The 57,671-nt window shown below is 43.6% G+C and carries 48 protein-coding genes, 1 tRNA gene and 1 riboswitch (2 of these 50 running past the window's edge); of the genes, 8 read left to right on the top strand and 41 right to left on the bottom strand.

Annotated elements, in window-relative coordinates; genetic code table 11:
• The 5 genes from F3J22_RS08775 to F3J22_RS08755 all read right to left on the bottom strand — a co-directional run.
• A protein-coding gene (locus F3J22_RS08775; protein ID WP_167016227.1) for a FecR family protein crosses the window boundary here: on the bottom strand, positions 1-242 show its 5' portion. The gene continues 994 nt to the left of window position 1, outside the view; only the first 242 of its 1,236 coding nucleotides appear in the window; its start codon is at positions 240-242; its stop codon lies beyond the left edge, outside the window.
• Positions 243-256: 14 nt separating this feature from the next.
• A complete protein-coding gene (locus F3J22_RS08770; RefSeq protein ID WP_167016225.1) occupies positions 257-2,722 on the bottom strand; it encodes a zinc-dependent metalloprotease in 2,466 nt (821 codons plus the stop codon).
• 81 nt (positions 2,723-2,803) lie between these two features.
• Positions 2,804-3,328, bottom strand: a complete 525-nt coding sequence (locus tag F3J22_RS08765; protein ID WP_167016222.1) for a hypothetical protein — start codon at positions 3,326-3,328, stop codon at positions 2,804-2,806.
• 75 nt (positions 3,329-3,403) lie between these two features.
• Positions 3,404-5,854, bottom strand: a complete 2,451-nt coding sequence (locus tag F3J22_RS08760) for a zinc-dependent metalloprotease (protein WP_167016220.1) — start codon at positions 5,852-5,854, stop codon at positions 3,404-3,406.
• A gap of 49 nt (positions 5,855-5,903) precedes the next feature.
• Positions 5,904-6,491 carry a hypothetical protein gene (locus F3J22_RS08755; RefSeq protein ID WP_167016219.1) on the bottom strand — a complete coding sequence of 196 codons (588 nt, stop codon included), beginning with the start codon at positions 6,489-6,491 and terminating at the stop codon, positions 5,904-5,906.
• Between the two features lie 168 nt (positions 6,492-6,659).
• Here F3J22_RS08755 and F3J22_RS08750 point away from each other — a divergent pair, with 168 nt between their 5' ends.
• Positions 6,660-7,256 (top strand): RNA polymerase sigma-70 factor, encoded by a 597-nt coding sequence (locus F3J22_RS08750; RefSeq protein WP_167016217.1) that lies wholly within the window; start codon positions 6,660-6,662, stop codon positions 7,254-7,256.
• 38 nt (positions 7,257-7,294) lie between these two features.
• On the opposite strand, the gene F3J22_RS08745 is transcribed toward F3J22_RS08750, so the two are convergent.
• From F3J22_RS08745 to F3J22_RS08725, 5 genes are all read right to left on the bottom strand, one after another.
• Positions 7,295-9,808 (bottom strand): LamG-like jellyroll fold domain-containing protein, encoded by a 2,514-nt coding sequence (locus tag F3J22_RS08745; protein WP_167016215.1) that lies wholly within the window; start codon positions 9,806-9,808, stop codon positions 7,295-7,297.
• 152 nt (positions 9,809-9,960) lie between these two features.
• On the bottom strand, positions 9,961-10,530 hold the full coding sequence (locus F3J22_RS08740) for a Maf family nucleotide pyrophosphatase (protein ID WP_167016213.1): 570 nt from the start codon (positions 10,528-10,530) through the stop codon (positions 9,961-9,963).
• Positions 10,531-11,472 (bottom strand): geranylgeranylglycerol-phosphate geranylgeranyltransferase, encoded by a 942-nt coding sequence (locus F3J22_RS08735; RefSeq protein ID WP_167016211.1) that lies wholly within the window; start codon positions 11,470-11,472, stop codon positions 10,531-10,533.
• A 42-nt stretch (positions 11,473-11,514) separates the two neighbouring features.
• Complete coding sequence (locus F3J22_RS08730; protein WP_167016209.1) at positions 11,515-12,036, bottom strand: HAD family hydrolase; 522 nt, start codon at positions 12,034-12,036, stop codon at positions 11,515-11,517.
• Positions 12,037-12,084: 48 nt separating this feature from the next.
• A complete protein-coding gene (locus F3J22_RS08725; protein WP_167016208.1) occupies positions 12,085-12,852 on the bottom strand; it encodes a Rossmann-like and DUF2520 domain-containing protein in 768 nt (255 codons plus the stop codon).
• 219 nt (positions 12,853-13,071) lie between these two features.
• Between F3J22_RS08725 and topA the strand changes: the two genes are divergently transcribed.
• Positions 13,072-15,426 (top strand): type I DNA topoisomerase, encoded by a 2,355-nt coding sequence (topA, locus tag F3J22_RS08720; RefSeq protein WP_167016206.1) that lies wholly within the window; start codon positions 13,072-13,074, stop codon positions 15,424-15,426.
• Between the two features lie 53 nt (positions 15,427-15,479).
• Positions 15,480-16,352, top strand: a complete 873-nt coding sequence (locus tag F3J22_RS08715; RefSeq protein WP_167016204.1) for a transglutaminase-like domain-containing protein — start codon at positions 15,480-15,482, stop codon at positions 16,350-16,352.
• Positions 16,353-16,583: 231 nt separating this feature from the next.
• Here the strand turns inward: F3J22_RS08715 and F3J22_RS08710 are convergent, their stop codons facing one another.
• The 5 genes from F3J22_RS08710 to F3J22_RS08690 form a co-directional block, all read right to left on the bottom strand.
• Positions 16,584-16,856 (bottom strand): hypothetical protein, encoded by a 273-nt coding sequence (locus F3J22_RS08710; protein ID WP_167016202.1) that lies wholly within the window; start codon positions 16,854-16,856, stop codon positions 16,584-16,586.
• 32 nt (positions 16,857-16,888) lie between these two features.
• On the bottom strand, positions 16,889-18,202 hold the full coding sequence (gene der, locus F3J22_RS08705) for a ribosome biogenesis GTPase Der (protein ID WP_167016200.1): 1,314 nt from the start codon (positions 18,200-18,202) through the stop codon (positions 16,889-16,891).
• Between the two features lie 172 nt (positions 18,203-18,374).
• The gene (era, locus tag F3J22_RS08700) at positions 18,375-19,247 is read right to left on the bottom strand and encodes a GTPase Era (RefSeq protein WP_240155024.1); all 873 of its coding nucleotides are present in this window, start codon (positions 19,245-19,247) and stop codon (positions 18,375-18,377) included.
• Between the two features lie 198 nt (positions 19,248-19,445).
• Positions 19,446-19,517 (bottom strand) — tRNA-Met (locus F3J22_RS08695).
• A 136-nt stretch (positions 19,518-19,653) separates the two neighbouring features.
• Complete coding sequence (locus F3J22_RS08690) at positions 19,654-20,064, bottom strand: single-stranded DNA-binding protein (RefSeq protein WP_167016198.1); 411 nt, start codon at positions 20,062-20,064, stop codon at positions 19,654-19,656.
• 149 nt (positions 20,065-20,213) lie between these two features.
• A riboswitch (TPP riboswitch) is annotated at positions 20,214-20,307 on the top strand.
• 11 nt (positions 20,308-20,318) lie between these two features.
• On the opposite strand from F3J22_RS08690, the gene F3J22_RS08685 reads away from it, so the two are divergent.
• Positions 20,319-22,685 (top strand): TonB-dependent receptor, encoded by a 2,367-nt coding sequence (locus F3J22_RS08685; RefSeq protein ID WP_167016197.1) that lies wholly within the window; start codon positions 20,319-20,321, stop codon positions 22,683-22,685.
• Between the two features lie 82 nt (positions 22,686-22,767).
• Here F3J22_RS08685 and F3J22_RS08680 read toward each other — a convergent pair whose 3' ends face one another.
• Positions 22,768-23,226: a hypothetical protein gene (locus F3J22_RS08680; RefSeq protein ID WP_167016196.1), complete on the bottom strand. Its 459-nt coding sequence runs from the start codon at positions 23,224-23,226 to the stop codon at positions 22,768-22,770.
• 43 nt (positions 23,227-23,269) lie between these two features.
• A complete protein-coding gene (locus tag F3J22_RS08675; protein ID WP_167016195.1) occupies positions 23,270-23,725 on the bottom strand; it encodes a hypothetical protein in 456 nt (151 codons plus the stop codon).
• 174 nt (positions 23,726-23,899) lie between these two features.
• On the opposite strand from F3J22_RS08675, the gene F3J22_RS08670 reads away from it, so the two are divergent.
• A complete protein-coding gene (locus tag F3J22_RS08670) occupies positions 23,900-25,330 on the top strand; it encodes a M15 family metallopeptidase (RefSeq protein WP_167016194.1) in 1,431 nt (476 codons plus the stop codon).
• Positions 25,331-25,344: 14 nt separating this feature from the next.
• On the opposite strand, the gene F3J22_RS08665 is transcribed toward F3J22_RS08670, so the two are convergent.
• From F3J22_RS08665 to F3J22_RS08645, 5 genes are all read right to left on the bottom strand, one after another.
• A complete protein-coding gene (locus tag F3J22_RS08665; protein ID WP_167016193.1) occupies positions 25,345-25,809 on the bottom strand; it encodes a hypothetical protein in 465 nt (154 codons plus the stop codon).
• 29 nt (positions 25,810-25,838) lie between these two features.
• On the bottom strand, positions 25,839-26,279 hold the full coding sequence (locus F3J22_RS08660; protein ID WP_167016192.1) for a hypothetical protein: 441 nt from the start codon (positions 26,277-26,279) through the stop codon (positions 25,839-25,841).
• A gap of 14 nt (positions 26,280-26,293) precedes the next feature.
• Positions 26,294-26,944 carry a hypothetical protein gene (locus F3J22_RS08655; protein WP_167016191.1) on the bottom strand — a complete coding sequence of 217 codons (651 nt, stop codon included), beginning with the start codon at positions 26,942-26,944 and terminating at the stop codon, positions 26,294-26,296.
• Positions 26,945-27,117: 173 nt separating this feature from the next.
• Positions 27,118-27,519, bottom strand: coding sequence for a hypothetical protein (locus tag F3J22_RS08650; RefSeq protein WP_167016190.1), 402 nt, complete (start codon positions 27,517-27,519; stop codon positions 27,118-27,120).
• A 92-nt stretch (positions 27,520-27,611) separates the two neighbouring features.
• Positions 27,612-28,067, bottom strand: a complete 456-nt coding sequence (locus F3J22_RS08645) for a macro domain-containing protein (protein WP_167016189.1) — start codon at positions 28,065-28,067, stop codon at positions 27,612-27,614.
• 348 nt (positions 28,068-28,415) lie between these two features.
• On the opposite strand from F3J22_RS08645, the gene F3J22_RS08640 reads away from it, so the two are divergent.
• The gene (locus F3J22_RS08640) at positions 28,416-28,808 is read left to right on the top strand and encodes a hypothetical protein (RefSeq protein WP_167016187.1); all 393 of its coding nucleotides are present in this window, start codon (positions 28,416-28,418) and stop codon (positions 28,806-28,808) included.
• Positions 28,809-29,025: 217 nt separating this feature from the next.
• On the opposite strand, the gene F3J22_RS08635 is transcribed toward F3J22_RS08640, so the two are convergent.
• The 16 genes from F3J22_RS08635 to F3J22_RS08565 form a co-directional block, all read right to left on the bottom strand.
• Positions 29,026-29,295, bottom strand: coding sequence for a hypothetical protein (locus tag F3J22_RS08635; protein WP_167016185.1), 270 nt, complete (start codon positions 29,293-29,295; stop codon positions 29,026-29,028).
• A gap of 18 nt (positions 29,296-29,313) precedes the next feature.
• Positions 29,314-30,042, bottom strand: coding sequence for a DUF4160 domain-containing protein (locus F3J22_RS08630; RefSeq protein ID WP_167016183.1), 729 nt, complete (start codon positions 30,040-30,042; stop codon positions 29,314-29,316).
• A 982-nt stretch (positions 30,043-31,024) separates the two neighbouring features.
• Positions 31,025-31,327, bottom strand: coding sequence for a hypothetical protein (locus tag F3J22_RS08625; protein ID WP_167016181.1), 303 nt, complete (start codon positions 31,325-31,327; stop codon positions 31,025-31,027).
• A gap of 45 nt (positions 31,328-31,372) precedes the next feature.
• Positions 31,373-35,767 carry a DUF6443 domain-containing protein gene (locus F3J22_RS08620; RefSeq protein ID WP_167016179.1) on the bottom strand — a complete coding sequence of 1,465 codons (4,395 nt, stop codon included), beginning with the start codon at positions 35,765-35,767 and terminating at the stop codon, positions 31,373-31,375.
• Positions 35,768-35,785: 18 nt separating this feature from the next.
• Positions 35,786-39,319 (bottom strand): RHS repeat domain-containing protein, encoded by a 3,534-nt coding sequence (locus F3J22_RS30820; RefSeq protein ID WP_167016177.1) that lies wholly within the window; start codon positions 39,317-39,319, stop codon positions 35,786-35,788.
• 342 nt (positions 39,320-39,661) lie between these two features.
• A complete protein-coding gene (locus F3J22_RS08610) occupies positions 39,662-40,063 on the bottom strand; it encodes a hypothetical protein (protein ID WP_167016175.1) in 402 nt (133 codons plus the stop codon).
• Between the two features lie 403 nt (positions 40,064-40,466).
• On the bottom strand, positions 40,467-40,601 hold the full coding sequence (locus F3J22_RS30675; protein WP_255492058.1) for a hypothetical protein: 135 nt from the start codon (positions 40,599-40,601) through the stop codon (positions 40,467-40,469).
• A 277-nt stretch (positions 40,602-40,878) separates the two neighbouring features.
• Positions 40,879-42,213, bottom strand: coding sequence for an argininosuccinate lyase (gene argH / locus F3J22_RS08605; RefSeq protein ID WP_167016173.1), 1,335 nt, complete (start codon positions 42,211-42,213; stop codon positions 40,879-40,881).
• Between the two features lie 31 nt (positions 42,214-42,244).
• Positions 42,245-43,309 carry a M20 family metallo-hydrolase gene (locus F3J22_RS08600; RefSeq protein ID WP_167016171.1) on the bottom strand — a complete coding sequence of 355 codons (1,065 nt, stop codon included), beginning with the start codon at positions 43,307-43,309 and terminating at the stop codon, positions 42,245-42,247.
• Positions 43,310-43,312: 3 nt separating this feature from the next.
• Positions 43,313-44,101, bottom strand: coding sequence for an acetylglutamate kinase (gene argB, locus F3J22_RS08595; protein ID WP_167016169.1), 789 nt, complete (start codon positions 44,099-44,101; stop codon positions 43,313-43,315).
• Between the two features lie 2 nt (positions 44,102-44,103).
• A complete protein-coding gene (locus F3J22_RS08590) occupies positions 44,104-45,054 on the bottom strand; it encodes an N-acetylornithine carbamoyltransferase (RefSeq protein ID WP_167016167.1) in 951 nt (316 codons plus the stop codon).
• A gap of 2 nt (positions 45,055-45,056) precedes the next feature.
• A complete protein-coding gene (locus F3J22_RS08585; RefSeq protein WP_167016165.1) occupies positions 45,057-46,181 on the bottom strand; it encodes an aspartate aminotransferase family protein in 1,125 nt (374 codons plus the stop codon).
• Between the two features lie 32 nt (positions 46,182-46,213).
• Positions 46,214-47,197, bottom strand: coding sequence for an N-acetyl-gamma-glutamyl-phosphate reductase (gene argC / locus F3J22_RS08580; RefSeq protein WP_167016163.1), 984 nt, complete (start codon positions 47,195-47,197; stop codon positions 46,214-46,216).
• 3 nt (positions 47,198-47,200) lie between these two features.
• The gene (gene argG, locus F3J22_RS08575; protein ID WP_205195167.1) at positions 47,201-48,394 is read right to left on the bottom strand and encodes an argininosuccinate synthase; all 1,194 of its coding nucleotides are present in this window, start codon (positions 48,392-48,394) and stop codon (positions 47,201-47,203) included.
• 51 nt (positions 48,395-48,445) lie between these two features.
• Entirely contained in the window at positions 48,446-49,237 is a 792-nt protein-coding gene (locus F3J22_RS08570) for a GNAT family N-acetyltransferase (RefSeq protein ID WP_240155023.1), read from the bottom strand.
• A gap of 430 nt (positions 49,238-49,667) precedes the next feature.
• The gene (locus F3J22_RS08565) at positions 49,668-51,695 is read right to left on the bottom strand and encodes an alpha-L-fucosidase (RefSeq protein ID WP_167016161.1); all 2,028 of its coding nucleotides are present in this window, start codon (positions 51,693-51,695) and stop codon (positions 49,668-49,670) included.
• A 334-nt stretch (positions 51,696-52,029) separates the two neighbouring features.
• Here F3J22_RS08565 and F3J22_RS08560 point away from each other — a divergent pair, with 334 nt between their 5' ends.
• On the top strand, positions 52,030-53,427 hold the full coding sequence (locus F3J22_RS08560) for a Gfo/Idh/MocA family protein (protein WP_205195166.1): 1,398 nt from the start codon (positions 52,030-52,032) through the stop codon (positions 53,425-53,427).
• A 79-nt stretch (positions 53,428-53,506) separates the two neighbouring features.
• On the opposite strand, the gene F3J22_RS08555 is transcribed toward F3J22_RS08560, so the two are convergent.
• The 3 genes from F3J22_RS08555 to F3J22_RS08545 all read right to left on the bottom strand — a co-directional run bounded on the left by F3J22_RS08555 (position 53,507) and on the right by F3J22_RS08545 (position 57,463).
• Complete coding sequence (locus F3J22_RS08555; protein ID WP_167016159.1) at positions 53,507-54,631, bottom strand: hypothetical protein; 1,125 nt, start codon at positions 54,629-54,631, stop codon at positions 53,507-53,509.
• 192 nt (positions 54,632-54,823) lie between these two features.
• Complete coding sequence (gene galK, locus F3J22_RS08550) at positions 54,824-55,966, bottom strand: galactokinase (protein ID WP_167016157.1); 1,143 nt, start codon at positions 55,964-55,966, stop codon at positions 54,824-54,826.
• Between the two features lie 207 nt (positions 55,967-56,173).
• On the bottom strand, positions 56,174-57,463 hold the full coding sequence (locus F3J22_RS08545; protein ID WP_167016155.1) for a sugar MFS transporter: 1,290 nt from the start codon (positions 57,461-57,463) through the stop codon (positions 56,174-56,176).
• Between the two features lie 184 nt (positions 57,464-57,647).
• Between F3J22_RS08545 and F3J22_RS08535 the strand changes: the two genes are divergently transcribed.
• A protein-coding gene (locus F3J22_RS08535; RefSeq protein ID WP_205195165.1) for an MFS transporter crosses the window boundary here: on the top strand, positions 57,648-57,671 show its 5' portion. 1,893 nt of this gene lie beyond the right edge of the window; the window shows 24 of its 1,917 coding nt (coding positions 1-24); it begins with the start codon at positions 57,648-57,650; the stop codon falls past the right edge of the window.

Genomic DNA, 57,671 nt, shown 5'->3' with positions numbered 1-57,671 from the left:
CACACATCATCCAAAGCTGCAGCTTCATCTATCTGGTACATATTGTTCAGGGATGCGGCTATTCTTTCCTGTGTTGTAATGCCTGCATAAAACTCCCGGGCATCTGCAGACTGCTGATCCAGCCATGCCTGTAGTGTTATAGCCTCTTCTTCGGTCAGGCTACCTTCCAGTTGACGCAGTAATAACGCAGCTATCTGCTCCATGATTTCAATATGTTCCAGATCGGATAATGGTGTTGACAATGATTGATCGATTATTATTTGTTAGAAAGCATTTTATCTAGTCTGCCGGAGATGTCTGCCAGATGGGCTTTTGTAAGCGGGTCTGTTGTTTTAGTCAACGCCAGTTTCACTTCAGCATTCAGCGCTTTGGCATCCACTTTCAGCATAGAAACAGCATCGCTTTCGGAATCTCCGGCTACAGGAGAGCTCACGATATTATTCAGTGCAGCTACATATGATTTCTGCAGATTACGACGGTAGATGTCTGTTTTAACGCCCGGCTGTTTCAGATCGCTCCAAACGCCGCCATGTACCGCAGTAATGAATTCTGACAGTCCCATCGCTTTGTCACCAAAACGACGCTCGTTACTCAGGATCATATTCAGACGGCCGATGCTATACAAGGATGACATCGTTTTACTCTGCATCAGGCTGAGGAAATTCTTTGTTTCCGGCATTTCTACTCTGTTGACAATCTTTGCATCCGTCAGCCAGGTAGGCGTTTTAAACACCTGGTCGTTCAGGAATTTAACGGCAGACAGCTGTTTAGCCTTAGGCACCGGTACAAAGGATGGTGCAGGATCTCCCTGTGGACGAATCGTATAATTGCTGGCGCCTACATTGCTGATAACATGATTGACATAACGCTGGTAAGTCTGCTGAATCTCCTTGTATAATTCTTTCATGGTTACATTCAGCGTTGCTTCGTCTTTGGTCCATGCTGGCAGGGCTGCTACAACACGTTTCAGGTTTTCGATACCGTAAGTATTGGCTTTAGCTGCATCATCGCCCAGGTCTTCCGACTGGCTCCGAGGATCATCTGTACGTGTTTCACCATCTCCCCACCAGAGGCGTGGGTTAGCTGCCAGACGTTTAGTAACCTCCTTGTCCATGATTTTTTTATCTTCTGCGGCGGAAGGAGCAAAAACCTGTTTGTAACCCCATTCAATAGCCCATTGATCGTAATCGCCAATCCGTGGGAACAGCAGTTCCTGCGGGATATGGTCTTGCGGTTGCGCTACATAGTCAAAACGTGCATAGTCCATGATGCTTGGCGTATGGCCATGCTGACGCAGGAAACTAATACTGCGCAAGCTATCCACCGGTACGGTGCTGCTGCTACCAAAGTTATGCGCCAGGCCAAGCGTATGGCCCACTTCGTGGCTGGATACAAAGCGGATCAGCTGCCCCATTAACTCATCACTGAATACCGGATGTTGTGCCTGCGGATCGTTAGGACCACACTGGATCATATACCAGTTACGCACCAGTACCATTACGTTGTGATACCAGCCAATATGCGTCTGTATGATTTCACCACTGCGCAGGTCATGGATATTCGGACCGTATGCATTAGCTTTTTCTGAAGGAAAATAATTGAGGAAGGAATAACGAACATCATCCATATCCATGGTGCTGTCGTTCTCCGGCCATTCTTTTGCCATAATAGCATTCTTGAAGCCAGCTTTCTCGAAAGCTACCTGCCAGTCGTTAATACCCATGATCAGGTATTTCCGCCATTTTTTAGGCGTATTAGGATCGATATAATAAACGATTGGTTTTATCGGCTCTACCAGCTCGCCTCTTTTGTATTTCTCTACATCTTCAGGTTTAGGTTCCAATCTCCAGCGGTAGGAAAATTCACGCGATATAGCACGTTGCTGGTTATCGCCATACTCCACCACCATATCTCCGAAATAACCCACTCTGCCGTCGTTAAAACGTTGTTGCATAGGTACTTTTGGCAGCAGTATCAGGGAACTGGTAGTGCTGTAGGAAACAGGACCGCCGGCAGGAGCGCCCAGCGTAGGTTTTGTAGTACCGTTTTTATTCAGTGCGATGGTAATATTCAGTGGGTAAACTTTTACCTTCTCTACAAAAATATCTTTCAGCGTTTTAGGATCGGATACTTTGAACAGCGGACTATTCCGGATATAGTTGACCGGGCTGGCTGGTTCCTTTATGAACTTCAGTCCATCTACTACATAGCTGGCAGAATCTTTACCATACGCCAGTATTTTCAGCGTGGCAATGATAGGATTCTGGTTAGCGCTGATTACCGCCTTGTGAATCATATCTGCCGTATCAGCGGCTGCCGCTACAAGGTTAGAACGCATAATCAGCGTTTCACCCGGACCTTTTTCAAAATATACATTCGCCGCATCCAGTTCTTCTCCCGGATAAATCTCAGCACCTACGGGCGCTTTTTTCAACCTGTTTACCAGCATAAAATCGCGGCCAATCAGGCTATCAGGGATTTCGAAGTAAATGCTGTCCAGATCCCTGGATGTTAGCAGCGTGAATATGCCCTCTTGTTTGGTCAGCGACTTGGTAATCACCGATGCATATGGTTTTACACCATTTTTGTTAGGGCCTGCTACTGGTTTCACTGGTGTGGCGGCAACCGGAGTTGCTGCGGTGGTCGGTTTTTTATGGCTGCCCTTGAACACGGCACAGGAGGCCATCAGTGTTGCAAGAGAAATATACGTATAGCGTTTCATTACAATTCTACTTTGGTGATGTTGAAATTAAAATGGGGAATTGGCAGTTGGATGTAAAGTATGCCGGTAGGCTGTTTCCGGTTACAGCGCAGTTACCTTCACGCCGGGAATCGTATTTATCAGGTCCAAATACCTGGCAGAACGCGTCGCAGTTTGTTCATCCCAGTATATTTCCAATGGTACCCGGATACTATCCAGCTGAATAAGGTAATCTGCCTGCTGCAGTTCATTGGCATTACTACATAAGTCAAGGAGAATTCCTTTTCTTTCTGATTGCAGCCACTGTTCAAGCATAGGTTTTGCCATGTGCCGGTATTTCTCTACCATGCCAGATGCGAGCGCATCATAAATGGTATCCGGTAAGGCAAACCGGTAATAGGTTGTTGTTGTAACATCGCCAGCGGACAAATCTACTACACGCTTGTCAAAAGGGAAAGCACTATTTTGTTGCATCATCCCCAGAGAACAGCTATCGGGCGTTAATGGAAAATAAGCCGCCGGCATTCGCTTACGAGGCCCGGCCTTCTTTTCCTCTTCGCCGCATGATACCAGTATCAGCGCCGCCGCTATACACAAAACAGGATATTTAAATACTTTTAATATCATATAAACCTCCATTATCAGTGGTCAGTATCCTTAAACACGCTGCTAAGGATACTGAACTAGTCATTTTCAAAAAACTTAACCTTTGTTCTTGTGCTCGAACTTTTCGATACGCTCGGCCAGGTATACCAGGTGTGCTTTATTCAGCGGATCAGCTGCATGTGGTATGGCTTTCGTGATCTCTGCCTTCAGCGTACTGACTTCCAGCAGCATTAAGGAGTTTACATCTGATTCTCCGTTTGCACTTCTTTTGCCAGTCAGGGCATCCAGTACGGCGCCTACATACACTTTCTGCAAATCGCGGCGATAGCCGTCCATTTTAACGTCACTGCCCTTCAACTCTTTCCAGATATCATTGTGCAGTACGGATACCAGCTTATCAACTCCTAAAGAGTTGCCCTCAAAGCGGTCGTAGTTGGCTTGTTGATAAACCATATGCTCGTAATCCAGCAGACTATTCAGCACCCTTGCCTGGAGGTCGGCAATGAATTCGGTATTCAATTCCGCTGGACGGTTGGCAACATCGGTTACTTTAGGATTCAGCAACCAGGTAGGTGTAGTAAATAATTCTTTGTTGTAAAACTCCAGCACAGCCAGCTGTTTAGCAACTGGTACCGGCTCCATCACCATCGTGGTGTCGTTGCTGGGTTTGGGTGTATACGTCAGCGTACCCACGTATTGCAGTGCATGGTTCATGTAACGGAAAAACTGTTCCTGTATTTGCTGATAAACTTCAGTCATGGCATCCTGGTTGGCACCTTCTTCGTAGGTCCATTCAGGTAAATGCTCCATCACACGTTTCAGATTCAGGATGCCATAGGAACCAGCTTTGGCAGCGTCGTCGCCCAGGTCTTCCGTCTGACAGCGCGGATCTATCTTACGGAGCTGACCTTCGCCAAACCATAAACGAGGATTATTTGCCAGTCTGGAAGTAGTCAGGTTAAATAAAGATGTTTTGTCTTCTGCGGCTGTTTTGCCGGTATACTTATATCCCCATTCAATTGCCCACTGGTCATATTCTCCAATACGAGGGAACAGTAATTCCTGCGGGATATTATCTTCTGGCTGCGCTACGTAGTTAAAACGTGCGTAGTCCATGATACTGCCAGTATGGCCATGCTTGCGGAGATAGGAAATGCTACGCAGACTATCGACCGGTGTCATGCTGCTGTTGCCGAAGTTATGCATTAAGCCAAGCGTATGACCTACTTCATGACTGGATACAAAGCGAATCAGCTGTCCCATCAGCTCATCATCAAATACTACATGCTGCGCCTTCGGATCATTAGGGCCTGCCTGTATCATGTACCAGTTGCGGAGAACTGTCATGATATTATGATACCAGCCGATGTGCGTCTGAATAATTTCACCGCTGCGTGGATCAATGATATTTGGGCCGTAGGCGTTGGCAACTTCAGAAGGGAAATAGTTAATGAAAGAATAGCGTATATCATCCATATGCATAGTAGTATCGCCTTCCGGCCATTCTTTTGCAACGATGGCATTTTTAAAACCAGCTTGCTCGAATGCTTTCTGCCAGTCATTGACACCTTTAATCAGGTATGGCCGCCATTTTTTCGGCGTAGCCGGATCGATATAATAAACAATTTGCTTTGCCGGTTCTACCAGTTCTCCATTATTATATCTGGCCAGATCTTCCGGCTTTGGCTCCAATCTCCAGCGACGTGCCACTTTTCTGCTTTGTGCACGTTGCTGATCGTCGCCAAATTCTATCCAGCCGGTATTGAAATAACCGATGCGCGGGTCTATGTACCTTGCCGTCATTGGTTTTTCAGGTAACAATAACAGCGAGGTATTTGCTTCCAGGTTATATTCCTGGTTGTTGTCTTTTTTATTCACATATATCTTACTGGTACCCAGCTCAATGTTCTCTGGATATATGTGTTCGCGGGTAAGCTGGACATTTTTTGTCAGCGTAGGTGCGATAGAGTCTTTCAGTTTATTGGCGCTGATAGTATTGAAAATACTTGTCGGCTCAACAATATATTTACTCATATCCAATACGAAAGAAGCAGAATCTTTACCATATGCCTTTATTGGGAATGTGTAAGCCACCGCTTCTATCAAATCTGCTACTGCATGGCTCATCACGTTCGAAGAGTCAGACTTGTAGACATACAACTTTTCACGAAGTGTAATGGTTTCATTCGGACCTTTTTCAAACGTGATAGCTTTGGTATCCAGTTCTTCTCCCGGGAAGATATTCAGCAGGGCTGGATTACCGGTAATACGGCTCACGGCCAGTATATCGCGTCCCAGCAGGTTTGCAGGAATTTCAAAAAATGTAGTATCTAATTCTTTGGTAGTATGTACGGTAAACAACCCTTTTGTGCTTACCAGGTTTTTCGTAATTACCTGGTCGTATGGCTTAACGCCATTTTTGCTGACCGGTTTTGCCGGCACGGCAATGGCCGCGGGTGCCGGCGTCGCTTTTTTCTTGCGCCCACCCTTGAATACGGCACATGATGCCATCAGTGCGGCAAGGGATATATAAGTATAGCGTTTCATTGCAGATGTACTTGAATTCGTTGTTGATGATTGCGGTATAAATACCCTATTATTTAAAACACTCCTCAGTGCCCATTTTAGCGGATTGCCTGGTATTGATCTCTTTGATACCCGGGAATGCGCCAATCATATGCTTATACACGCCAGCTCTTGCCGCGCCGCTGTTATCCCAGAGTATCACCACGGGCACATTTCTATCACCTGCCCGTACACTGTACTGCACGCCCAAACCGGCATCCTTACCCTGACTCAGGTCAATGATAATACCCTTGTTATTGGTAGCTGCCCAATGGTCCAGCAATGCGGCCGCCATTGGCCGGTAGGTTTCCGCCATATCAAAAGCGATAGAATCAAATCGCTCATTAGGAATAGATATCCGCTCAAAACCGCTCACGGTACCATCCAGTGAATAATCGACTTGTGTAATCCGGAAAGGAATGGCCTGCTGTCCGTCGGATGTAGCATAGGTACATTCAGGCTTAGGAAGCCCTGGAATATCGGGCACAGGCAGGTAAGCTCCCGGCATTACCTTTCGATTTCCCTTCTTAATCGTCCCTTCGCCGCAAGACGCCACCACACAGGGTATGGCCAACATTAGCACATAGTGCAGATATTTTTGTTTGCTCCTTATCAGCATAGCATCTGTTTCGTTTAAAAAATTAAAACACGATGCACGCTGATATGAACTAGTCTTAACAGAAAAAAAATAATTTTTTAATACTGACTATAAAATTTCCGCTTTATTATATAGCTTAGCCTGCTTTTCCCACTACAACTAAACAACAACCTAAATCAGCTGCAATCAATGCAAGAGGATCTTTTGTCAGATCTTATACCTTCGTTCCAACAAGGAGAAGCGGATGCTTTTAATACTTTCTTCAAAGAGTATTATAAGCCATTATGTTTTTTTGCAAACCAGCTACTAGATAGTATGGCAGATGCAGAAGATATCGTGAAAGATGCATTCGTAAAGCTCTGGAACAGGAAATCTGATTTCGATCATCCTAAAAGCATTAAAGGATTTCTTTATACTACTACGCGCAACGCCTGCCTGAATCACCTTCGCCATCAGAAAGTGCATAATAATTTCCAGCAGGAAATGATTTACCTGGATGATAAAAAAGGGGAAGACCTCATTCTGCAAAGAATGATACAGTCAGAACTGATCCAATCTATTTACCTGGAAATAGAAAAACTGCCGGAGAAAAGACAGCAGGTGTTTCGTATGATTTTCCTGGAAGGACTTAAAAACGATGAGATTGCTGAGAAACTGGGGATTTCTGTATTTACCGTAAAAGAACATAAAGCGAAAGCGCTGGCGCAGCTGAGGCTACGCTTCAATGATACACAGCTGGGCCTCTTCTTTATACTGGTGGGTAGCTTATTTACAATAAAGAAGTAAAACGAAGCCGACCCTTTTAGTCAGCTCCGTCTGAAATATTATCTTACAATCATCACCTTAGCAACTACATTACCTGCAGCCGCCTTCAATTGAAGGATATACATCCCTGCCGAAAGATCAGCGACGCCCATCTCTACGGTCTGCACACCCTTATTGAGCTGCTGATGTTTGCTTTTCACCGGCTGTTTTGCCATATTATATAACACCCATTCACTGGCTTGCTGCCTGTCCGACTTCACCTGAACGGTAATAGTTTCACTTACCGGATTGGGTATTACCGCCAGATCAAGGCCTGTAGCTGCAATTTTAGCCGTGTTCAACGCATTGGTGGCAGGTATCCAGCTTTTACCATCCAGTCCCCAGCTACTATTGACAGGAATACCGAGATAATCCAGACAGCTTACAGCCATATCTACCTGCCTGGGCGTATTGGTATAGACATTATAGACAAACGTTGTCTGGGCCACGCCTGTCTGCCAGTTTGGATTGGTTACAGCAGCATTATTTGCTGCGCTGCTGGCATCAGTCAGCGTACTACCGCTGCCTTCATGCGCTTTCCAGTAACCCGCCAGGGAACTATAATTGGGATGAGCACTGGTAACATCCATATTCTTCCAGGTATTCAGGGTTGCTCCGGAAACAACAGTACTCCATATACGAATATCAGCAATACTACCTGTAAACGGATAAGCATAAGTTAGTGTGCCATCTTGTGCAATCGCAAAAGGCAGCCCACTGGCAATAGTTCCTGTCACGCCGGCCAGTAAAACACTGTCTACCTTCACGCCATCCTGATAAGTGAGCATGTAACCACCGCGATTTACTGAAACCGCAATATGATGCCACTGATTATCTGCAATTACACCTCCATTAACATCTGCACGGGTAGTGCCATTGCTGATATTTGCTTTCCATTGCCCACCACTGCTGGCTGCCAGAATATATCCCTTGTTATTACCACTGTTCCAGTTTTTGTCAGACAAGATAGCAGGATCACCGCTCCAGGAGCTGGTTTTAACACGGCATTCCAACGTAAAATTACCTGTTGCAAATTGATAAGCAGTGCCACTCGCCGGCCTGGCATAAGCGCCACTGCCAAATACCAACGCCGGTGGCGGTACTGCTGCCGCCTGCCAGACTGGTGTACCATACAAAGTGGCGTTATTACCTGCTACGGCGTAATCTGTCCAGCTGCTACCTGTGCCTTCCGCTCCTTTCCAGTAACTGTGCAGACTACTGTAAGATGGATGTGCACTGGTCACCGGTTTCGACATCCAGGTAATCAACTCACTTTCCGGGATCACTTTATCCCATATACGCACTTCTGCAATATTTCCATCCATCACCTTACTATAGGCCAACGTACCATCCTGGCCGATGGCAAGTGGATAAGCGGTACTTATATCACCTATTGTTGCCATAGATGCACTATTAATAAGCGTCCCATCTTCATACATCTTTACTAAACCATCCCTGTCAAATGAAACTGCCAGGTGATGCCACTTTCCATCAGCAATAATACCACCACTCATATCTACGCGATTGGTGCTATCCCCCACATTTACCTTCCAGGAATTACCATTTATTGCCGCCAGCACAAACCCCTTATTTTTACCATTGGCCCAGTTCTTATTACTGATGATAGCGGGATCGCCGGCAAAACCACTGTTTAGTTTCACCCGGCATTCTATGGTAAAGTCGGCCGAGGCGCCGAAGTTATAAGTACTACTTCCTGGTTTAAGATAGCTGCCATTACTTAAGGAGAGATAACTGCCCGCCATGCTAAAGCTTACCGTATCTTTTCTGATCTGCTGCGGTGTAAATTTGCTGTTAGACCAGATGGCAAATATATTCCGCTCTTCCAGGCTACTTCCTCCATGACCGGCCATATTACCGCCATGATCTGTAGAAACCGCCACCAGCCAGTCTTCATTGGCATAAGTACTACGGCTTCTTAATGCTATCATGATCTCTTTAATATATCCATCTATTTCTTCAATAGCGCTTACATATTGCGGCACCGTAGGCGAAAAGCCATAGCTATGGCCAGCTTCATCTACGTCATCGAAATGCATATACAATACATCCGGATTATTGGTCGTTAGTTCAGCCACTACAGCATTCTTGACGGCCAGGTCAGTAGTGGGATTAGATTCCTGGTCTATGCCGTCTATGATATAGGTGTTGATAGGCGCCCAATGACAGATAGAAACAATTCTGCGCGAGGGCGTCGCTGTCTTTACTCTTTGCAGGAAAGACGGATAAGCGCTGAAGTTCGCACCGGTAAAGGTATTATCATAAACGCCGTGCTTGGCTCTCCATACGCCGGTGAGCATAGCGCTCCATCCCACTGCACTCCAGGTGGGTGTTTCTGTTAATCCATCCAGGGTAAATACTGATTTGGTCATTAACGAGTCCAATGCAGGCGCATTGGCTGCCAGCACAGCATCCCAGCGGGTGCCATCGATACCTATCAGTAATACTTTTTTAGTTTGGGCATTAGCTACATACAGGCATGCCAGTAGCCATAGGGTCAGGTAGATACGTTTCATTGTTCAGGGTTTAAGTCGAGGGTTCTTATCTATCTAATATAATAAACGGTTAACAAATACTAAAATTCCGGACAGTATTTTTACACATGCAGACATAAAAAAAGCGGGTGTACCAAAAGCTTTTGATACACCCGCTGTTATAATCTATTGGATTAGAATCGTTCCAGTTCCTCTACTACCCTGCTCACCGGCAAGCCCATGACATTATAAAAGCAGCCTTCGATCTTATCAATCGCCACGGCACCGATCCATTCCTGGATAGCATAGGCGCCGGCTTTATCATAAGGTTTGTAATTATCTATATAGAATTCTATCTGTGGTTGTGTAAGCGGTTTGAAGAAAACACCTGTTTCTTTGGAAAACGCAATTTCCTTATCTCCCCTGACAATCACCACACCGGTGATTACCCGATGCTCTCTTCCGCTAAGCGCAGTCAGTATGCGGATAGCATCTTCCCGGTCTTTAGGCTTGCCTATAATGGTCTCGTCCAATACCACTACCGTATCAGCAGCTACAATGGTATCCGTTGGGGCAGACAATGCCTGTATTACCGCAGCCTTCTGACGTGCAATGTATACCGGTATTTCCGGGATAGGCATGGTTTCAGGAAAAGATTCGTCGGTATCAGCTACCTTAATGGTAAACGGAATACCCGCCTGTTCCAGTAATTGTTTTCTTCTGGGAGATTGTGAAGCCAGTATCACCGGCGCACCATTATACATTTATAGAAATAGTTTAAAGAAGATCATAGATAAGATACCCGTCAGCATCACCAGTTTCACCAGTGAGCTCACTTTATGGTACTCCGCTGCTGTGTTGGCGGCTTTTAATCGCATATACACATAGATACATGGCAGCTGCACGAAAAGCAGCAGGTAGCCGATGGCCAGGTACCAGCCAAACATCCATACACGTATTTCTACTAAAATAATGGTTACCTGTAAAGCCAGCAGTAATATGTTACAGAAGCGTTTTGCGGCCAACACCCCCCAGATGATAGGGATGGTGCGACAACCATCTTTGCTGTCGCCGATCATATCTTCCAGGTCTTTCACGATTTCACGGACCATGGAAATGATAAAGGCAAACAGGGCATATACGCCAATGATCTGTATCAGCTTGCGGCCTACCGGAGCCATAATGGCTTCCAGGCTATGGTAAATCTGCTTTTCGTAGAAACCTACCACTACCACTGCCAGTGCTGTGAGCAGGGAGGTCACCACATTACCGATTAAAGCCTGTCTTTTGAAAGAGGTAGAATAAAACCACAACAACAGGGAACAGATCACCTGGATGAAGCCCAGGTAAATCTGGCCGGTACCCCAGGCAACGATAAAGCCCAGCGACACGCCCGTCATATTTAATATGGTATGCCAGGCCATCGCCCAGCGACGGCTGATCACCTTATCCAATATCATTTTGTCGGGCTTGTTGACGATATCTATATTAATATCAAAATAATCATTGATAATATAGCCGGCAGCAGCAATTAATACCGTAGAAAGGCAAAGCAATATGAACTGACCCACAGACAGGGAAGGTTCCTCCCCGTAACTATGCATTACAGGCGCTACTACACAGTACTGCAACAGAAACTGTGTGAGGGCGATATAAAGCAGATTGGGATATCTGATTAATTTAAAAAATGCAGCCCAGAGCTTCATGGGATAAATTGTTTTCTAATATAATTTGTCGGGAGATACAGGTTATTTTGAAGCAATGCCTTCGTCCAGCAGCCAGTGGCCATTCAGCTTCAGTACCTTCTCCATAATATCTCTGACACAACCCTGTCCGCCGCCTAACGGGGAGATATACCTGGAAATACTTTTAATTTCAGGCGCCGCATCTGCAGGACAGGTAGGCAGGGCTACCAGTTGCATAGGGGCATAATCGGGGATATCATCTCCCATATATAATATCTCATCCCAGCGAAGATCATTCTCAAATACGTAATCCTGCAGTTTTTCTTTCTTATCCTGCACGCCTACATATATATCTTTAATGCCCAGGCCTTGTAGCCGGCTGACCACACTTTCAGATTTGCCACCTGAAATAATCACTACGCGATAACCTTTCTTAACCGCCAGCTGCATGGCATAGCCATCCTTAATATTCATTCTGCGGGACATTTCCCCTCCCGGTAATAATTGCAGGGTGCCATCTGTCAGCACACCATCCACATCCAGTACGAAGGTGGTTACCGGCTTAAAAAGTGATAATATGTTCATAGTCGGTGGCGAAAATACGAATAATGCACTAACACGCACCTACTGTCCCTATCGCTTTTCATGGAAGTTATAGATGCTGTCCGACAGAACGGTGTATACCAGCTGGAGGTATTCGTCGTTGGCCAGCAGGTTCCGGTGCAGCTCCATGGTAGCTTCGTCCTGGCGGATGGCCGGGCCTGTCTGTACCGACTCCGGGGGATATTTCTCCAGCCGGTCGAAGGTTTCCCGTATGATGGGCTGCAGCAGGGTGAAGTCGAGCTGTTCATGATCGCAGTAGGCTTTGGCCCTTGCGATCAGGTGGTTGGTGAAGTTATTGCACAATACCGCTGTCAGGTGATATTGGAGGCGTTGATGGGAATCTGTCACTTCGATCCTGGAGGCGATACTCTGGGCCAGGGCCTGTAGTCTTTTGAGCACATCATCATTACTGGCCTCCAGCATAATCGGTATAGGCGGGTAATTTTTTACTTCCTTACGTATAGATTGCAGCGGGTATATTACGCCGATGTTGGAAGATATCCGGGAGATGGCACTCAGCGGAACGGCGCCGGCAGTATGGGCAACCATACGGCGGCCCAGGCGTAATTCGTCATTTAACATGGGATACGCCGCGTCTGATACCGCCAGGAGGTACATGTCTGCCTCCATATTAATATCCAGCAAATCGGTCGTAAAGGGAGCATGAAGCATTTCCGCCAATTCGGCAGCACGATCGGGGTTTCTTCCAATGATCTGCGTAATCTGGTGTCCGTGAATTTTCAGCAGGTGTCCGAAACAGTGAGCGATATTTCCCGTTCCGATAATAACAATATCCATTATTATTTTTTTAATTATAATGTAGATAATGAGGGATTCAAACCGCCAATATACTGCGTTTACGGTGGTAGTCGTTTTTTTCCTTACATTACGAGTGAATTTAAAGTATTAATGATACCTTATTTTTTATTTTCAAGGTACTTTTTTATACTTGCAGAATTCGTAAGGCTATTATTTTACGAAAAATTGCGTATTTAGCAGCATATTAAAGAAGCATACATGGCAAAAAATTTAGTTATAGTTGAGTCCCCAGCAAAGGCCAAAACCATTGAAAAGATCCTGGGAAAGGACTTTGAAGTCAAATCCTGCTTTGGTCACATCCGTGATCTGGAGAAGGACGACATGGGGATTGATATCGATAATAACTTCAAGCCAAAATATGTTATACCGGAAGATAAGGAAAAGGTTGTAAAAGACCTGAAGAAGCTGGCCAAAGATACCGACGAGGTATGGTTGGCAACGGATGAGGACCGTGAGGGGGAAGCCATTTCATGGCATTTGTGTGAGGTTTTAGGCCTTGATCCAAAAAATACCAAACGTATTGTTTTCCACGAAATCACCAAGCCTGCCATTGAAAATGCGGTAGCACATCCACGTAAGCTGGATATGGACCGCGTAAATGCACAGCAGGCCCGCCGTATACTGGATAGAATCGTAGGCTTTGAGCTTTCTCCTGTTCTCTGGCGTAAGATGAGCATGCGTAACTCGCTCTCCGCCGGTCGTGTACAGTCTGTGGCTGTACGCCTCATCGTTGAAAGAGAAAGAGAAATCAATGCCTTCAACGCCACCAGTACCTTCAAAGTAGAAGCCTGGTTTACCGGTAAAGATATTAACGGTAAGAGCATTTCCTTCAAAGCTGAAGGCCCCAACAAGTTCAAAACAGCCGAAGATGCGGAGAAATTCCTCACACAATGTGTAGGCGCCGCATATACGGTAAAGGATATCCAGGTTAAGCCAGGAAAGAAATCCCCGGCTGCCCCTTTTACCACCTCCACCCTGCAGCAGGAAGCCAGCCGCAAACTGGGATACAGCGTATCCAAAACCATGTTGCTGGCACAGAAACTCTACGAAAGCGGTAACATTACCTACATGCGTACGGACTCTGTCAACCTGTCTGATACCGCGATCGGAGATATCCAGAAAGCGATCGTAGGTAATTACGGAGAGAAATACCACCAGTACAGAAAGTTCAAGAATAAAAACGAGTCCGCCCAGGAGGCGCACGAGGCCATCCGTCCTACCTACATGGAAAATACCACCGTAGACGACAGCGATGCCCGCAAACTCTATGAGCTCATCTGGAAGCGTACCATCGCCAGCCAGATGTCGGACGCTGAACTGGAAAAAACCATCGCAAAAATCGATATCTCCACCAACCACGAAGAGCTGACTGCCAGTGGTGAAGTGCTGAAATTCGACGGGTTCCTCAAAGTATATATGGAGAGCCACGATGATGAAGATGTCAATGAAGACGATACACAGGAAGGTTCCTTACCTCCACTGGCCGTAAAACAGTCGCTGGACCTGAAGGAAATGAAAGCTACCGAGCGTTTCTCCCGTCCTGCACCAAGATATACAGAGGCCAGCCTCGTGAAAAAGCTCGAAGAGCTTGGCATCGGCCGCCCATCTACTTATGCACCTACCATTACCACCATCCAGAAACGCGGATACGTGGAAAAAAGGGACAAGGAAGGCATAAAAAGAGAATTCCGCATCCTGACGCTGAAAGCAGATAAACTCACAAAAAATACCGACAGCGAAAATACCGGAGCGGAAAAGTCTAAATTGTTCCCGACAGACCTTGGAATGATCGTGACCGACTTCCTGAACCAATACTTCAACTCTGTAATGGACTACGGTTTCACTGCAAAGATTGAAGGTGAATTCGATGAAATCGCCCATGGTAAAAAGGTTTGGAACGATATGCTGGCAGAATTCTACCAGCCTTTCCATAAAGATGTGGCCAATACCCTCGAAAACGCCGAGCGCGTAAAAGGAGAACGCCAGCTGGGTGTAGAAGAATCTACCGGCAAACCAATCGTGGCACGTATGGGCCGCTATGGCCCGATGATCCAGATCGGTCAGGCAGAAGATGAGGAAAAACCACGCTTCGCCAAGCTGAAACCTACCCAGAGCATCGAAACCATCAGCCTGGAAGATGCAATGGAATTATTCCGTTTGCCTCGTAACCTCGGCCAGTTCGAAGATTCAGACGTAATCATCAACATCGGCAGATTCGGTCCTTATGCACAACATGATAAGAAGTTCTATTCCCTGAAAAAAGAAATGGACCCTTACACCGTTGAGCTGGACGAAATCGCACCGCTGATCGTTGAAAAACGCACTGCCAAAGACGAACGTACCATCAAGGTATTTGAAAAAGAAAAAATCCAGATTTTAAAAGGTCCTTATGGTCCATATATCAAACAAGGCCTGAAGAATTTCAAAATTCCAAAGGAAAAGATAGACCAGGCCGCCGACATAACGGTAGAAGAAGCAAAAGCTATTATCGAAGAAGCGAAAGCCAATCCTCCTAAAAAGAAAGCTCCGCCAAGGAAGAAGAAAGCCGAGTAACCCTCGGCTCCGGACATACTGGCGGAGAGATTGACCATTGTTACACAGTTGACATGCGCGAAAACAGAGAAATAAACGCTTTGTTCCACCTGTTGGATGATCCGGATCAGGAAGTTTTTGATACCGTTGCCAATAAGATATTACTCTATGGCAAGGAAATCATTCCTAACCTGGAAAACCTGTGGGAGAATACAGTTGAGGAATCAATACAGGAGCGAATAGAACTGCTTATCCACCGGGTACATTACCAGGACCTGCAAGGCGCCCTGCGCGCCTGGAGTCAGCTGGAAATGCCGGAATTACTGGAAGGTGCCATTCTCATTGCCAAATATCAGTTCCCTGACTTGTCGCCCACCCAGGTAATGACAGAGATAGAACGTATCAAACGTAATATCTGGCTGGAACTAAATAATTATCTGACTCCACTGGAACAGATCAATGTGCTGAACAGCATGATATATAACTATTTCGGCCTGAAAGGAGAAGAAGTCTCCTACCAGCGCAAGAACCAGTTCTTTATCAACCAGGTGATAGAGTCTAAAAAAGGCAATCCTTTTACCAACGGTATCATTTACCAGGCACTGTGCAGTATGCTCGATCTGCCGGTATATGCCGTTAATATTCCCCGTCAGTTCATACTGGCCTATTTCGACTCCTTCGTGGATTTCTCGGAGCCAATAGAACCAGACGACTACAGGATACTGTTCTTTATAGATCCCATCCAGGGACAGATCTACACCCAGCAGGATGTAGACACCTACCTGAAAAGGGTTTCAGTACCTTCTGTGCCTAGTTATTTCAAGCCACAGTCTAACAAAAGAGTGATTCAGTTGCTCATAGATGAGCTGGCGAAATGCTTTAAAGAGGATAAAGACAGGTACAGGCAGGATGAGTTAGCTAACCTGAGCAGTATGCTGGAGGATTAAATCGATTATTTCCCGGCGGTAGCCGCCGCGCTTCGCGCGGAAATTTGATATTATTTTAAGCCGATAGCTTCGCTATCGGCTTTTTCGTTCCGCCCCTCCGGGGCGGGGAACGCTTCGCTTAGCAGCGACAAAGGAGGATGTATCTTGTGTATGGTACAAATTAAAAAGTCCATCGACTAGCGATGGACTTCTCAATTTCTTGCAAGAAAGATATTATTATAAAATAATCTCTTACTTAGCAGCTGGAGCAGCAACAGCAGCAGAATCAGCAACTGGAGCTTTAGCAGCAGTGTCAACAGCAGCAGAAGAATCAGCTGGAGTTGCAACTGGAGCAGCAGCCATAGTGTCTACTGGCGCAGTAGCAGTTGAGTCAGTAGAAGCAGATTTACCACCATTACAAGCTACGAAGAACATACCAGCAGCGATTGCGAATACAAATACTTTTTTCATTTTGTGTTGTTTATAGTTTTTTAAAACCGGCGCAAAGGTATTAATAAAATTCAAATTACAAAATATTAATACCTACAACTGCAATATTATTTCTTTCTGAAGAAGATCTTGATTGGCACTCCTTTAAAGTCGAAATGGCTACGGAGCTGGTTTTCCAGGTAATTTCTGTATGGCGCCTTGACATCGTCAGGGAGGTTACAGAAAAACGCAAATGCTGGCGTATGCGTAGGTATCTGCGTTACGTACTTGATACGGATAGGCGTACCACGAACCACCGGCGGATGGTATGCTTCAATTGCTTTCAGCATCACATCGTTCAACTTAGAAGTCTGGATTTTACGGGTACGGTTCTCGTACACTTCCAGGGCTACTTCAATCGCTTTGAAAATACGCTGCTTTTCAGTTACGGAAGTAAAGATGATTGGCACATCAGAGAATGGAGCAAGACGGTTTTTCAACTCTTTTTCGTAATCTCTGGCAGTATTGGTCGCTTTCTCCATGAGATCCCACTTGTTCACCAGCACCACAATACCTTTTCCTTTTCTTGCGGCCAGGCTGAAAATATTCAAATCCTGTGCCGTGATACCTTTTTCAGCATCTAACAACAGCATTACCACATCTGCCTCATCCAGCGCTTTAATGGCACGGATGACAGAGTAGAACTCCAAATCCTCCTGTACCTTGGTTTTGCGGCGGATACCAGCAGTATCTATCAACATAAATTCTTTCTGGAACATGTTGTAGTGTGTGTGGATGGTATCGCGGGTAGTGCCGGCAATATCAGACACAATGTTGCGTTCTTCCCCAATCAGTGCATTCAACAGGGAAGATTTCCCCACATTTGGCTGACCAATGATGGCAATTTTAGGAATATCATTTTCCATAGTAGCCTCACCCATATCGTCTGTGATGTGAGAAACCACATCATCCAACAACTCACCGGTACCACTTCCACTCATAGAAGAGAGGAAGAATATATTTTCGAAGCCAAGACTATAAAATTCTGTTGCTTCCAGCTGACGTTGCTGGTTATCTACTTTATTTACTACCAGGTAAACCGGTTTGGCGCTACGACGCAGCAAGTCTGCCACTTCGCTGTCCAGGTCAGTAATACCAGTAGTTACATCCGTCATGAAGATGAGCAGGTTTGCTTCCTGCATAGCAATCTTCACCTGTTTGCGGATTTCGCGTTCGAAAACATCATCACTGCCGGCAACAAATCCACCGGTATCGATCACGTTAAAAGTTTTGCCGTTCCAGTCTGCAATACCGTACTGACGATCACGGGTTACACCGCTCTGGTCATCAACGATAGCTTTACGCTGTTCCAATAAACGGTTAAACAATGTTGACTTACCCACGTTCGGACGTCCAACAATAGCAATGGTAAATCCTGCCATAATAATTTTATTAAATGATTTTCGTAATCACCTGCCAGCTTGACTAAATAGTAGATTTTTGCGAATTCATAAATCGTAACCTTCGGTTACGATTTGGTTTGTTCCGCGCTCCGCGCGGTGGTCGCTTCGCGTAAATCACCATCAGTTTTCTCTCACAGGAATTTATTAATGATTAATACCCGTATTCTTTCAAAAAGAGATCATTGTCGCGCCATTTACCTCTTACTTTAACAAACAGTTCGAGGAATACTTTGCGTTCAATGAATTTCTCAATATCCTGACGGGCCCTGGTACCGATCTCACGGATAGACTTTCCTTTTTCTCCAAGGATGATGGCTTTCTGTGATTCTCTGGTAACAATTATTTCAGCAGTAATTTTTGTCAGCGTATCCTTTTCCTGGAACTGCGTAACGATTACTGTAGTATGATAAGGAATCTCTTCTTCGAAGAGCTGGAAGATTTTTTCACGGATCATTTCTGCTACAAAAAAGCGTGTAGACTTATCCGTTAAAGTATCTTCCGGATAGAATGCGTTCGCTTCAGGAAGCATTGCTACGATTGTAGCCAGCAGCTCTTTCACGTTTTTCTGCTGTTTGGCGGCAATAGGTACTACCGCTTTTGCTTTACCCCACTCGTTACATTTTGCTACCAGCTGTTCCATCTCTTCTTTAGAGAGATTATCCATTTTGTTGAGGATAAGAATGCTGGGTACTTTTAATTTAAGCGAGTTGAAGAGTTCGAGATTTTCTTCGAGGTTATCACGACAGTCCATGATCAGGAGGGCTACGTCAGCATCTTCCAGCGCTGATTTCACGGCACCCATCATTTTCTCGTGCAGTTTATATTTAGGGTCGATGATACCAGGAGTATCAGAAAATACGATCTGGTAGCCAGGTTCGGTGAGTACACCTGTAATACGATGTCTGGTAGTTTGTACTTTAGGCGAGATAATAGCAAGTTTTTCGCCCATGATGGCGTTTAACAACGTACTTTTTCCCGCATTGGGCTTACCAAAAATATTTACAAAACCTGCTTTATGCATCATATCCCTATTTAAAAAATTGTTTCCCCCGAGTGAATTCACACATTGCCCTACAAGGAGCTGAAAGGCAAAGATAGCGCCTTCGGCGCTTATTCTATTTTATCATCTCTATAAAGAGATCATCAAACACCAACTGGAAAGGCAGCGCTTGTACCAATAAAAAAAGCCTTCTCTACTGAGTAGAGAAGGCTCTCTTTTTTGTAGCGAGGAGCGGATTCGAACCACTGACCTTCGGGTTATGAGCCCGACGAGCTACCTCTGCTCTACCTCGCAATGAGGGTGCAAAGATAGGATAATTTCAATTGCCACCAAATATTTTTGAATAAAATCAAAAAATATCTTCATAACTAATTGATTAATAGTTGAAATACCATAATGCAGAAATGGATCAGGCGGGTTAATTTACCGCTCAGAACGGTAAATCATCGGCTGGTAATTCCTGTTCAGGAACACTCACCAGCTCCGGCGGCGTAGTAGCGATGGCTACCTTTTTACGTTCTTCGTCCTTGCGGCTGAGTAGCTGAAGCTGCAGCACCTTTAGCCGCAAAGCACCGCCGATAGCACCAGTATTATTACTGATATAGCCCTCCACCCGGGGAGCACCTTCTACGAATACCATCGTGCCCTGTTGCAGATAAGGCGCCATATTATTGCGCTCCCACAGGCTGCAGTCCACCCAGGTAGTACGCTCCTGTAAAATGCCGGCAGCGTTCTTGAAACGCTCATTCACCGCAATGGTAAAGTTTAAAACAGCAACACCATTTACCTCACGTACAATGGCATCACGGCCCAAATGGCCAATCAACTGAAGTTTAATCATCTCAATAACTGATTAATTGGTTAACAAAAAAATTATTGACGATGACACAGGGAAGACATTGAAAATACCTAAAAATCCTAACCGGAAAAAATATTTTATTTTTTTCGTGTATACCTGCATACCTTTGTAACGGAAATCGGCTTTACTGCCGTTTTCACATGGGGTGCCTTACTTTCAGGCTGAGATCACACCCAAAGAACCTGGACCAGGTAATGCTGGTTAGGAAAGTGAAAAACAGAAATATATACTTATACATGAAACAGTTACTGTTGTGGGTACTGCTGGGTACAGCAGGTATCGTACAGGCGCAATCCGTCGTAACCGGTACCGTTACAAACAAAACAAACGGCCAGCCACTAGAAGGAGTATCCGTATCTGTCAACCAACACGGATCACTTACCGATAACAAAGGACACTTCAGCATTCAGCTGAAAAAGAAAGGCAATTATAAACTGCAGGCCAGCTATATCGGATTTAAGCCTTATACTGTCAGCATTAACGCCGACGACAATACGAAAGTCGATTTCTCTTTGGAAGAAACCGGCCTCTTCGTAAAACAGGTAGAGATCAGCAGCCTCCGCGCAGGGAAGAATTCTCCCTTCGTCAACAGCACCCTTTCTGCTGAAGAAATCAAGAAAGAAAATCTTGGCCAGGACCTGCCCATACTGCTCAACCAACTCCCTGCCGTAGTGACCAACTCCGACGCAGGTACCGGTATCGGCTATACGAATATGCGCGTGCGTGGTTCTGATATCACCCGCATCAACGTAACCGTAAACGGTATTCCTATCAATGATGCGGAATCACAGGGAACCTTCTTCGTGAACATGCCCGACTTCGCCAGCTCTGTCAGCAGTATTGAACTGCAACGTGGCGTAGGTACTTCCACCAACGGCGCAGGCGCCTTCGGTGCCACACTCAACCTCAGCACCAATGAGTACCACGACAAAGCCTACGGAGAACTCAGCAACAGCTTTGGTTCTTTCAACTCCTGGAAAAATACTGTCAAAGCAGGTTCCGGACTGATCAACGACCACTTCACCATCGATGCACGTCTTTCCAGAATATCCTCTGACGGATATATCGACCGCGCTTCATCTGACCTGAAATCGTTTTATACCTCCGCAGCATATATCTCCAAAAAAACTGCTATCCGCTTAAATATCTTCTCTGGTAAAGAAAAAACTTACCAGGCATGGTATGGCGTTCCGGAAGCCTTACTAAAAACAGACCGCACCTATAATCCCGCAGGTACAGAGAAACCAGGTGCTCCTTACGATAATCAGACAGATAACTATCAACAGGACCATTACCAGTTATTCCTCAACCAGGAAATCAACAGCCACTTTAACTTCAACGTGGCCGGGCACCTTACCCGCGGCCGTGGCTACTATGAGGAATACAAAGGCCAGCAGGCATTGGCGGATTACGGCTTACAACCTGTTCACATCAATGGCGCTACCATCGATACTACTGATTTAGTCCGTCAGCTCTGGTTAGACAACTATTTCTACGGCGGCATTTTCTCACTGAACTATACAGCGGAAAAATTCAACTGGAGTCTGGGTGGTGGCTGGAACCGCTATGAAGGCCAGCATTACGACAAAGTAATCTGGGCATACACCGGCATCGACAAAGATTATGAATACAACCGTTTTCCGGCAGATAAAAATGATTTCAACATCTACTGGAAAGGACAATATAAAATCACCAGCGCGCTGCAAGCCTTTGCAGATATGCAATACAGGAACGTGCGCTATAACATGAATGGCTTTGAATCTGCACCTGATTACAAGCCACACGTGAATTATAACTTCTTCAATCCTAAAGTAGGACTGAACTATTTCATCAATCCGGCTAACCGTTTATTCGCCAGCTTTGCAATAGGTCACAAAGAGCCTAACCGCACCGACTTTGAATCCAACATCGGTGCCAACGAGCCTAAGCCTGAAATGCTCCGCGACCTCGAAGCCGGTTACAGCTGGAGCGGCCGTAAAGCTAGTTTACAGGCCAATGTATACTACATGAATTACAAAAATCAGTTAGTACAAACAGGAAAGCTGAATGACGTAGGCGCCTATGTACGTACCAATATTCCTAAAAGCTATCGCCTGGGAGTTGAAGTACAAGGAAACGTGAAATTCAATGAGGTATTCAGTTTCAGCGCTAATGCCGCCTTGAGTCAGAATAAAGTACTTAACTTCAGCGGTGTATACTACGATGCTAACTACGACGCACATACGCTGGAATTCGGTAACACCAATATTTCCTTCTCCCCTGCTTTCGTAGGTGGTTATATGTTTACTGCGAAGCCTATCAAAAATCTGAATATAGACCTGTTAGGAAAATATGTGAGCAGACAGTATATGGATAATACCGGCAACAAGGCCAGCAGCCTGAATCCTTACTTCGTCAGCGATCTGCGTTTTAACTATATCATTCCGCAGCCGCTGTTCCGTGAACTGGGCGTACAACTGATGCTGAACAATATCTTTAATAATCTCTACGAGCCTAACGGAAGTACCTATGGTACCTATGTAAATGGCAAAGTACAACCAGATAATTACTATTACCCGATGGCAGGATTTAACTTCTTCTTTGGGGTGAATATAGGTTTTTAACCAGACCATATCCTAACCCCAGATACAAAAAACTCCTGCCAGTATTTGGCAGGAGTTTTCTTTTGCGATAAACAACATACTATCACAAGCTAACATAATCCGGAAATATCAATGGATAATCCGGTGATACAAAGGCATTCTTTTTAGTATATTCCTTACCTAGCGTAATTAATTTCTTTCCTGAAACCGGACAACACTTCCAGGTAAATTCATCTGTTACTGATCTATCTATATCAAACCAGAAAAATACTGCTTTAGTCTCCAAATCCTCATTTAACTTAATCAACGCTGCTATCATTGATTTATTAATTTCATTGGAGATATCATAAATAGCATTGTTATCATTGTCCAGCCATTGGCGGTATGCCGCAGTATATCTTACTTTCCACTGATGTAGATGAATATGTTTTTTAAGATGACTATATAAACTATCATTTGCAGCAACCGGGCTTTCATCCTTCGCACGAAAAATAATCTCATCTTCTGCCGGTAGCCACATCAGTGTATATATCTGCTTATTATTTTGATTGAAATTAACCACAACTTATACTGTTTGATATCTTAGTAAGTAACAATAACATACCTTAATAATTATTTACCATGTGAACTACCTCCGCTGTGAGTTTCTTACTGATCTCTTCCTTACTAGTTAATTGGTATTTAAAGCCTTTGTATTTAATACTGCAGAAATTAAATCTTCTTCCATCTTTGAAACAGATAGTAAAATAGGAAGTTCCTGGCAACCAGAAAACCGTTTGCATACCTTCTATTCTATCAAACAAATCGATATCTAATCTTTGTACAGGTTTGAAAATATGTTCAATCACAAACATCTTTTCCTGAATTTTCACATTATAGAAGTCTGCATAAAATTTAAATCCCAGCCATAAAAGTAATATAACTATTGCCAGGATAAGACCCACATAAAAATGAAAATCAAAGATAAAACAGGCGCCGAAAAGTACTATAATAAAGGCACTAAAGCCTAAATATCCTTTTTGGTTATCAATACTTATATCATCCAGGGTATAGTTATTCATTATTCTTCCTCCTTATATTTTATTTTGATACCTGCTTTCAAACGTATATCCTATCAAGTTATCAAGGAAAATCACCGGCAGTCATCATCCATATCCAATATCGGGAATTAACCTTGTAAATTTTTACGTAAATTTGCTAACATCCGTTGTACTGTTACTTTAGATACTTTTCACATGCGACCCATATACCTGATTCTAATAAGTCTGTCTGTCATAGCTATTTCTGCCAACGCTCAGGAGCAAGTGCTGGCGCAAAAAGACAGCATCGTAAATAAAACAATAGATCTCCCTAACAAATACTACAGCACTGTTTCCAAAAAATCAGATGCCTTAAACCGGCAGCTGACCAAACGCACTGCGAAAGCCCTTAACCAGATGTCCCGTTATGAGGAGCAGATGAAAAAGCGTATGGCGAAACTGGATTCAGTTAATGCGCAAAAGCTCTTTAATGATAGTGAACAGCAGTTTGCTGCGCTGAAAGATAAACTGAAAGCCAAAACAGATAAGATTCCGGGAAAGAAATTACTGGGGAATAGTTTAGGTGTAGACTCTCTTTTCAATACACTCAGCTTCCTGAAGCAATCCAATATTTCTGCGGATAAAGTCCCGGCATTGAACGGCAGCCTGAAATCAGTAACAGCACTTCAGGATAAACTGGCCATATTGGAGGAAGCCAAAGCGTTTATGCAGCAGCGTAAACAGTTACTCAACGGCCAGCTGGGCAATATGCCAGATATGGCAAAGAGTCTGCAGGGCATGAACAAGGAAGCCTATTACTATGGTCAGCAGGTGAAAGAACTGAAGGAATCTTTCAGTGATAAAAAGAAAATTGAGAAGAAAGCCCTTGAACTGGCGCAAAAAGTTCCTGCCTATAAAGATTTCATGGCGAAGCACAGCTACCTCGCAAGTCTGATGGGTATAGATGCAGGCGGAAGCAGCGCCACTCCTGATCTTGCAGGGCTTCAGACACGCACGCAGGTAGAACGCCTTATTCAGCAACGCCTGGGAAGCGGCCCTAATGCCGCATCAGCGGTCAGCAGTTCCATGGCAGAAGCACGCGCTAAAATGGACGATCTTAAAAAGAACTTCCCAGGACTCGACAATGCCGGCGAAATGCCCAACTTCAAGCCTAATGAAATGAAATCCAAAACATTCCTGCAACGACTTGAATATGGCGGAAATATACAGTTCCAGCGTAACACCAGCTTTTACCCTACCACCAGCGATATCGCAGGGCAGGTTGGTTATAAGTTCCATAAAAACGGGGTTATCGGATTGGGTGCCGCCTATAAGCTTGGTATGGGACAAGGGTTTAACCACATCGCCTTCAGCAGTGAGGGAATAGGCCTTCGCTCCTTTGTAGACTGGAAACTGAAAAACACCTTCTTCCTGAATGGTGGCTATGAACAAAATTACCAGCCGGTTACCCTGAGCGCTATACCAGGCTTGGCGCAGTGGACACCAGGCGGGTTAATAGGTATAAAAAAGAAATATAAGGTAAGTTCCAAAGTAAAGGGTGATGTATCACTACTATTCGATTTCCTATATTCTTCACATATACCTAATACTGATCCCATTAAACTGAGGATGGGGTATAATTTCTAAGACTAATTATAACACTAGCCCAAACTGTTAATGCTAAAGCCAAATCCCTTTTTTTCTTTAAGATCAATTAACATCTGCCAGAATGACTCGCCACCGTCATCCACCTCTATTATCTGGCTTGAAAGGGGAAAGGGGTAATTTGAAAGTAACGCATTCACCCAAATTACTTTATGTCCTGATTTATCAAAAAATCCAACATACTGTCGTTTATACATTTTTAAATGGGCACAAATATGCAATTTGTAGCTTGACGTTTTTTCTTCCTCTTCCAATTGTAACTTTACAATACGCTCCACTATCGCTATTTCAGCCGGTGTTGGCGTAAACCGACCACGTGCTTCCTCAAAAACCCACTTTTCCACTTTTTTGAAAGACGCCGGGAATATATATCCTTCATAGTCTGGCTCTTTTATATGACCGGCCTGACCTAAAACGCAATTACTAACAAATAGTAAGATTAAAACTAAACACTTCTTCATCCGATAATTATTTCAAGCATTAAGTTCCTTTACAAGACCCTCTGATTCCCCTTCCAACTCTTCAAAACATCCATATAGAAAAGCTTAAATTCTTTTCTCCCCCCACCTACACTTACCTTGAAACTGCTGCCGTTATTCATTGTAACCAGAATATAAGGGGAATAGGTAAGTCCTGCATTATAAACAGTATCCATCGACTTTATATCCTTGTAAAATGCAGTTTTTATGACGTTCTTTGTGCTGTCTCTGGAATCGATCCAGTACATCGCAATTCGTTTTTCTGTAAAAAAGTTCCCGGCATAGCTTTTCTTGTATTCAGAATAGAATTTAATCACCTGCTCATCTTTATCAAGAATACCCAGTGCACCTATACGCTTTATATCAGCAGCCGAGAGGTCATTCCCCTGAATAAGGTGATTACAGGAAACTAATAATCCGGCAACCAGGATGCCGCAAAAAATATATCTCATTAAATACTTAATTATCATTGCTCATTTTCCTCCTGTATCTGCTCCTGAACAAAATCATATAAACTAAATGGATCCTCTCCCTGCGGATCATCGGCAGGTTTCTCTTCCATCAGCTTATTATTGTGCCACCAGCGTACAACCGTTTCTTCAAGAAAAATAAACTGCTCATAGGTTGTTTTTATCACTTTAACTTTGTGTGATTCAAATATTGGTCGGTTGTATAGCATATCCTTAGCTGTATAATAAACCACCTTTCCGTCTTTCAGGTAAAATTCATATACCGACTTCCCTAACTCCCCATAAAACACCACATGTAATTTGACGGTATCCGTAGCAGCAATGTAGGCAATTGCCTCCCCCATTTCTGCAGATCCTTTAATGATGGTGGTAATCTTTTTCGTGGACTTCAGATATTTGTCCGTACTATCTTTATAATCTAAAATTGTCTGTATATACATGGTAACGCCCATTGGTGTGAGCGCCGGCAATGGCGGGCTGTTCCTGGAAGTGGAGTCTTCTACCACTTTCACCAGCGAATGACTATCTGTTGGCAACATGGTATCGACTCTCCACGTAGTTTTCTCCTTCCTGACGTTATTACCACAAGCGGTTAACAGTATTGAAATTACCGGTACATAAAATAAATAATACTTCCTGTACACCATAGTAGTGGAATATTTTGAGATTGGCTATAAACGTAGATGAAAACAAAAGGTAATAAATTAAATGAAAGATATCCGATGCTTTACACTACTGGATAAGATGCAAGGGAATAAACTACAAAATACTATTAAACAGATCATCTCCAATCATCGAGTCTCTTCACCTCAAGCCATTTTTAAACTTCAATATGCGGGATATTAAAAATGACAATGATTAAATATACAATCAAAAATGGCAGGGTAAAGGAAAAAAGCACTAAGAAGACTGATAATATCATCCCTGTTATACGCTTTCCCACGGATGCTGTTTCATAGTGTTTTAATATTTCTTCATATCGGCGTTTCCGATAAAAATAACGTTTATTAAAAATACTAACCGCTATCATTAATACACCAAATGCAGACAAAGCTGCAATAAGGGAATATGTTGCCATTAACACACCAAAACATATGGGACCTGCCAATACCATTAATAAAAACATATCCATGTAAACCTTTCCGGAATAGCTGGCATCCCCGGAGCCAAATTTTTTGGCAAAAAACGTTAAATGTGCAAAAAGATAATTGTAAAAATTCATGTTAGACCATATCTGGCAGCATTCATTTCGGTGTAGCCCATTTCACCATCAGACCAAAAAAAAGACCGATGTCAGCTCTATTTACCATGTGTTTATATTAAACTATAATTCTCCACAACATACAAATCAATATGCGGATATGCATCACCAATATGATTAATAACCCGTTTTACCTCTTCCCAGTCCAGCTTTCCCAAACCTGCGCCTATTCTTGGTAATGCGATGTTATCCACGCCTGCCGTAGTTGCTTCTTTCATCATTTTATCAAGCCCCTGCGTAACAGTATCTAAAGTAGCCGGGGTTGTCCAGCTTTTCTGTGTACCTACGTTAAATACATAACCGTCCTGGTATTTGTAGGTAAATACGTCTCCGGGTTTAAAATTACCCGTTTTGCAAAGCTGTTTATAGCTGAGATACATTTCCGGAAATTTCTCCTTAAATGCGACTGCAATGCCTTTTCCCATGGCACCTGCACAATTACAGCCATGTGCATAGTTTTTTGTTTCCGGTAACTGGAAGATATCTCCTGTCGGTATGTAATGAATCATTGAATCTGTTTTGATCTCGGAGTTGGTCAACAAATATGCTCCTGCACTTATTATAAAGGGTTAAGATATCTGCTAAAGATATAGATTTTTAGTTAGATGGATATACTTGCATTTAACATTTCTACCGATGAATTTCTATCTCACATCTTACAAAACAATATTTATACAATGTTAAAATTAGCGCTAACCGCTCATACTGTTACCCTGTTAAAACGCAGTAATACAATCAATTTCAATCAGTTTCATCCTTAGTCCAATTAGTTAAAACCCCTGAGAATGCTCATTTTAACAACCTAATAGTGGAAATTTGTGGTGTAAATAGATTCGATTCATCTAAATCTTATGATCATGAAAAAGGTGATGGTTTATTTATTCGCAGCTGGAATGGGATTTACAACAATAAGCTTGATCCCATCACATGCGAACGCTAACTCCGGCCGTCATGAAATGAAAAAAGAAGCCAGAGCAGAAAGGAAGGCAGAGAAAAAAGAACGTAAAGCCAGTCATTATGTTTACATGAATGATAACAGTTACTGGTACCCAAGAGCTGCCCTTCCTGTAACGGAAGCATATGTACCCCAGGATGTAATCAGTACTTTTGAAAACAAGTACGGTAGTGCCCTGTATGATATTACTCCGTTAAAATCCATGAATGGTATGGATCGTTATAATGTGCGCCTGATAAACAATGGCGTTGTTGAGGCCATCACAGTAGACAATACAGGTGCGCCTGCCATGTAAAATACGAAGTTCCTATCCGTGAATATTGTGGCCTTCCGCTTTGGCGGAAGGCTTTTTTATGCAAAAATATTGAAGAAAGGAGGCCACTTTCATACACAAGCCACAATAACCTGGACACAACATCCTGAATTTACAGACTCATTTGGAAACATTATCACCATAGATTTCTGTTAGGTGAGACTATGCACTTATTACATCTGTTTATCTTCCGTACACATCAATCTCTTTCTCCATTCTCATAATGATAATGCTCTTGACCTGCTGATGTAAACTTACCAATGAACAATGAAGTAGTGTGTTCCTCCTTCTTTACATGAAACATCCCTTCTTTAACTGCCCAATCATAAACTCCAGTATTAATTGGATATTGGGTCAGTACGCCAGTCAATTTATTGGTCCTAATCCAATTTTCAGCAAGTATTAATTCCGTAAATACCCCAGATGCAAAGCGCCCCATTTCTCCATTAAAAAGCCAAACGAATTCCATAAACTATTTTTTTATTGTCTATTGTCTATTATAGTTATACCAGCGCCCAATCTTTTTCAATGCACTGCGAATATCTGATTTAAATTCATTTACAAATTTTTGTTGAGTAGGTGTCAACTCTGGAGATCCATCAGTTGGTTTTCCATTTTGCCCAACTTTAGTTTCTGGCCCCCCTCCCTTTACATGTACGTGTGGAGGACCATGATCTCCACTTCTCGTATAATGCTCTGCCTTTACTTTCCCATTATCTGCCACTGTTTTTGATGGCAGAGTAGGTTCTGTATATTTCCCTCCTGATTTAGTGGTACCTCCTTCAGAAAACTTAATCGGTGTAGCCAAATTTTTTACAGAAACTACAGTTGCAACTGTTCCATGGATTAATGCGGGAACTGCAATAGGAGTCGCTACACCTACAGTTAATACTTCGTCAACTCCAGAACCGAGAACTTCAATGGCACCTTGAATAGTACTATATGCATCTGCCCCTTTTTGGCCAATTTGGTAGGCTATTGCATTATTTCCCGTCAACCCAGTTTCACTAAAGTATTTGCGGCCTATACCCGCCGTAAATTGATTAGTTACGTATGCATTTCCGGCCCCCAAAGCAGCAGAGATAATTTGATCTTTGACATTTATTACCGCCTGTTGCAACCTACCCCACAAACCATCATCGGGCTCATCTCCTAAAAAGTCTTTATATCTAATTGGGTTGTTGAAATTTGAGGCATAAGGAGACCACATCTCCATCTCATCTATCTTCGGATCTATCTGGTTCCACCTGCCAATCTGAGAATCAAGATTCCTAAACTGCGCATCATATATCAAGGTCTAATTCACTCGTATACGCTATCCCATTATACTTCTTACGGTTCTCAGGATAATTACACACCTTCAACACCGTCGAACTTATCCCCGCCATTGTCAACCCAAAAGGATAATAGTGCGTTTCCTCCAGTACCTGTCCTGCAGCCTGCGTTACCACCAGGTTATCGAAGAACACTTCCTGCTCTTTTTTTATAATGTCTCCTCTGTCATTACCATATTATCCAGACCTGGCTGTTATAATTGATCGGGCACTACAACCTAAAATAAGTAGAATAAGAAAATTGAAATTGTATTCATAATCCCATAGGTTTCAAACAGGCATCGCAAAATAGGAATAATTGATGCATACTAGTTCATATATACACTTATCTTCCCAGTGAACTTAAAATAAAAATCGCAACAGGAAGTCCCTGATGCGATTTTTATTTTAAAAGTAATTGAAGAAGAGTACTTTGATTTTCATTCATGCATGAAAAAGATACTATAAAGCAGTTAGCATTATTTTCAGTTGCAGCTTATGAAGCTCTTCAGGTTTTGTGTGAGATTTCCACCTTTATCCTTATACTTCGGGAGGTGGCTCATTTCCATTCTATTGTGAGCTCAGCAGACTTCCGGCAACAAACAGGGACTTCCAGGGTAAGTGTAACACTTTCCATCCATTTTGGCCGCTGTACTTAGGTGGTTATATATAACTCCGCCTTGTATACAGTTTCTGTTCGTCGGCTTAGATGGTTGCCGCCAGCGGCCTTCAGATTCCACCTTACTATGGGCCCTTGCTATTAACTAATGCTTCCAACTGCAAAGCGTATTTGGGACTCTCACCCTAGAGCAACTACTACATGCCTTCCACACCCACACCCTATTGCTGCGGGTATATTATTGTTAGCTTTGTTACATATCAATATTACATAGGATAATCAACCTTCCAGGGATATGTAAATTTACAAGGCTCTATATCTATCACTTTCAAAATATCATATATTTCCTCTTCCGTATTTGCATAATATTTCTTCAAAAATAGTATATCCTCATCTGCGATGTCATAGTCAATTCCTGCACCTATTTTTATTTCTCTTTCTAAAACAATCCATTTATTTTCATAACGAACCTGTCTTAGGTGATCATATTCAGGTAAACGCAGTATGCCTACCCATCGACGACAGCCAGCTATTGATGCCTTTGCTTCAGCAACAATTACCTCTCCCATTCTAAATCTATTATAAATCGTAAGTTGAAACTTTGTCATAAAAAATTACTCAAAAAATATTCTTAAAACGCCACCATCTTCTAAATGAACTTGTAAATGCATAATATTTCCATGGGGATTACTACGAGAATGGTTTACCAGCCAGCCGGTTTCATCAAATACATCATCCCAGTGATAATGCATGGTTTTGCTATTAAAATACTGCTTAGCCGCAGGCCCATTAAATGCACTTGAATTTTTATAACCAGCGCCATTAAAAAGTCCTAAAAAAAGCTCTTCAGCTTCTGCTCTAGTCTTTACAAATATACTTAATTTACCACTGGCAATTTCCTTCGCCGCAAGCGATACTGATTTAGATGACCATTTAAATGTTTTTAGAATTCTTCGGCCACTTGCTACCAAATTGATTCCTTCAAAGTCAACAAAAGCCAACTCCTCCGGAACTATAAATGCTAAAGGCGTTATCCGTTTTGTTAAACGGCCATCAAGATCAACATCTCTTCCATAAAGGGATCTTCCTCCAAATATTAAAGTTTTAAATAAACCTTGGGATGGCATTACTTTCCACCCAAACCCATAAGTAATTCCAAATCCAACATTACTCCAATCTTGGTGCGTAGAGCTTGGAGATACAGCGTATGTAGGCAATTGAACTACATCCGAGTTCGGCTTAAAGTCTGACCAAACTTTTGGAAGATCCTGGTATCGCGTCGTATCATCCCCAAACATGTCGCTCATCCCAATGGGATTATTCATTGTATGGTTATACGGCGAATAATCTTCATACTTAGTAGCTTTGGGGTCTATCTGCCACCACCTACCTACCTGCGGATCAAGGTTCCTGTACAATGCATCATACTGATTCAAATCCAAATCAGTCGTATGTTCTATGCCATTAAACTCATTACGGTTCTTTGAATATTGTGTACCCTTCAACGCAGTCGCACTTATCCCCGCCATCGTCAACCCAAACGGATAATAATGCGTCTCTTCAATTACCGGACCGGTGGCATGTGTTACTGCCAGGTTATCAAAGTAAACATCTTCATTACTCTCATTACTAGTGTAAATGTAAACAAATCCACTCTTTTTCATGATGATGTTCCCTGAGCCAAGCACTTGCAGCTGATCGGGCGCTCCCTGTACCTGACGAACACCACTGTTTTCATCTATCAGCTTAAACTGATCATCAAAAGCAGCATAGGTTATATAAGCCTTTGGTTTATCCGATAAATTCTGCCCTGGATCTTTATCTATGAGATGTTGCAGATCCGAACTGGAAAAATTGGACGACAGGTTCATGGAAGAGGTACCAGCACCATGTGCACCACCAACGGCATCCGTACCTCCAAATGCATTCAAAACAGATGCAAGCATCTGCGCCGGCGTAGCATTGTTGACATTTGTACCGGTAGATTTATAAAATGCAGAACCTGCTACTTTCAGTGTATCACCCGCCATTACACGCAACACCAGGGAAGCCCCTACTTTAGCTCCGGAACCAGCATTCAATTTAGAGATGTACTGATTGGGATTTGTAGTACCATCCGTCGGATAACCCGCCGGTAAAGGAGCCCGGGTACTGGCTATATTGCTGAATAACGCTTCTTCCGTGGCGGCCTTCCCAGATTCCATCGTAGCAGCATACAAATTAGTATTGCTCTCTTCTGTAAGTACCTGACGAATATTACCCAGATGATCTTTTATAAAATAATCAAATACGTACTGAGGAGCAGCACCGGCTTTATTAATAACACGTACCCGCCCTTCCTCATTACCAGCAAAACGCAGGCTGTCATTTTCATATACCAGCCCACCGATATAATCAGTTACAGTAGTTCTTGACGCCCCACCTGAATTGTCAATAACTGTTTTGGAAATTTTGGCTCCGGTGGCATCATACTTATATCGAATAATCCCCTTCCCGGTTATTGTAATCTCCACCGGCAAATTCAGGTGATTATAATCTATACTATCAATATTTTTATTAGCATCCTGGGTAAGATTCCCGTTTACATCATAAACATAATCGACTCCCTCATTAGTTCCGTTCTTAAAATCGCCTAGTGGTGCGGAAGTACCACCATTATCTTTAACCGACAATAACTTATTGCTACCGCCCTGATAAGTGTAAGATAAAACATCCACCGGTACAGACTGATTACCAACGAGTCCCATCTGTTTCATTGATCCAATATTCCCATTCGCATCATAAGTGATATCAGAAACATTGAAATTTACACTGTTGTTATTCCAGGTACTATTGCTTCCTTCCTGCTGAGAGAAATCTCCATTAATCAAACGGCTCGCATTATCGTAACTATAGCCAAACGCTCTGGCTGCAGGGTCTGTAAATCCGCGCCATTTTATTCCGGCAATATTGCCGTTGTAGTTTTTGCCAGAAAAACCACCATCATAGGAAAGTACCTGTCCGAAGTAAGCCTTGTCCATAGTGCCACTTTCCACATATGCACGATTCATGGACAACAGCCACCCTCTGATATTGTACTCGAAAGTCTCGGTTGTAATAGGTCTGCCGCTACCCTGCCCCCCCAAAGCATGCTGGCGTAAGGCACCCAGTTCATCATAGGAGTTAGCCGCAATAACACGGGTTAATGTATCCTGATCATTGTATTTCTTCCTCAGCTCTATCAATCTCCCGGCAGGATCGTAATTATAAACTGAAAGTACTGTCAATTGAGGGCTGACACCACTCTTGAGGTTTGTATGACGTTCGTAAACACTGAGCGGCTTAGCTGTAAAATCGTACATCGTGCTCACTACGTCCTTTCCCCCCGTCTGGTTATCACTTACTGATTGAATTACCCTGGCCTTTTCATCATAATAGGTAGTTGTAGTAAGCCAGGTATCTGTGTCAATAATGCGTTTACGCATTCCTGTTACAAGTCCGGCAACATTGTAAGAAACCTTCGACTCTTCCCCCGCATTAGAGGTACCCGCATTGAGTTTGGAAAAATCCCCCGACTGTAAATCAAGTGGTTTTACATAGTCATAATTGTCGTAGAAAGTAAAGGTGAGGGGTGTAAGTTCAGATGATGCAATATTCGGCAATGGATTAGAAATGTTGGTATTAATAACGCCACCATTCAATCCTGAATTAAGCTGAAATAATTGCTCCTCATTTCCACTTTCATATCCCGGCAGGATATCAATTTCTGAGATAGCCTCATAAACGACTCTGTCATTAGTAGCTACCAGCAGCTTATCTATGCCAGGAATGGTATAACTTAACACACCATCAGCTGCAACTTTGTCCATATTGGTTTGCAGGGCGGCCCTGGCTATGCGGTTCAGTGGCTTATAAATAGCAGTTTCTACGGGGCGGTTCATCCCGTCATAAAAGGTAACCATCCATTTGCCCTTATCACGCATATTTCCATCCTGAGAAAACACCAGTCTGTCGCGGTTATCGTACACCATTTCCACTAATCCGGCGCCAGGTATCTTTTTTTCAATCATCCGCTGATGACTATCATAACGATACTGAAAACACAATTCATCTTTGTATGCAGTCACATCCCAGGTACCATCAATCTTTTCCATTGCCAATGGCGGAATAACAAAGGTCAACAACCCTAAGTCATCATAGATATAATAGGTGCACAACCAGCCGGCATGTGCATTACCCGGAGCATTTTGCAACTGTACTTTCTTCAGGATAACATGATCGTCCTTATCTTTAAAAGTAACTACCCGTTTTCCCTCTTCATCTGTAGTTAGATATTTAAACAAGGAACCGGCATCATACTTCCCATTATAAACAGGTATGCCATTTCCCTGTAATTTCCAGATCACCACTGCGTCAGCTACTTCATTCAACAGGTATTGAGTGGTGACAGCTTTCTTTCCGCCACTGGCAGCCCAATTATTCCCCGGCGCATTGGTGCTCAAAATCCTGTTTAATGGAGAGTTTTCATAGGTAGTTTGAGAATAATAAATGGTATCACCCAATATCCCCGGGTTTAAGCTCCTGTTATTGTAAAAAACCTGCTGATCTCCAAAAGGATTATTCTTGAATAAACCATTGGCAGCAGTTGCGGTAGCAGCATAAGGCAGATATTTATATACTTCCCGCCCATACTCATCATATATCACAGGAGAAACCATATCTTTTCCACTGCCACTGCTGCCTTTGGCAACTGTCTGCAGCGGTCTGCCCAACCCGTCAAAGTAGGCAGTAAGCTGTTTCACCTCTGCAATGGTTTTACCTGGATTGACAACTAAAGCGGTATCTTTAATAGGAACTACCGGTTCCCATGTACGCACATAATTGAGTACCGGGTTGGAATATGGTGTTGGTAATGCTACAGGTGTAGCTACCGGCTTCATCTGGTTAACAGGGACATTCTGCTGTGCATATACATGAAAACCAGAAAATAGGAGTACGGTAAAGAATATTCTTTTTATAGGTATAGTCATAAAAAACAGAGACTACGTTTATTGCGGGTTATTAGTATTATATTGATAGCGGTATTGTTTCAGGATATTGCCCTGTGGATCGCGTACGGTGGAAAGTCTTCCTAAATTATCATATTCGAAAAAACTGCTTTTTCCGCTCTGATCCGTTTTGCTGGTGACCTGACCACTGGCATTGTATACGTTTCCTGTTACGGCTGCTCCTTCAGGTATAATCATTAGCTGATCGATGAGGCCACTGCCAGTAACAACAATCTGCGTTACACCGGTAATGCTTAATTGATGTAGTCTCCAATTTCCATTTACAACTTGTAGCGGTGATACGGGTGTTCCGTTTACCATACATTGGGCACCGTTCTGTAACCAGACTTTAATATTATATTTTATCGATGAATTTAAGGGCTGTAAACTGATTCCTTGTGTATTCAGCTGATAAGCATTTTTTCCGAATGGTGTGCTAACACTTATTATCCCTGATGTATTATACGTTGTATTTCGAGGCAGCTGGTCATACTCGAAAGAAGTAAACAACCATGGATAATCCCCTTTCATAGAGGATGAAGCGATAGGCTGATTGTATGCTGCATCCCAGAGATAACTCAATATCTGCCCATCCCTCTTGTAAATTGTTTGGGGATTACCTGATGCATCATAATTCGGCACATATACCTGACGATCAGGCAAACTACCGTGGTTGCTGGTGGAAAGGCTATCCACCAATAATAGTTTAGCATTCAGGTGATAATAATAATCCGACTGATTTACTACCACATTATCGACTATCTTTCTTTGCGAAAGCGGCACGACAACCCTGTTGGCGGCAAGCAATCTGGCTTTGTCAGCTGCAGTAATACCTGAAACGCTGTAGGTGGAATCGCCAGGATAAACCGTTTCTTCCCAAACCTGTTGTCCCTGGCTATTGGTTGTTTTAACCCGAACAGGAAGCATCGATTTTTCTCCATATTGGTACGATCTTACATTAGTTTGTCTAATTCCGATATTATCAATAGTAATAGTAGTATCAGTTTTCTTGTAATACCGGCCTGTAGGCACCAAATATTTTTCACTTGCAACTCCATTCACCATCGGAGACATCGGCTCTTCAGTCAGGTAGGGATTATATAGAAAATCCCTACATCCATACTTCAGTCCCCATACCGATGTTACAAAGCTTTTCCCTGATTGATCAAGAGGATACAGATCATAGTCATTAGTCGTAATACTAATCGGGGCATAACTGTTACCCTCCTTTGTTTGAAATAAGGTATCAGATAATGCATTACCTCTGGCCCAGTCTTCGTCATAAACAGGAGGATAAGGGAAATGATAGTTATTCTCCGGGGGTATCATCGTGAAAGAATGCCGCTGTTTGATACGCCGGGTATTGCCAATTAAATATTCTGTTACCTTTGGATAGAAGACCTGTGCACCCTGGGTTGTGACAATCGGGTTTACTACATTCCCATATCTAACATAATATATTTGGTTTTCTTTGCGCGTACCTGCATTGACGTCTGCCCATACTTCGGCACTTACAATTTCACTAAAAACAGGAAAACTGCCTAAAAACCCATATGACGAGTCCGTCACCTCATCATGATAAACATATTCTTTAACAGACGAAGGGGATTGCATCGCACCATCACTGGTAACTATTCTTTTTACTCTTAATCCGCCAACAACAAAATTTTTCTTGTCAGGATCCTGCATGTCATAATATAAAGATGCAGCAAAATATCTTTGACCGTCAATCCCCGACCAATTGTTTAATGCGGATGTATTTACAGAAAAACTATACGTTCCATTTGGAAAATAGGTACGGGAGAGCTCATTGGTGAATGTAAACCCTATAGGCCCTCCAATTATAACAGTAGGGCAATAAGGCATATTTTTATCACACATTGGTTCTGTTGAACCGGTTACCCAGGCACCACCCTTCCAGTCATTTAAGGCGCTAGGTGGCTCATTGATAACAAAGGTGGTTGAATAATTTCCCTGAAGTTGTTCGCCATTATCTTTACTATCCCATAGCATTTGAACCTGCTGAATAGTAGCAGGTTTAATATACTTGGAATAGTTATATCCCACTGTATTGGATTCATACTCAAACTTTACATTCCCTCCGGTAGGATAATAGATAGCTTTCAATATACCAGCTTGTGCACAGGAAGTATAGGGTTTCCTATCCGCACCGGGCAGTAATATGAACTTTGTTTTGTAAAACAGTTCATCTTCCGGGGCCAATGTATTCTTATTTGTTCCCCAATTGGAAGCACCATTGTAATAACCCCAGAAGTCCTGACTGTAAGATAACCTCGACGGCAGCACGTTATCATTGTCATATACGAATCTATAACGCTGCGTTGAATCCTGTCCATCTGCACCTGCTATCGTTATGCCATCCAGTTTCAATCTAAATATATTATGACCGAGGTCAGGAGCACTATTAGGATTAGAACCAGCACTTGTAAAATAGCTGTGATTGAGCACCACCCTATTTAACCTTCCACCCTTATTGGAAAAGATATCAATATTATTTAAACTTAAACCGTTATTTAAGTCTTTCCTGGTAACAGCATCTGTATTAAAAACAACTTTATAGTTGCGGGATGAAATAGCGTCTAATATTGAGGCTCCTGTAATTTTAGTATAAGAGAAGCAATTACTATTAGGCTGCCACGGTCCTTGTAATGACATTGGCACGAGAGGCGTATAAACTGTATTAGATCCATTCATCCAGTAATCGTAATCTGTTTGCCTATAGGTAAATAGGATAGAATCTGTTTTATCAGGATTTACTATTTTTGAAAGATTCCAGCTGGAGGTGATTGAGGTATAATTCGCCGTTTCAACAAGATCTTTTACTTTATTGGTTGAAAGCACTTTAACATCGAAAGTATAAACACTGCCATCAGGCCCGGTTAATACCCAGGTATTATCTGTTCTCCTTTCTACCATAAATCCATTGTCCGGAGAACCTACAAACTTCTTTGTTTTCGGGTCAAATACATATTTACCGCTAGCACCAGGCAGACTGAAGTAAAACATATCAGGCTCTGAATCATATTGACCACGCCATATCATTCTGGAATAATACTCCTTCACATCCGGAGCAGCAGAATCACTTAAATATTCCGGACTTAAGGTAGTAGTAAATATTCCAGGCCCATCGCTTCCTTCATCCGGAATACCTCTTACTTCCCTTGTAATCGCATATTCAGCAGACAAAGACCAGCCAAGGCCAGTCCAACTTGCCAGATCATCCACTTTTATTCCTCCCGCATGATAATTAAGACTAATAGGTATCTTAATCCAGTTTTCCTGCAATTCAAAAAGGGGTACTGAGATACTTGGAATTCCAGAAGATAATCCAACAGGAATATCTTGATAACGCATGATTGCCCCTGCTTCCGGCGTTACAGGAAGCCTGTTATTCAGCGATTTTGTGTAAGCATCAATAAACTGCGCATGTGCATTCTGAAATACTGACAAAAAGATACAAACGTGCAAGAAGCACAGTAATAATTGGTATAGGTTAAAACACTTTTTATTCACAGAATAAGTTATTATTTCCAGGTCATTTAAAATTCTTAGTATAGGGTTGAATCATCCTAAAACAAGGTTGAAGAAAAGCATTTGAATTCCATAACTGAAACTCAAATTTTCATGGTACAGAAAAGCATATACAAATATCAGTTTTTTACCAATATATTTCTTGTTTTCCTATGAAATATCTAGCGAAAGATTATAAATGCTTGCCAGTCAGAAAAACCGTGGGACAAGGTAGTATTATTCAATAAACAATTTCAAAATATTCACGAAAGGTGCGACTGCCATGTAAAATACGAAGTTCCTATCTGTGAATATTAGGCCCTTCCGCTTTGAAAAAAGGCTTTTTTAGTAATCCCTTTGCAGTACATGCACCATTAACGAGGGTGAATCCACCGCATACCGAAGATATATGGAATCACCTACCCTAAGACCATGAGGATTAGTATCCCAACTGCTACTTTTGGAGTAGGTTTTTCCCCCTACCTTGTACGTTATATCAATGCTATGTCCTTTGTAGGATTTCATATTTGTAATGATCCCTTTCCCAAATTTATTATTCGCATTAATAATACTTAATTCTCTTTTCCATTTTTCAGCAGTGCCGCGGCCCATATATAATAAACCAAAAACAAAAATCAGGAAGAATGCGCCCAGGCACAGCAAACCATATAAGATATCCTTTTTACTTTTGGTAGTAGGGGCTTTTTGTCGTGACCAACGCATTCTACTTCCTTTAACCTTTTTCATCTGATCCGTTTAAAGTTTGGATTTACTAAATCATTGCCAATTGAACGATGACTTGAACCAGGGAAAAGATACTTATTGACATTCCAGCCTTCTACTTTTGCTCATCAACCAAATCTCCTTTTGAATATTAGTTGATCGCATTCTGAGTCAGGCAGATACATCCTTTTTTCTTTTCTCGCCTGGTAATAAAAACAATATCAAAACTAACACTAAACCCGGGATAACTATTGCAGCATTAGTTTTCAGTGGTATATTGTGCCCACTGCCATTTGCTATCACAAATAAAAACAAACATAGGAACAGTAATAGATAAATCACTACTTTAAAAAGAGAAACCAGCATTTTTAAATAAAATTTATTCCTGGTATATTATAAAAATTAAATCAATCGCTGTCATCACTCTTCACTTTCTCTTACATCTTCCCAGTCCGGCATTTTCAAAACAGGCCGTGTTATGCTGTACTATTTTTAAGAAAATTTCCAGCACAGCCATTACTTCATTTTCCCAAAAGTTCCTTGCTGTAGTCCATTCTTTCATATAAATGGATTTTATTTTCTTTGTTCAACCCGAGATTAATAATATCATAAATCGCATCCAGGTCTGGCTGGTTATAGTTAGATATAGAAATAACTTTCTTTCGCTGTCCGACCACTAATGTTATCATCTTCACGTTACCATCCTCCAGAAATATTTCTTCATCTTTTCAAAACACTATAATAATAAATTATCAGCTTTAAAACCAGATGCTACCCACATAAAAAAATCCTGATGGTAATATACCACCAGGATCTCATTTATCATTATCTGTATTTACCTAACTATTCAATAACTGCTCCAGTGCCTTATCTACTTTATCAAAGGAGAAGCTTTGCAGCACGTTATCCATCAGCCCGGAAATCTGCGCGGTGCACAGGTTACCGATACTGCCGGCATGGGTATGATTCACTTCTTTCTCCGGAGAGAAAGTACCTTTTTCAATATCCATACCTACCTTTTTATATGCCTCACGGAAAGGAATACCCTGTAATACGAGGTTATTTACCACTTCTACACTAAACAGGTACTGATACTTCTCATCATTCAGAATACCGTCTTTAATACGGATATTTTCGAGCATCAGCTTAGTCATATGGATACAATCCTTCAACACGCCAAATGCCGGGAAAAGGTTCTCTTTCAGGAGCTGTAAGTCGCGGTGATAACCGGAAGGCAGGTTGGTGATCATCATGGCAATTTCGTTCGGCAACGCCTGTATTTTATTACCATGCGAACGAATCAGCTCCCATACATCCGGGTTCTTTTTGTGTGGCATAATGCTGGAACCGGTGGTCAGCTCATCAGGGAAACTGATAAAACCGAAGTTCTGGTTCATGAACAAAGTTGCATCCATAGCCATTTTCGCCAATGTCGCAGCAATGCCCGACAATGCAAACGCTACCAGTTTCTCTGTTTTACCACGGCCCATCTGCGCATATACTACGTTGTAGTTCAGCGATTCAAAGCCAAGTAAAGCAGTGGTCAGCTCACGGTCAAGGGGGAACGAAGAACCGTAACCTGCGGCAGAGCCGAGCGGGTTTTTATTCACCACCTTGTAAGCTCCCTGCAGCATGGTCAGGTCGTCCACCAGGCTCTCTGCATAAGCACCAAACCATAAACCGAAGGAGGATGGCATCGCAATCTGCAAATGCGTATACCCCGGCATCAGCTGGTTTTTATATTCTTCACTCTTCGCCTGCAACAGGTCGAACAAGGATTTCACTTCTTCTGTGATCAGCTGCAGCTCATGACGCAGGAAGAGTTTCAGATCTACTAAAACCTGGTCGTTACGACTACGGCCACTGTGGATCTTCTTGCCTACTTCTCCCAAACGGCGGGTCAGCAGCAACTCTACCTGGCTATGTATATCTTCTACATCCGGTTCCAGTACGAAACTTCCTTCCTGGATTTCCTGGTAGATCTTACGCAGCTCGGCTTTTAATACGGTCAGTTCTTCAGCTTCCAGCAAACCAATGCTTTGCAGCATGGTGATGTGTGCCATAGAACCTAATACATCAAAGGGCGCCAGGTAGGCATCCATCTCGCGGTCTTTGCCCACGGTGAATTTCTCTACTGCATCCAGTGATGCTTTATCTTTTTGCCACAATTTCATAATTCAGATATTTTAAACTACCGGCAGATACCTACACAATAGCTTCCAGCAATTTTATATAACTATCGATACCGTCCTTTATTTCGGAGAGATAGATAAATTCGTCTGCAGTATGTGAACGGGCCGAATCGCCAGGTCCCATCTTTACAGAGGTAGCAGGTATAAGCGCCTGATCGGAAGTGGTGGGTGAACCGTAACAGGTTTTACCTGCTGCAATCCCTGCCTGTACAAACGGATGGTCCATCGGAATAAATGAAGGACGCATACGCAGCGAACGTGGTTTCACCTCGCTCTGTACATTGGCACGGATGATCTCCAACAGCTCCTCCAGTGTATACTGATCATTCGCACGTACATCTACTACAAAAGTACAGTCCGCAGGAACTACGTTATGCGCTTTATTGGAGGTGTTGATAACGGTTACACTCATTTTCACCGGTCCCAGTGTCTCCGATACTTTCGGGTACTTATAGTCACGGAACCATTGCAGATCTGGCAACGCTTTATACAATGCATTTTCGCCTTCTTCACGGGCAGCGTGCCCTGCTCTTCCGGTGCTGGTGCAATCCAGTACCAGCAAGCCTTTCTCGGCTACGGCCAGCTGTGTTTGCGTAGGCTCGCCTACGATCGCAAACTCAATGGCAGGCAATTTATCCAGGATGCTTTCAATACCGTTGACACCACTGATCTCTTCTTCTGCGGTGGCAGTAAGAATGATGTTATATTGCAGATCTTCGCGGTGATAAAAGTGAAGGAAAGTAGCGATAAGGCTAACCAGGCAACCGCCGGCATCGTTGCTGCCAAGGCCATATAATTTACCGTCCACTACATCCGGACTAAAAGGATCACGGGTGTATTGCGGATTGGGCTTTACAGTATCATGATGGGAGTTAAACAGGATGTTCGGCTTTGCCGGATCAAAATGTTTATTAGGTGCCCAGATATTATTCAGATGCCTTTCATGAGGTATCCCCATAGCAGTCAGAAACTCGCTGATCAGCTGCGCTGTCCCGTCTTCTTCCTTGCTCAATGATGGCGTGGCAATCATCTGCTTCAGCAGTGCTACAGCAACATCATATAATTTTTCGTTCCACATAGATTAGCAAATTAAAGTGCCTGCCACCTGGTCTGTTGTATTACTCAACACATCTTCGGCATGGCCTATCAGCACTTCTTTCACACCATTATCTATCGCACCGAATGCATTGGTCAGCTTAGGTAAAATACCGTCCGACAATACTTTCTGATCTAAAAGCTGCTGATAAATTTCTTTATTGATAAGATTGATAACAGCGTTATCATCATTAGGATCACTCAGTACTCCTTTCTTTTCAAAGCAATATAACAGTCGTACATTATACTTCGCAGATAACGCAATTGCCAGTGAAGAGGCAATGGTATCAGCATTGGTATTCAGTATCTGCCCTTTGCCATCATGAGTAAGTGGCGCGAAAACCGGCATGATGCCCGCTTCCAGCAACGCTACTACCGGCGCGATGTTTACCTGCTCCGGCTTCACATCTCCCACAAACCCATAATCAATATCTTTTACCGGGCGCTTGGTGGCAGGAATGATATTCCCGTCTGCACCGGTCAGGCCGATCGCATTACAGCCTTTAGCCTGCAATTGCGCGATCAGTTGCTTGTTTACGAGTCCTCCGTATACCATGGTTACCACATCAATGGTATCGGCATCGGTAATACGGCGGCCGTCTACATATTTGGATTCAATTCCCAGCTTATCACCGATACGGGTAGCTACTTTACCACCGCCATGTATCAGTATCTTTTTAGCGGAAATTGCTGCAAACTTTCCGAGGAAAGATTGCAGCAATGCCGGATTGTCGATAACATTACCGCCAACCTTAATGATAAACAGATCTATCATAATTATCCTTTCAGAATTTCACTCAATACCGCCTGTGCAGCCCAAACGCGGTTGCCTGCTTCCGGAATAACGATGGAGTTAGGTCCATCGAGTACTTCATCTGCAATAACTACATTTCTTCTAACGGGCAGACAGTGCATCACTTTAGCACTGTTGGTATTTTTGAGCTTTTCATTAGTAACCATCCAGCTGCTGTCTGTACAGGTGATTTTACCGTAATCTTTGTAAGATGACCAGTTTTTCACATATACGAAGTCAGCATCCTGCAGCGCTTTATCCTGATCGTATTCGATGGTGGCGCCGTTGGTGAATTTCTCATCCAGTTCATAACCTTCAGGGTGCGTGATCACGAAATCCGCTTCACCCCAGGCATTGATCCACTGTGCAAAAGAGTTAGGAACTGCCTGTGGCAGCGCTTTTACATGCGGCGCCCAGGTCATTACCACCTTCGGCTTACGTGCTTCATTCCATCTTTCCTTGATGGTGATCACATCGGTAAGACTCTGCAACGGGTGCAGGGTAGCACTTTCCAGGCTCACTACAGGAACCCCTGCATATTTAATGAACTGGTTGATATATTTCTCTGTATAGTCTTCTTCTTTGTTCTTCAGACCAGGGAAAGTACGGATGGCCAGGATATCGAAATATTGACCCATTACCGCAGCGGCTTCCTTCACGTGTTCGGAAGTATTCCCGTTCATGATGACGCCGTCGTTCATTTCAAGCTGCCACCCTTCTTTATCAATATTGAAAACAATAGGTTCCATACCCAGATTTTTGGCAGCTACCTGTGTACTCAGGCGCGTACGTAAACTAGGGTTCAGGAATATCATTCCCAATGTCTTGTCTTGTCCTAATGCTCTATCCTTGAAGGGATTTTTCTTGTATTCCAGTGCAATGTCCACCAAACGCGGGACACTGGGAACATCGGCTGTTGAAATAAACTGTTTCATTATTATTTCACTTCTTTTCTGAATGCTTCTAAAAATTGGTCTGCATGTGCCTGCGTGAGCGCCAGTGATGGTAACAGACGGATCACATTTGGTTTTGCTTCACCTGTGAATACTTTATGTACGCCCAGCAGGTTTTTCCTTACGTGCGCCAGTTCTTCAGGCAGTTCAATACCGATCATCAAACCACGACCTCTTACTTCCAGTACCTGCTCAAATTTCCTCAGCTCACTGATCAGGTATTCACCTACGGTAGCAGCGTTGTTCAGCAGGTTTTCGGATTCGATTACCTCCAGTACAGCCAGTGCAGCGGCACATGCCAGGTGGTTACCACCAAAGGTAGTACCCAGCATACCATAGCTTGGTGCTATTTTAGGAGAGATAATGATACCACCGATAGGGAAACCATTACCCATACCTTTTGCCATAGTGTAGATGTCTGCATTTACACCGGCATAATCATGAGAGAAGAATTTGCCGCTTCTGCCATAACCACACTGTACGGAGTCAGCGATAAACACGGCATTGTTGGCATCACACAGTGTGCGGATCTTTTGCAGGAACGATTCACTCGCAACCCTGATACCACCTACACCCTGGATACCTTCGATGATCACAGAAGATACTTCGTGATCCTTGAAAGCCTGTTCCAGCGCAGCCTGATCTTCCCATGGCAGAAAAACCACATTATCAGTTTCGTTTACAGGTGCTACGATTTTAGGATTATCAGTAGCCGCTACTGCCAGCGATGTTCTTCCGTGGAAAGATTTCCTGAAAGCGATTACTTTCTTTTTACCGTTATGGAAAGATGCCAGTTTCAGTGCGTTTTCGTTGGCTTCTGCACCGGAGTTACACAGGAAGAGCTGATAGTCTTCCTTGCCGGAAACTTTACCCAGTAAAGCTGCCAGCTGCTCCTGCAATGGCATTTTAATGGAGTTGGAATAGAAACCGATTTTGTTCAGCTGATCTGTCAGACGCTTTACATAATGCGGATGTGTATGTCCAATGGAGATCACCGCGTGACCGCCATATAAATCTAAATATTCTGTTCCCTGATCATCCCAGACGTTAGAGCCAAGTGCTTTGTCAATTACGATATTGTTTACGGGATATACGTCGAATAATTTCATTTGCTGATTAGAATTGATAATGAGAAAAATGGTTAGAAAACGATGGACTTCAGTTTGAGTCCTGCGGTTTCATCCAGCCCACACATCAGGTTCATATTTTGTACAGCCTGACCGGAAGCGCCTTTTACCAGATTATCTTCGATGGAATGAATCACAAGTTTCTCTCCCACTTTCTCCAGCTGTATCAGTACTTTGTTTGTATTCACTACCTGCTTCAGATCTATCTGTCTGGTGCTTACATGGGTAAAAGGATGACCAGCATAATATGCTTGATATAATGCTACCGCCTCATCCAATGTCAGATCACATTGCAGGTAAGAAGTAACCCATATTCCACGTGGGAAGTCGCCTCTCACCGGAACAAAGTTTACATCTGCTGTATATCCGGGCTGCAGCAATTGCAGGCTTCGTCGGATTTCTTTCAGATGTTGATGTGTTAATACTTTATAGGTAGAGATATTATTTGCTCTCCAGGTGAAGTGTGAAGTGGCCTGCAGGCTCTGACCCGCTCCTGTGGAACCGGTGATACCGGTAGTATGCACTTCTTTCAGCAGTCCGGCTTTTGCCAGTGGCAGCAGTCCTAACTGAATAGCGGTCGCGAAACATCCGGGATTAGCGATATTCTTTGCAGATTTAATCGCTTCCCTGTTTATTTCCGGAAGACCGTAAACAAACTCCCTGCCTTTCACGCTTTCGCCTAAACGAAAATCCTGGCTGAGATCTACTATTTTCACGTGGTCTGCTATATCAGTAGCTTCCACGAATTTTTTAGATTCACCATGACCCAGGCAGAGGAACATCACATCGATATCGTTGGTGATCTCGCCGGTGAAGGTCAGTTCAGTTTCACCCAGCAGATCGGCATGTACTGCGTACAGTGGATTACCCGCATTACTACGGCTATGCACATACGCAATTTCTACCTCCGGGTGATTCAACAAAAGCCTGATCATCTCGCCACCGGTATAACCAGCACCGCCGATGATTCCTGCTTTTATTTTTTTATGATTACTCATTGCTTAGTCGTTGGAATTTTTTACCTGATGCCAGATCATTGTCTGGTTACCGAAAATTTTGCTGAAGCCTCTTACATCATCGCCAGACCAGCCGCTGTTCATCTCACCATATTTACCAAACTTGCTGCTCATCAGGTCGTAAGGGCTCTGGATACCAGTAACCTGGAAGCGGTAAGGCATCAGGGTAACGAATACTTCGCCGCTTACATTTTCCTGGGTATGTTGCAGGAATGCTTCGATGTCACGCATTACAGGATCCATGATCTGGCCTTCGTGCATCCAGTTACCGTAGAACTGCGCCAGTTGGTCTTTCCAGCTCAGCTGCCATTTGGTAAGTACATGTTTTTCGAGGGCATGGTGTGCTTTGATGATCACCATAGGAGCAGCTGCTTCAAAGCCTACGCGGCCTTTGATACCGATGATGGTATCACCTACGTGGATATCACGACCGATCGCGAAAGGACCAGCCAGTGTTTGCAGGTATTGGATCGCTTCTGAAGGATGACCGAATTTTTTATCGTTGATACCTACCAGTTCACCTTTTTCGAATACCAGTTTCACCTGCTCTTCACCATTTTTAGTGAGCTGGGTAGGCCATGCATGCTCAGGCAGCATACCGTTGGAAGTCAGCGTTTCTTTACCACCTACAGAAGTACCCCAGATACCTTTGTTGATAGAATACATCGCTTTCTCGAAATTCACTTCCACACCTTTAGATTGCAGGTAAGAAATCTCCTGTTCGCGGCTCAGTTTCATATCACGGATCGGAGTGATAATTTCCACACCTGGGATCATAATATGGAATACCATGTCGAAACGAACCTGGTCATTACCGGCACCGGTAGAACCATGTGCTACTGCATCTGCACCAACCTCTTTCACATATTCCGCAATAGCCAGCGCCTGACTCATACGTTCAGCAGAAACGCTGAGTGGATAAGTATTATTCTTCAGTACATTACCGAAGATCAGATATTTGATAACGCCGTCATAGTAACTGCGGATTGCATTAACGGTTTTGTGTGACTTAACACCCAGACTGTATGCGCGTTGCTCGATTTCCTTCAATTCTTCCTCAGAAAAACCACCGGTGTTTACGATTACAGAATGCACTTCATATCCTTTTTCTTCAGTCAGATATTTAACGCAATAGGAAGTATCAAGCCCTCCGCTAAATCCCAGTACTACTTTTTTCATTATAACAACGTTTTATACAGATAACAATATTTTATTTTGATAAGCAGGCAGTCAGAAGAAGAGGAATTTTTTCCTCGCGCCTGCGGCGCCACCTTCTTTCTTGCTGTTGTTCAGCAATACAAACCTTTTGAAACGTAACCAGCGCTCATACAGCTTTATATTACCTTTGAAGCCACGTCTTTTTTTTTCGTGGTGAAATTTCCCGTTAGATGCCACAGACATCTTCAGTTTCTGCACTTCCGCTTCAGCAGCTTCTGCTTCCATTTTCGCAGCCATCGCTTTCTCCTCTGCTTCTTTCAGCTTCTCGGTCGGATCATACAGCATGGCCGTACATAAACAGTTCTTACGGTTCTTCGCTGTAAGAATATCGAAATTTACGCAGCTGCGGCAGCCCTTCCAGAATTCTTCATCATCTGTTAACTCTGAATAGGTAACCGGCTCATAGCCCAGCTCGCTGTTGATTTTCATCACAGCAAGGCCTGTCGTCAGTCCGAATATTTTTGAATCAGGATATTTCTGGCGGGAGAGTTCGAAGATTTTCTTTTTAATTGACTTGGCAACTCCATGACCACGGAATGCCGGATTCACGATTAAACCTGAATTTGCAACAAATTTATCATGGCCCCAGGCTTCTATATAACAGAAACCTACCCAGTCGCCCTTGTCCGTTAAAGCAATCACAGCTTTGCCTTCCTGCATCTTCAGCTCCACATAAGACGGGGAACGCTTCGCTATTCCGGTTCCACGCGCTTTTGCAGACGATTCCATCTCATCGGTGATGGTCTTTGAATAGTGTATATCGTCAGGTGTTGCTACCCTAACGATTATATGTTGATTTTCCAACTTTTAAAATTGAAATCGTGAATCAATAAACTACATTGAAAATCCCGCTACGGGAAATAAGAACACCTTATGATTTTGAGAGATCATGGTGCGACAGCGGTCAAGAATATGTTGACAGACGCTATCAAATTCTAGGTCGTCGGGAAAGGTATCTAAAGACATTGAACCCAACAGATAAAACCCCATTATCTAATGCGGGATGATATGCGGAGATGTTGGTATGAGTTGCGGTTTTTTCCAACTTCAGTTCAGCGTTAAATTGTTATAAATATTGTCTTTAGTTTAGATTATCCGCAAAGTTATAACAATATATTTTTAATCGCTCCAATTTTTTTAGCCAAAAAGTATTTTTTTTCTTCTCCTTAACTAAAAATGCCCCTGCTGCCAGAATCCTGGCCAACAGAGGCATTACAGATATAAGATATTTTTACTATCTGGTGATAATTCCCAGCTCCGCTACACTCACCTTCTCGTCCTTTTCATCCGCCGGACTGGTAGCCACAAAACGTACATACCTGGCCTTTACCGGCGCAAAACGCACCGCCTGCGCCACAGGGCTGTTCTTGATATTGGCGAAACTGCCTGCCGCAGCCTTCGTCCAATGCTGGCCATCCTCGCTGGTATAATATTCATAACCATATACCACACCACCAGCATGGCTGTTTGTCACAGGAATGTAAGCGAAACCCTTCAGGGTCAGCGTCTCGCCCAGATCCACCTGCAACTCCTGCGGATAACCAGTAGTTTTAGATACCCAGGCAGTATACTCATTACCATCAATAGCGGCGGCAGCCTTGTCATCTCCACCAACTACCTTCCAATTACCCGGCGCTACATCATATTTAATAGTCGTCACTGCGCTGGATCTGCCTTCGCCCATAGCCACTGCACGGATTTCTCCGCCCTTAGGCATCGGGATCGCCTGGCCGGCTGTATATTCCGCCGACTTAGCAGTTGGCGCGGTTCCATCCAGCGTATAATATATATGCTGGTCGTTGCTGGCTGTAAGGATCTTCACATCGCCATTGCTGCTACGCTGCAATACCGGCTGTGTCAGCACCACCGGCGCCTTGTACAGTCCCACTTCCGTAATCACCGGACAGGCTTTCGCGTCCAGGATATGTACCCTTACTTGTGTGGTAGTGGTATTAGGCAGCAACAGGATGCGCTTATGACCAATAGTTGTTTCTCTGGCAATCTCTCTGAACTGACCGTTCTCCATCGCCTCTACGGTAAAGGCTTTCACACGCTGGCCCAGTGGCAGGAACTCCTGCAACACCAGCCGGTTAAAGGTTACCGGCGCCTTGAAAGTAAGCGTAAACGCCGCATCTGTCACATTATCCGGTGTAGACCAGTATGTTTTGCTGTTACCGTCGTTGAGATGAGCCACCTTTACTGCTGCATTATTTTGTCTGACTGCAGTTGCTGTTATAGTAGCTTTTTTAGCAAGATTATCTTTGAAAGTCTCATCCAGTACGCGACGCAGCTCCATCAAACGGGTAGAATCATTTTTATGGATAACACCATCGCGGTCTACAGGCACGTTCAGGATCAGGTTACCGTTACGGCCAATGCTGCCGTAGTAGATCTTCAGCAGATCACTTACAGACTTCACTTTATCATCCGTATCCGGACTATAGAACCATCCCGGACGAATGCTCACATCACATTCTGCCGGCACCCATGCTTCGCCGTCTTCCACGCCTTCGTTGAGGGTTTGCTGCGGAGGAGCCGCTCTTCCCGGACCGAAGCCTTTGATATTGAGTGTACTCCAGTTGGTAGTACCGGCAATACCGTTTTCATTACCGACCCAGCGGCAGCCTGGTCCTACGTCACTAAAGATGACAGCGTCCGGCTGCAGTTTGTGTACGGTATTATTGAAAAGTTCAAAATCATATTTCTGTGGCTTGGTACCATCGTTGGCGCCATCAAACCATTGCTCAAACACAGGCCCGTAGTTCGACAACACCTCTGTGAGTGTGTTCACAAATGTCTGGTTGTATTTTGGCGTGCCATAGTCAGGATGGTTGCGGTCCCACGGCGAAAGGTAGACGCCGAATTTCAGGCCATATTCCTTACATGCTGCGGAAAGCTCTTTCAGGATATCTCCTTTGTACATACTTTCTCTGACGGTATGCGTACTGTATTTGCTTGGCCAGAGGCAAAAGCCATCGTGATGTTTTGCGGTCAGCACGATTCCTTTCATCCCGGCTGCCTTGGCGGTACGTGCCCACTGGCGGGCATCTACATGCGAAGGATTAAATACTTTGGGATCTTCATCTCCATGTCCCCACTCCTTGTTGGTGAAGGTATTAGGGCCGAAGTGGATGAACATGTAATATTCCATGTCGTTCCACGCTGCCTGGGCTTTGGAAGGTAAAGCGCCGTAAGGTTTTATTTCCTGGGCAAAGGCCATGTTGCAGGCGAGTAGTCCTGCCAGTAACGGTGTTATTTTCATGAGCACTGTTAGGTTTGCGTATCTGGCGAAGATAACGTAGATATGATAGCGGAAGCGACTTGTATTTAGCTTTTATTGATTGAATATTAACAATGTGATAGCCGGTAAAAGATGCCGGCAGCTACGCTGTCGGCATCTTTTACCGGGGATTGATCTTCCGGCCTTCGGCCGGAAGATCAATCCCTGAACCCCAAAGCCTGTATTCACGCTACTGTAACCGTTTATCACAAAAATGTAAGAAATTTAACCCCCTGCCACTAATAGATAAATCTATTTTTATAAATTTAGCGTTCCACAGTACGTATTCTAATACGCTATTTAAACACATTGAACAATGATGAAACAACCACTGCATCGCAGAAGTTTTCTCAAAAACACCGCAGCAGCAGGGATAGGCCTGTCTATGCTGGGTTCTTCTGCGAAATTGTTTGCCAATGAAAAAAAGTCTAAGGTAAGAGTAGGTCTGATCGGCGTTGGTGCCCGCGGACTGGGTCACCTGAGCTTATGTCTGCACAGAGATGATGTTGATGTAATTGCATTCGCTGATCCGGATACTGCCTATACCGTTCCGAAAGCGAGAGACATGATCACCAAAATTTATGGTGCAAAAAAGAAAGTAGCCGAGTATACCAACGGACCTGAAGATTTCCACAATATGCTGAAACGTGATGATATCGACGCTGTTATCATCGCTACTCCATGGGAACTCCACTCTATCATGGCAATTGCTGCTATGAAAGCCGGTAAAACGCCTGCTGTTGAAGTTTGCGGCGCCTCTGATATCCAGGAGTGCTGGGAACTTGTAAACACCAGCGAAAACACGGGCATCCCTGTTTTCGGTATGGAAAACGTATGCTACCGCAGAGATGTGATGGCAGTGCTTCAAATGGTCCGTCAGGGATTGTTTGGTGAACTGACTCACCTGCAAGGTGGCTACCAGCACGACTTACGTGGTGTTAAGTTCAACAACGGCAAACAATATTATGGCGGTGGCGTAGAGTTCGGTGAAAACGCACTCTCCGAAGCTAAATGGAGAACCAACCACTCCGTACACCGCAATGGTGACCTGTACCCTTCTCATGGTCTGGGTCCTATCTGCAATGCTATCAACGTCAACCGCGGTAACCGCCTCCTGTCGCTGACTTCAGTGGCTACCAAATCACGCGGCCTGCATAAATACATCGTTGACAACAGCAGCGAAAGCCATCCTAACGCTAAAGTTGAGTTCAAACTGGGTGATATCGTTTCTACCCTGATCAAAACCAACAACGGCGAAACCATCATGCTGTCGCATGATACCAACAGCCCACGCCCTTACTCACTGAACTTCCGCGTTCAGGGTACCAACGGCCTGTGGATGGATGATCAGAAACAGATCTACATCGAGAAAGTAAGCAAAAACAACGACGTATGGGAACCAGTGGGTAAATTCGACGACCCTGCTTCCTACTACGGTAAATACGATCACCCGCTGTGGAAGAAATACGCCAACGACGCTGCTGGCGCCGGCCACGGTGGTATGGACTGGTTCGTACTGAACTCCTTCTTCGAAAGTATCAAACGTGGTGCTCCTTATGCACTCGATGTATACGATATGGCTACCTGGTATGCTATCACCCCGCTCACTGAACAGTCAGTAGCTGAAGGTGGCAGTGTACAGTACATCCCTGACTTCACACGTGGTCGCTGGATGAACAGGAAACCAATCTTCGCACTCGACGATCAATACTAATCGAATAAATAACGCTAACTAACGGGAAACGGCGTCTCTACCAGTAGAGACGCCGTTTTATATTAATATCGGCTAATAATTATTGTTGCTCCAGCTTCTCCACCCTTGCTTTCAGCGCATCGTTCTCCTTCTTCATCTCAATCATATATAAGGTAAGCTCTTCTATCTTCTGCAGAAGCTTTTTATTCATCTCTCCAACATCAACACCTTCTGCTTTTACCACTGCTTCTGTAGGAATTCCCGGCAAATGCTTCTCCTGTCGGATATATTGATCCACCTCATACAAAGAAGGTAGTTTGTAATCATCATGGAAAACGTAATCGGCCCAATTGCCTTGCTGCACTTTGATCTTTGTAGCTCCCACCGCTCCATTTACCAATAGCTTATAACCTGGAACCGGATCAATACCGATCCCCATATTCCTGGTATCTCCGTCAATTATCATAAAATAATTTGCCAATCCCTGACCCTGTAGATTTGTATTAAAGAAATACATTTTACTACCTGATGCACCTAATCCAAAAGACTGTGTTTCTCCTGAAATTTCAATTGCATTTCCAGCATGTACCTTTATTGACTTTGCCCATAAACTTCCTGTCCATGATGGTCCACCAAAAATATCAAATCTGGCAGCAGGAATACCTACTTCTCCCAGGCTCATATTCCCTTGTATTCCAATATGATCAAACGTAGAATTATAAGGAGTCGCTAGTGTATTATACTCAGCTCTGTCACTAATTTCAGACACGTTCACCAGCTTCAATAATTCATTTGCGGTATATCCTGTAAAGGAAAAACCATATATCGTGCTTGCATTAGCAATTTCTATTGCCAGATAACGTTTACCAGCATACGTTACAAGTACCAACCTCGTATATTCATTATAACTTATCAACGTAGCGGTATTACTATTGTATGTGCTGGCACTATTTACCTCAACATTGATTTTTCTGTTCCAACCACCTACCCCACCTCTGATGGCGGAAATTTTTCCGAATACATAATGCTCCTCTATAGTAGGACTTCCGTCTACATAGGCTTCATGCAACAACACGTAGGAAAAGCCACCATTATCTACAGTCGCCCCCGGTATTGCCCTGTTTACCCAATAATCCCGCCCATTCGCCTGGAATAAATTTGTTTGTGCAGATGCTGACAACAGGCTCCCTAACAGGAGCACTAAAATTAGATTAACAACTTTCATGATATAGGATATTTCTATTTTTAGGGACGCAATATTAGTAAAAAAGAGAAGAAATTCTCAATAGTTGCAAACCAGGATAAATTAGCAGTTTATTGTAAGAGAGGTCAACAACATAGGTATCAAATAAATTTGCTAAGCAAAAAAGACCACCTTAAAAGGTAGTCTTTATAAACATTGCATATAAACTATAAACTATAAAACGGTTACACCATTTTCAATGGTAGTAACATAGATTTCAGGATCTTTCTTATACCTCTCCTGGTAACGGCTACGAATAAAGGAAGTATAATCCTCCACTTTATCCGCTTCCACCAGGTTGATGGTACAACCGCCAAAGCCGCCACCCATCACACGTGCACCAGCTACTTCTTCCCGCTCGCTGGCCAGCGAAACGAGGAAGTCCAGCTCAGGACAACTTACTTCATACAACTTGCTCAGTCCTTCATGCGTTTCGTACATCAGCTTACCGAATTCGTTCAGCTTACCTTGCTGTAACAGGCCTGTAGCGGTTTGTACGCGACTGATCTCGTCGATTACATATAAACAACGATCATATACTTTAGCCGGCAGTTCCTCCTTCACTTCTTCCAGCATGGATTTGCTGGCATCACGGAGAGATTTCACTTCCGGATGCAAACGCTGTATCGCCTTTACGCCCGACTCACACTGCTGGCGACGTACATTATATTCTGATGATGCCAGTGAGTGATGCACCATAGAATTGCACAACACTACCTTGTATCCCGGAAATGCAAATGGAAAATATTCATAGTCCAGACTGCGGCAATCCAGTCGGATTACCTGGTCTTTCTTACCATGCAGGTTAGCAAACTGATCCATGATACCACACATTACACCAGGAAAAGTATGCTCTGCCTGTTGACCAATCAAAGCCATTTCCATACGGGAAAGGCCATAACCAAAGAGCTTGTCGAGCGCTGCCACGAGGCCACCTTCCACTGCTGCAGAAGAGGAAAGGCCGGCGCCTACCGGAATGTCACCTGCTACTACGCAGTCAAAACCTGCTACACTGTAGCCACGTTGCTGTAATGTAGCCACTACACCCATGAGGTAATTGATCCATCCTGGCGTAGGTACCACCGCATCCAGCGAAAAAGAGGCCTTCTCCTGGTTGAACTCAGCAAAAGCATTGCACTGGTTGGTACCATTTAAAGCGATAGCATAAACAATTTTTTTATCAATAGCGGCAGGAAGTACGAAGCCGTCGTTGTAGTCAGTATGTTCACCAATAAGATTGATACGGCCGGGCGACACTACTATTAAGGGTTCTTTACCGAACAGTTCAACAAATTGCTCTTTTGTTTTTTGTATCATCAGTGATAATTAAACGTAAAATTTACGCCTAAAAATAATCATATTATCTAAATAAAAAAGGTAAGCAGTTGTTAATTCCACACAAAAGATTGATCAGATAGTAAAATTTTTTTGAGATCGCGGATGGAAGCCTGCTTCAAATACAAAGGCCTGGCGAAACTTATTCGGTTTCGCCAGGCCTTGCTGTTTATTTTATAAAGATATTTATCAGGATGGTAATCCTTTCTTGTAGCCTGCTGCTGCATAATACAGGATGTACAGGTAGCAAGGGATCATGATGATATATGGCATTTGTCTGTTGCCCATGTTTACGCACAGTGCACCGTAGATCAGCGGCAGGATAGCACCACCGGCGATAGCCATTACCAGGAATGCAGAACCCAGTTTGGTGAACTTACCCAGCTTGTTGATCGCGAGCGGCCAGATGCCAGGCCACATCAGGGAATGTGCAAAACTCAGCAGGATGATGAATACCACAGATGTTTTACCGCTGGTCATCAATGCGCCAACAGTGAATAAACCACCTAAGATAGCACAGGTAATCAGTGCCGCACGCTGAGAAATGTATTTTGGTACCAGCACGATACCCAGCAGATAACCCACTGTCAGGGCTACCAGGCTGTAAATACTCAGGTGAATGGCCACTTCTTTAGTGAATCCGCTGGCTTCTCCGTAAAGCGCCAGTGAATCGATTGCCAGTACTTCTACCCCTACATACAGGAACAGGCAGAGGATACCCAGCATCAGGTAAGGGATCTGGAAGATAGAATCAGGAGTTTTTACATGATTCTCTGTAGCTTCTTCCTCTGGATTTACTTCAGGAAGATGTGCTTTCCTTATCATGAATCCTAACCCGAACAGTATCACCGCCATGATGATGTAAGGCACAATTACGCGGCCTGCCAGTAAAGTCAGTTCTGCTTCTTTCTCAGCGCCTTGCAACGTTTCGATCTTTTTAGACAGCTCTGTAGTGTCGCTGAACAGCAGTACGCCCAGCAGGAGGATACCGATCATGGCAGCCACTTTGTTACAGATACCCATGATGCTCATACGCTGTGCAGCACGCTCTATAGGCCCGATGATCGTTACATACGGGTTAGAGGCAGCCTGCAACAGGGTCATACCGGCACCCTGGATAAACAATCCTACCAGGAATAATGGAAAGGAACGCATCTGCGCCGCCGGTACAAATACCAGGGAACCGATGGCCATGGTGAAGAGTCCAACGGACATGCCATTGGCAAAACCTACCTTCTTCAGGATGGCAGATGATGGGATCGCCATCACAAAATAAGAGATATAAAAGGCGAAAGTCACGAAATATACCTGAAAATCAGATAATTCGCAGGCCTGCTTCAAAAACGGAATCAACACACTGTTCAACCAGGTGATAAATCCAAAAAGGAAGAATAACGTCCCGATGATTGTCATCGCCTTGGCATTGCTGCTATGGCTGGCAGATACAGGTGCTTCCATTGTTACTGTTTGGTTAGACATAAGCTGAGTAGATGAATGTTAGTGTTTGCGAACTTAATAAAACTCATTCGATATTTCATAAATATCTTAGCTAAAACGTTTTATCTCCGTAAAAAAATACAGGCGTTTATCCGGTTTTTTAGAAAATGATAAAAAAATATTTATACATTTATCGGGCAAAAATTCAATGTAACTTAACACGTTTATGGCTCAGCAATCTAAGCAAGAC

It is taken from the genome of Chitinophaga sp. Cy-1792 (genome assembly GCF_011752935.1).
Lineage (GTDB): Bacteria > Bacteroidota > Bacteroidia > Chitinophagales > Chitinophagaceae > Chitinophaga.
Note: the sequence above shows the minus strand (reverse complement) of the source record. Positions and strands in the feature narration are given on the sequence as shown.

What these genes read in the sequence shown, in the direction of transcription:
- F3J22_RS08655 (WP_167016191.1), bottom strand. Translation starts at nt 26,944, where the DNA reads ATGGTGTACAGGAAGTATTATTTATTTTATGTACCGGTAATTTCAATA.
- F3J22_RS08670 (WP_167016194.1), top strand. Translation starts at nt 23,900, where the DNA reads ATGCGACCCATATACCTGATTCTAATAAGTCTGTCTGTCATAGCTATT.
- F3J22_RS08600 (WP_167016171.1), bottom strand. Translation starts at nt 43,309, where the DNA reads ATGTGGAACGAAAAATTATATGATGTTGCTGTAGCACTGCTGAAGCAG.
- galK (WP_167016157.1), bottom strand. Translation starts at nt 55,966, where the DNA reads ATGATACAAAAAACAAAAGAGCAATTTGTTGAACTGTTCGGTAAAGAA.
- topA (WP_167016206.1), top strand. Translation starts at nt 13,072, where the DNA reads ATGGCAAAAAATTTAGTTATAGTTGAGTCCCCAGCAAAGGCCAAAACC.
- F3J22_RS08765 (WP_167016222.1), bottom strand. Translation starts at nt 3,328, where the DNA reads ATGATATTAAAAGTATTTAAATATCCTGTTTTGTGTATAGCGGCGGCG.
- F3J22_RS08735 (WP_167016211.1), bottom strand. Translation starts at nt 11,472, where the DNA reads ATGAAGCTCTGGGCTGCATTTTTTAAATTAATCAGATATCCCAATCTG.
- F3J22_RS08640 (WP_167016187.1), top strand. Translation starts at nt 28,416, where the DNA reads ATGAAAAAGGTGATGGTTTATTTATTCGCAGCTGGAATGGGATTTACA.
- F3J22_RS08755 (WP_167016219.1), bottom strand. Translation starts at nt 6,491, where the DNA reads ATGCTGATAAGGAGCAAACAAAAATATCTGCACTATGTGCTAATGTTG.
- F3J22_RS08685 (WP_167016197.1), top strand. Translation starts at nt 20,319, where the DNA reads ATGAAACAGTTACTGTTGTGGGTACTGCTGGGTACAGCAGGTATCGTA.
- F3J22_RS08745 (WP_167016215.1), bottom strand. Translation starts at nt 9,808, where the DNA reads ATGAAACGTATCTACCTGACCCTATGGCTACTGGCATGCCTGTATGTA.
- F3J22_RS08630 (WP_167016183.1), bottom strand. Translation starts at nt 30,042, where the DNA reads ATGGAGATGTGGTCTCCTTATGCCTCAAATTTCAACAACCCAATTAGA.
- F3J22_RS08620 (WP_167016179.1), bottom strand. Translation starts at nt 35,767, where the DNA reads ATGACTATACCTATAAAAAGAATATTCTTTACCGTACTCCTATTTTCT.
- F3J22_RS08730 (WP_167016209.1), bottom strand. Translation starts at nt 12,036, where the DNA reads ATGAACATATTATCACTTTTTAAGCCGGTAACCACCTTCGTACTGGAT.
- F3J22_RS08660 (WP_167016192.1), bottom strand. Translation starts at nt 26,279, where the DNA reads ATGAGATATATTTTTTGCGGCATCCTGGTTGCCGGATTATTAGTTTCC.
- argG (WP_205195167.1), bottom strand. Translation starts at nt 48,394, where the DNA reads ATGAAAAAAGTAGTACTGGGATTTAGCGGAGGGCTTGATACTTCCTAT.
- argC (WP_167016163.1), bottom strand. Translation starts at nt 47,197, where the DNA reads ATGAGTAATCATAAAAAAATAAAAGCAGGAATCATCGGCGGTGCTGGT.
- argH (WP_167016173.1), bottom strand. Translation starts at nt 42,213, where the DNA reads ATGAAATTGTGGCAAAAAGATAAAGCATCACTGGATGCAGTAGAGAAA.
- era (WP_240155024.1), bottom strand. Translation starts at nt 19,247, where the DNA reads ATGATGCATAAAGCAGGTTTTGTAAATATTTTTGGTAAGCCCAATGCG.
- F3J22_RS08750 (WP_167016217.1), top strand. Translation starts at nt 6,660, where the DNA reads ATGCAAGAGGATCTTTTGTCAGATCTTATACCTTCGTTCCAACAAGGA.
- F3J22_RS30675 (WP_255492058.1), bottom strand. Translation starts at nt 40,601, where the DNA reads ATGAAAGAATGGACTACAGCAAGGAACTTTTGGGAAAATGAAGTAATG.
- F3J22_RS08560 (WP_205195166.1), top strand. Translation starts at nt 52,030, where the DNA reads ATGATGAAACAACCACTGCATCGCAGAAGTTTTCTCAAAAACACCGCA.
- F3J22_RS08690 (WP_167016198.1), bottom strand. Translation starts at nt 20,064, where the DNA reads ATGATTAAACTTCAGTTGATTGGCCATTTGGGCCGTGATGCCATTGTA.
- F3J22_RS08665 (WP_167016193.1), bottom strand. Translation starts at nt 25,809, where the DNA reads ATGAAGAAGTGTTTAGTTTTAATCTTACTATTTGTTAGTAATTGCGTT.
- F3J22_RS08625 (WP_167016181.1), bottom strand. Translation starts at nt 31,327, where the DNA reads ATGGGAGAGGTAATTGTTGCTGAAGCAAAGGCATCAATAGCTGGCTGT.
- F3J22_RS08740 (WP_167016213.1), bottom strand. Translation starts at nt 10,530, where the DNA reads ATGTATAATGGTGCGCCGGTGATACTGGCTTCACAATCTCCCAGAAGA.
- F3J22_RS08555 (WP_167016159.1), bottom strand. Translation starts at nt 54,631, where the DNA reads ATGAAAGTTGTTAATCTAATTTTAGTGCTCCTGTTAGGGAGCCTGTTG.
- F3J22_RS08760 (WP_167016220.1), bottom strand. Translation starts at nt 5,854, where the DNA reads ATGAAACGCTATACTTATATATCCCTTGCCGCACTGATGGCATCATGT.
- F3J22_RS08725 (WP_167016208.1), bottom strand. Translation starts at nt 12,852, where the DNA reads ATGGATATTGTTATTATCGGAACGGGAAATATCGCTCACTGTTTCGGA.
- F3J22_RS08715 (WP_167016204.1), top strand. Translation starts at nt 15,480, where the DNA reads ATGCGCGAAAACAGAGAAATAAACGCTTTGTTCCACCTGTTGGATGAT.
- F3J22_RS08545 (WP_167016155.1), bottom strand. Translation starts at nt 57,463, where the DNA reads ATGTCTAACCAAACAGTAACAATGGAAGCACCTGTATCTGCCAGCCAT.
- argB (WP_167016169.1), bottom strand. Translation starts at nt 44,101, where the DNA reads ATGATAGATCTGTTTATCATTAAGGTTGGCGGTAATGTTATCGACAAT.
- F3J22_RS08590 (WP_167016167.1), bottom strand. Translation starts at nt 45,054, where the DNA reads ATGAAACAGTTTATTTCAACAGCCGATGTTCCCAGTGTCCCGCGTTTG.
- F3J22_RS08565 (WP_167016161.1), bottom strand. Translation starts at nt 51,695, where the DNA reads ATGAAAATAACACCGTTACTGGCAGGACTACTCGCCTGCAACATGGCC.
- F3J22_RS08645 (WP_167016189.1), bottom strand. Translation starts at nt 28,067, where the DNA reads ATGATTCATTACATACCGACAGGAGATATCTTCCAGTTACCGGAAACA.
- F3J22_RS08770 (WP_167016225.1), bottom strand. Translation starts at nt 2,722, where the DNA reads ATGAAACGCTATACGTATATTTCTCTTGCAACACTGATGGCCTCCTGT.
- F3J22_RS08650 (WP_167016190.1), bottom strand. Translation starts at nt 27,519, where the DNA reads ATGAATTTTTACAATTATCTTTTTGCACATTTAACGTTTTTTGCCAAA.
- F3J22_RS08675 (WP_167016195.1), bottom strand. Translation starts at nt 23,725, where the DNA reads ATGAATAACTATACCCTGGATGATATAAGTATTGATAACCAAAAAGGA.
- der (WP_167016200.1), bottom strand. Translation starts at nt 18,202, where the DNA reads ATGGCAGGATTTACCATTGCTATTGTTGGACGTCCGAACGTGGGTAAG.
- F3J22_RS08610 (WP_167016175.1), bottom strand. Translation starts at nt 40,063, where the DNA reads ATGAAAAAGGTTAAAGGAAGTAGAATGCGTTGGTCACGACAAAAAGCC.
- F3J22_RS08585 (WP_167016165.1), bottom strand. Translation starts at nt 46,181, where the DNA reads ATGAAATTATTCGACGTATATCCCGTAAACAATATCGTAATTGACAAA.
- F3J22_RS08635 (WP_167016185.1), bottom strand. Translation starts at nt 29,295, where the DNA reads ATGGAATTCGTTTGGCTTTTTAATGGAGAAATGGGGCGCTTTGCATCT.